The organism is Cyanobacterium sp., from assembly GCF_054166785.1.
The window spans coordinates 115,343-172,657 of sequence record NZ_JBSZCP010000033.1; the positions used below are offsets into that span (position 1 = coordinate 115,343).

The window sequence follows — 57,315 nt, forward strand, 5'->3', positions numbered from 1 at the left end:
ATCTGTTTTAATTCCTGCTAAAAATGAAGAGAAAAACATTCAGGCTTGTATGGATAGCGTTGCCAATGCTGATGAGGTTTTTTTAGTAGATTCCCAAAGTGGCGATCGCACCGTAGCCATTGCCGAAGAAAAAGGAGCAAAAGTAGTACAGTTTCACTATAATGGCACATCTCCCAAGAAAAAAAACTGGTCATTGGAAAACCTACCCTTCAAAAATGATTGGGTATTAATTGTGGATTGTGATGAGAGAATCACCCCCGAACTGTGGGCAGAAATTGCCGAAAAAATTCAAGATGAAACCTACCAAGGGTACTATCTCAATAGAAAAGTATTCTTCCTAGGGAAATGGATTCGCCATGGGGGTAAATATCCCGACTGGAATTTAAGACTATTCAAACATAAACTAGGACGTTACGAAAACCTAAACACCGAAGAAATAAAAAACACAGGGGATAACGAAGTTCATGAACACGTCATTCTCGACGGAAAAGTAGGCTACTTAGACAATGATATGCTCCATATCGACTTTCGGGACATTTACGAATGGCTAGCCCGTCATAATCGCTACTCTAACTGGGAAGCTAGGGTATATTACAACTTTCTTACAGGTCAAAATGATGAAGGTACCATTGGAGCAAACTTATTTGGTGATGCGGTACAAAGAAAGCGTTTTCTTAAGAAAATATGGGTAAGATTACCCTTCAAACCCTTGTTGCGTTTTATTCTCTTTTATATTATTCGCTTAGGATTTTTAGATGGTAAAGCAGGTTATATTTATGGACGCTTACTCAGTCAATATGAATATCAAATCGGGGTAAAACTTTATGAATTAATGAAATTTAAAGGAAGATTAAATAATTAGGCATTGGTGAATCAATAAAAGGGGAAAGGTGGGCCACACCCACCCTACTTTTTTTGTAAAAAAAATATGATTATTTCTTATGGAAAATACTTTCTAAGAAACCCTCAAAACCTCCTTTAGAAGTATGATCTCCTTTGATTTGAGCTAGTTTTTCTAATAACTCTCTTTCCTCAGAACTAATTTTAGTGGGAATTTCCACATGAACCGTTATTAAATGATCCCCACGACTAACAGAATTACCTAACTTCGGTACTCCTTTATCACGGAGAGTTATCACCGTATCAGGTTGTAAACCAGCAGAGATTGCAATTTCTTCATCCCCATCAATGGTAGCTACCTTGAGACGACAACCCAAAATTGCTTGTAAATAACTAATCGTAATTTCCGAGTAAATATTATTACCATCTCGCTTAAATTGACTATCAGTTTCCACCGAGAGATAAACATAAAGATCTCCAGCCGGACCTCCACGGGTACCAGCATCTCCCTCCCCTGTTACCCTGAGACGAGTACCATTATCTACCCCCGCAGGGATGGTAATTTTCAATTTTTTGTTTTGTTGTTTTCTACCCTGTCCACCGCAAGACTCGCATTTTTCCTCAATAATTTGTCCTTCTCCATTACAGGTAGGACATACCGTTACCTGAGCAAAACTACCAAAAGGAGTACGGGTAGCCCGACGTACCTGCCCTGCACCATTACAAGTAGGACAAGTTTTTACCCCACTACCTTTTTTCGCCCCTGTGCCATTACACACCTCACAGGTTTCTAGGTGAGGGATTTTGATTTCTTTTTCACCACCAAAAACCGCCTCACGGAATTTTAGTCTCAAGTCTAATCTGAGATCATCCCCTCTGGCCGGGCCACGACGACGGGCGCCTGTAGTCGCACCACCACCGCCACCGAAACCACCGCCAAAGAAGGTTTCAAATATATCGGCAAAACCGCCCATATCATTGGGATCAAAGCCTGAAGCCCCTGCCCCAGCACCACTGACTCCAGCTTCTCCAAAACGATCATAGCGGGCCTTAGTTTCTGGCTCAGAAAGCACTTCGTAGGCTTTATTTATTTCTTTAAATTTATCTTCTGCCCCCGCTTCTTTGTTTACGTCGGGATGATATTTTCGTGCTTGTTGTCGATAAGCTCTTTTTATTTCTTGTTTGGTCGCATCACGGGAGACTCCGAGGATTTGGTAATAATCGCCTGACATATTGCTTGGTTCTATTTTCGTGATTGGTCTGCTTTTTTACACTATCATCTAACATTCTACTAGATCAGCTTAACATTATGTTACTTTGATTTAGCCCTATGGTGCAAAAAAGATGCGCAAACCGGGACTTGAACCCGGAAGTCCTTAAGAACACTAGAATCTGAATCTAGCGCGTCTACCAATTCCGCCACTTGCGCTTTTTTTATTTGATAATAAAACATATTACAACTATTGCTGACTTTTTGCTTATTTTTCTGGAAAAAAGATTAATGGTTACTATAAATTTGTTAGTTGAATGATGGCTTTTTGGAGGGCATTGAGGGGGATTTCTCCTCTTTTTAAGCCTAATTCTAAGTCGAGGAGGATGGGGAGGGTAGATTGTAATTGTTGGGCAGAAATGTTACTAACTTCTTTTCTGAGGAAATAAATTCTTTTAGGGTTGCTAATGTCGGCTTGGTGGGCGATTTTTTTTTCGTCTTTTTCCCCCGATTCGATGACGGTTTTTACCATGGCCCAGGTGCGAAATTGTCCTACTAGGGTAGCAACTATTCTCAGGGCTGGTTCGTTGAGGTTGATTAATTCTTGGGCTAGTTGCAGGGCTTTTCCTGTATCTTGTTTGAGGATTGCTTGGGCTAGTTGCAGGCTGTTTTGATTACTGACGTTAATTAGGGCGTTAACGGTTTCTTGGCTGATGGGTTGGGGATTATCTCCTTGATAAAGGGCTAGTTTGTCTAATTCTTGCCATAGTAGCCGACTATCGTTACCAACACAGGTGGCGAGGGTTTTGATGGCGGGGGGGCTTAGTTTAATGTTTTTTTCTTGGGCTGTTTCTTCTACTCTTTTGATGAGAATATCGGTTTGCCAGATGGGTATTAGGGAAAATTCTTTTATTTGGGTATATTTATTTATTAGTTTGGTGCTTTTGATGCGGGCATCGGGTTTTTTTCTACTGGTGAGTAATAAATGGCTGGTGTCGGGGATTTGGGGTAGGGTGTTTTGTAGTAGGGATAATAATTCTTCGCCACAGCTTTGGCATATGGTTGTATTTTCAAGGTGTACAAGGCGATCGCCATTACCGAAGGGAGGAGTCATCACTTCCATCAAGGCTTGTCGGATATTGTCTTCTTTGTCACCGTTTATTTTTTCGTAGTTAAACTGTACCCAGTTTGGATCTATTTTATCTTGTTTTATAAGGGCGATCGCCCGATTCATGGCAAAATCATCTTCACCCCAGTAGTAATAAATTGGCATAGGTAGAATAATAGACAACAGAGGGAAAACAAAAATCTTGATGGATTAAATAAATAGTGGATAATTCGTGTAGGATTATTTTGTAATCAACACACCCTAACTTCAGCTTACCCAAATTCGGTCATTTAATGAGTCAAATTATCGTCATCAAAATAGGCACTTCTAGTTTAACAGTTCCAGAAACAGGAAGCCTTGCTCTGTCCACCATTGCCACCCTAGTAGAAACCCTTACCAACTTGAGACAACAGGGAAACCAAATCATTTTAGTATCTTCCGGGGCAGTGGGAGTGGGTTGCGGTAGGTTAGGCATTAGTAAACGCCCCCAAAATTTGAACCAAAAACAAGCTATAGCTGCGGTGGGGCAAGGGCGCTTAATTCGTATTTATGATGATTTATTTAATAATCTAGGACAACCCATCGCCCAAATTTTACTCACTCGCCATGACTTTAAGGAAAGAAGCAGTTATGTTAACGCCCATAATACTTTTCAGGCTTTATTAGACTTGGGGGTAATTCCCATTGTTAATGAAAATGATACGGTGGCAACGGATGAATTAAAATTTGGTGATAATGACACCCTCTCGGCTTTGGTAGCTAGTTTGGTGGGGGCTGATTGGTTGTTTTTGTTGACCGATGTTGATAAACTATATTCTGCTGACCCTCGATTAGTACCTTCTGCTACTCCCATTGATTTGGTGGCCAGTGATGAATTATCCCATTTAGATATTAGCGTGGGGGGTAGTGGCACCAGTTGGGGTACAGGGGGCATGATGACTAAAATTACGGCGGCACGCATCGCTACGGGGGCAGGGGTGACAACCGTTATTACCAATGGTAAAAATCCTACTAATATTATTGATATTCTAGCAGGAAGGGCGATCGGTACTCGTTTTGAACCTCAGCCAAGACCAGAAAATGCCCGTAAACGTTGGATTGCGAATGGTTTACTGTCAACGGGTAAAATATATCTTGATGATGGGGCGCTGAAGGCTATTTGTGAGCAAGGAAAGTCTTTACTATCCGCAGGAATTGTACGGGTAGAGGGAGATTTTAACAGTGCGGATGCGGTGGATTTATACTCTTTAAATAATTTAAAAATAGCACGGGGTATCGTGAATTATAGTAGTAATGAATTGCAGTTAATTAAGGGGAAACAATCTCAGCACATTAACAAAATACTGGGCTATGAGGGAGCGGAAACGGTTATTCATCGAGATAATTTAGTGATTGTTAGTTAGTTCATTTTAATGATTGGTTTGACAATAAATTGCCGTAAATTTTGATTTATGAAAAAAGTTTTAGTTATTAGTAATGGTCATGGAGAGGATTTAAATGGTAGTTTAATCGCTGAGGCTTTACGGGATATTGATCCTAGTTTGCAAGTAGATGCTTTCCCCATAGTTGGTCAAGGAAAAAGTTATCTCAGTAAGGGTTTTACGGTGGTGGTACCTACTTTAACTATGCCTTCTGGGGGTATGTTTTATCTTAATACTTTCAATTTTATTAAGGATTTATGGGCTGGGTTAATAGGTCTTACTTTGCGTCAAATATTGACTTTATTTAAAGTTAGGAATCAGTATGATATTTTTGTGGGAGTAGGGGATATTTTACCGTTATTATTATGCTTTTTAATAAGAAGAAAGTTTTATATTTTTTTAGTGGCATATACCAGTTATTATAGTGATAAGGGTAAGTTAGGTTTACCATTATTTAGTCGCTTTTTACTAAATTCTTCTTTGTGTTTGGGGGTTCTTACTAAGGATAATTATACGGCTAAGGATTTACAAAGACAGGGCATTAAAAAGGTTAGTTGCCATGGTTATCCTATTATGGATGCTTTAAAACATAATTCTGACAGGCTTAGTTGCGACTATGGGGGTAATCCCATTACTAATGATTCTAATGCTTTAATGGTGGCTCTGTTGCCAGGGAGTCGAGTTCCTGAAGCCCTCAGAAATTTGGAGTTACAAATTCAAGTATGTGAAAGATTAGTTGCTTTATCTTCTCAATCTTGGCGTTTTTGTGGGGCTTTAGTTAATGATATTATTCACAATGATATAGCGGTAATTGCTAAAAATTTGGGTTGGAATTTTTATTTTGCTAATGAGTTTAAAAATGTTGAAAAAAATGATTATATTTCTCTACGAAATAAGCCAGAAAAGTTTATTTTAATTAAACAAATTAAAGGGAAAGATGTTGTTATTGAGTTGTTTTATCATACCTTTGCGGAGATTTTGGTAAAAAGTGATGTGATATTGGGAATGGCGGGAACAGCTGTAGAGCAAGGGGTTGGACTGGGTAAACCTGTGGTACAAATCATCGGGCAAGGCCCTCAATTTACTTATCGTTTTGCGGAGGCTCAAATGCGCTATTTAGGAATTAACGTCCGCACGGTTAATGAGTTTCAAGATTTAGATTTGATGTTTAGTCAAGGGGCTAGGGAAATTATGGAAATGGTGGAAGATAGTCAATATTTAATGGATTGTCGGGAGAATGGTTTGGAAAGAATTGGCTCGGCGGGGGCTTCAAGGGCGATCGCCCATAGTATAATTTCAAGTATTGGGTAAGTAACACCATTCCCCATTTCTGCCCTAAGGTTGTAACTCCTCAAGAACATTAAAAGTGACATGATTAATAGCCAACTGCCCAATAGAAGTTTTTTCCTTACTCACGGGTAAACCCTCACTGATGAGAGTTTCAAAAGGCATATCCTTTGCCATTTCCATGTGATACCACGATAAACCCATAAAAAATCTGGTGGGATAGGGGCCCCCATCATCCAAGTCATCGGGGTTTGATTCCATGGGCAACCAACCAATATTAGGTAAATAAAACTCCATCCACACATGGTTAAAATCGGGTACTAGGGGAGTATTAAAATGTAGTACCTTCATCGGACACTTATACCGTCCCACCGTACGACAGGCAATGCCATTAAGACGAGCGAGGGCTAATAGTAAGCCTAAATACTCACCGCAAGAGCCTACCCCCCTTTTCAAGACTATATCGGGGGTATCAATATGGGGTTTTATACCATAGGAAAGGCGATCGTAAACGTAGTTACGGATACTATACATTTTTCTAAGGGGATTGGTTTCGCTACCCCTAGCCTCCTCCGATGCCCTCAAAATAATCTCCGTATTCATGGATAAATCATCATCATCAATCAAATACTTCGTCTCAAATTCAGGGGTAAGGGGAGGTAAACTTTCACAATCACGGGGGGTAATTTGATGCTTAATACTCCAAACCTCCACCACGGCGCGCCAACCAAAAACATAACGCTCATGGGAGTTAAACTCAGGAAACTTAAATAGTGCTACCCTTTGCCCATCATAGTCTTCTTCAATGTAGGGTAATCCCACCGCCTCAATGGTTTTGATTTTCTGACGGGGGCTTTCTGTGGGTAGGGCAATACGCCATTCTAAATCCTTTAAGGTAATGTCATCCAAAGGAGAAACTTCCTCCAGATAACTCATTTCAATTAAAAACCCATTGGAAAGGGTATATTTATTTTCCGAGTCATATTTAAAATATAAAGGATGGATGAAGGTGCGATCGCGGTATAATAACTCATGATTCGGTTCAGCATTTGGATTATCTCGGATGTAGGGTTCTTGATCTGTGTAAGCTATATATAAAACATATTCTCCTGTCTCCTTATCCTCATAAAAACTCAACCCACTAGGATACTCAAAAGGAGTAAGAATACTATACTTAGTTTTTCCCGTTGCCCTATCCAGACAATAAACCGTTTGCTCAAGGTTATCCGATAACCATATTTCCTCACCATGGACAGTAATATTTTCATCACCAATACCCGGAGCATAAAATCGAGTAATTTCCTTACCGTCATCCTTACTATAAACCCCAATAGTGCCAGTTTTCTGGCAAGTAATATAAATAGTCTTTTCCCAAATAGCAATGCCATTGCAAGGATAAGAAAGACTGAAAAAATATTTAGGGGCAGAGATAATTTTTAACTCATTTTCCACCCACTCAATCAGAGTATAGTAAACACTACTTTGAGTCACAAACCATATTTCTGTGTCGGTAATACATAACCCCCTCGCCCCAATAAAATCTCGCCAATAATTACTATTAATAATTTTAGAAACACTGGTTTCGGGATTAATTTGTAATAAATAACCATTGCGAGAATCGATCGCATAGAGACTATCATTTTTAAAGGCCATACCATCAATAGAAGTAGCAACGAGAGGTCTGATGGTGGGGTAAAATTTTTGTTCAGAGTTAGAATTAGAGGTCATGTTTACCGATGAATACCTTAAGGTTTATGAAACAAATGAAAATGCTTTTTTGAATATAGCTTTTAAAACTATCGACACAAGCTAGTACATCATATATCAACTATCCTCTGAGGGTAACAAAATAGTTGCTTGAAAATTTGCTTATGATGAACAATTAATAAAAAAATCTGATTTTCTCAAAATCTAGTCCATCCCAACCATTTGTCCAGAGAGTCTCAAACTCCTGTATAATTGATGACTGTTGACTGGCACATCAAGAAGTAGAAGGAAAAAATGGGCGTCGAATTACGTAGTTATGTATATTTAGATAGATTACAACCCCAACACGCTGCGTACATTGGCACTGTCGCCCTAGGATTTTTACCCCTACCAGGAGACGCTTCTTTATGGATTGAAATATCCCCCGGTATAGAAATTAACCGCATTACCGATGTTGCCCTCAAGTCTGCGGTGGTACGCCCTGGAGTCCAATTTGTCGAAAGATTGTATGGTTTATTAGAGATTCATGCCACCAATCAGGGAGAAACGAAGGCGGCTGGTAGGGCAATTTTAGATGCTTTGGGGGTAAAAAAAGAAGACTCCCTAAAACCAAAGGTAGTATCAAGCCAAATTATTCGTAATATTGATCCTTATCAAGCACAAATTATTAACCGTAACCGCCGAGGGCAGATGCTTTTGGCAGGGGAAACATTATACGTATTAGAAGTACAACCTGCTGCCTATGCCGCCTTAGCCGCTAATGAAGCAGAAAAAGCAGCTTTGATTAATATTTTGAATGTTCAAGCGGTGGGAAGTTTTGGCAGACTATATTTAGGCGGTGCGGAAAGAGACATCAAAGCAGGGGCCGCCGCTGCCCTAACGGCTATTGAGTCTATGGGAGGTAGGGGAAGTTTGAAGGGTATTGAGGAATAATAAAGACACCAGAAAATAAATTTTAATTATTAATTATTCATCATCAATTATTTTTTTAGAATGAGTAAGGAAATTGACTATAAACTCTTAAAAACAGATATAGATAAATGGAATCAATTAAGACAATTAGAGCAAGAAAATAAGATAAAAATTGACTTTTCGGAAGTTAATCTGAGTAACACTAACCTAGAGGGTGCTAACTTAAGTAATTGTGATTTAACTAGGGCTAATTTAATAGGTAGTAATCTTCGTTTTGCTGATTTGAGGGGAGCAATTTTAAATCAATGTAATCTAATTGGGGTTAATCTAAGACTAGCTAATTTGAGAGAATCTTGTCTTATTCAAGCAAATTTAAATCGAGCTAATTTGAGCGAAGCCAATATGATTGGGTGTACCCTCAATGAGTCAGATTTGAGCTATGCAAACCTTTATGAAACTGAGTTGATGGGGGCTTATCTTTATAAAACAAATCTTAGTCATGCTCAATTGGTTAATACCCATTTGCCTAAGGCTTATCTAGTCTGTGCTAATTTAGACTATGCAACTCTCCATAATACTGATTTGAGATGGGCAAATTTGTCTCAGGTTGATTTCTCAAAAACTGTAATGGTTTAATAATTGGTGTTGCTTATTTTTGCTATGAAACATCATTAAACTACAGCAAATATATAATACTAGAACTATTATTGCCATTACCTGTTGCCGAACTAAACTAAAAATGATACCTTAATTCAGTAACGCCTAATAATTTGATTTTTTCAGCAAAAAGACAAGGGGTTTAACCCCCCTGCTAGAAGTAATTTAGTTGGTAACTTCCTGTAAAATTTTGTTCAATTCTTCTGTGGTTAACCTTGGCCCAAAACTGGTGACTAATTTGGCGGAGGCGAGGGAAGCAAGTTTTCCTGCGCTTGAATAGTCTAAGCCGTTGGTGATGCCATAGAGAAGACATCCTGCATACATATCCCCTGCCCCTACGGTATCTACTGCGGTGACGGGATGAGCGGGAATTTCTATCAGTTTTTCTCCATCAAAGATTAATGAGCCTTTTTTGCCGAGGGTGATGGCGAAGGTTTTGGCAATGGTTTTGAAGTAATCCACGGCTAGGGTTAAATCTTCAGTATTTGCCATTTTAAAGGCTTCATCTTGGTTAGCAAAGAGTAAATCGACTCCTTCACCGATAATTTTTTCTACCCCTTCACGGAAAAAGTTTACCATGTTGGCATCGGAGAGGGAAAAGGATACTTTTACCCCTGCTTGTTGGGCTATTTTTTTCGCTTCTATGGCACTTTGGAGGGCGATGGGGGATGAGACGAGGTATCCTTCAATGTAGAGGTATTCAGAGTTTGTGAGGGCTTCTGGGTTCAATTCTGCGGTGCTTAAGTCCCCTGTAATGCCCAAAAATGTGTTCATGGTGCGATCGGCATCGGGGGTTACTAATACAAGACATTTCCCTGTAATGCCTTCTGGGCGGTTTTCTTGGGTGAGGTTGGTATCTAAACCACAGTCAATTAAGTCTTGGAGATAAAATGCACCGCTATTGTCGTGGGCTACTTTACAACTATAAAATCCTTTACCCCCTAATTGGCTGATGGCAACAAGGGTATTGGCCGCTGAACCTCCACAGGCTTGTTTACAAGGGGGGGGTAGTTGTTCTATGATTTGTTGTTGTTGTGTCTCATCCATTAAGGTCATGACACCTTTATCGATTTTTAGTTGAGTGAGTAATTCTGGGGTTACTTCAAATTCCATGTCCACCAGAGCGTTACCCATGCCATATACGTTATACTTTTTGCTCATTGTTAATTTTTGTTGCAATATTTCCTGATCTTCTTATATGGGAGATGTTTCGTCAACTTAATTGGTAATTTTTTTGGTGATGGGGAGGGAAATGATCAAATTGCCGATCGCCCTTAAAATAGATACATAACCGTAGATCGAATTTAATGTTAATTTCCATTCGTATTGATAATTTTGCCTTAGTTGATCATTTAGATTTAGAGTTAGGACAGGGATTGAGTGTTTTAACGGGGGAAACGGGTGCAGGAAAATCGATTATTTTGGATGCCATTGATGTGGTATTGGGGGGCAAGGCAAATAATCGCATGATTCGTCATGGGGAGACTAAGGCGGTGGTAGAGGGTACTTTTTATAGTAATTCTAATTTAGAAGCATGGTTAGAGGAGCAAGAGTTGGACTCTTTCCATGATGGTACGGTGGTATGTAGTCGGGATTTAACCTTTAAAAAGGGTAATTTTCGCTCCCGTAGTCGGGTTAATGGGGTGATAGTTAATAAACAGGTTATCATGGCTCTGCGCGATCGCCTCTTAGAAATTACAGTGCAGGGGGAAACGGGGGAATTATTTGCCATGGGTACCCAACGGGATTTATTAGATGCCTATGGGGGCAAAAAGTTATTAACCCAAAGAAAATTGGTAACGGAAGCCTTTGTAAAAATGGATAGCGCCCATCAAGCACTCATTGCCCGTCGTCAATCGGAACAACAGCGCTTACAAAGGTTAGACTTATTAAAGCATCAGATTAAGGAGTTGAATAGTATTCACTTGCGGGATGGGGACGAGTTAGAGCAATTGGAAATAGAGAGCGATCGCCTAACCCATGTGGTAGAGTTACAACAGTTAAGTTACCAAGCCTATAACCTTTTATATCAAAGCGAAACCGAAGAAAGTGCCACCGCCGATATTTTAGGGAAAGCAGAAGCCGTGTTAATGGATATGGTTAACTACGACAAAGAATTGACCAGTATTTTGGAAATGGTGCAAGGGGCGCTCAATCAAATCGTTGAAGCAGGACATCAAATCCATAGCTATGGTTCGGGGCTAGAAGGAGATCCCGATAGATTGGAGGAGGTAGAAGAAAGAATTAGAACTTTAAAGCGTATTTGCCGTAAATATGGACCAAGTTTAGCTGAGGTGATAAAATACCACCAAGGATTAAAAGAAGAATTAGTACAACTAGAAAGCAATGAGCGCTCCATCGAGGAGTTAGAGGCAGAATATGAACAAATTCAAACCAAAACCCTCGATTTATGCCAGAAATTAACCACCCTACGCACGGCGGCAGCCTCTAAATTAGAAAAACAACTCACCTCGGAGTTAAAACCCCTAGGCATGGAAAAGGTATTATTTCAGTGTCGCCTAACCCCTATCAAACCTTCTATTACAGGTTGTGATCAAGTAGAATATTATTTTAGCCCCAACCCCGGAGAAGACTTACAACCCCTTGCCATGACAGCCTCAGGAGGGGAAATGAGCCGTTTTCTTTTAGCTCTTAAATCCTGTTTTACAGGCACTCAAGTTGATCCTAAAACCCTTATTTTTGATGAAATTGATGCAGGAGTATCAGGAAAAGTAGCACAGGCGATCGCCCATAAACTACATAAACTCAGCCAACAACACCAAGTAATCTGCGTCACCCATCAACCCCTCGTTGCCGCCATGGCAGATAACCATTTCAGGGTATCCAAACACCTCACCGAAGTTAACACCGCCGAAGGAAAAGATATTCGCACCATCGTTAAAATTACCCCTCTCAAAGAGCAAAACGCCCGTCGTGACGAATTAGCCGAACTTACAGGGGGACATTCTGCCACCGAAGCCCTTGCCTTTGCCGATTCTTTGTTAGAAAAAGCCAGTCGAGAAAAAAAGTTGATTTAATTACCTTCTAAACATCCACTCTAAACCAATACTTACCTGAGAATCCGATTGTTGTACCGAATTTTGCCATTCAATTTGAGTAGATAAACGTAGATTTTTATTGATAGCATAAGCCGCCGTAACTTCCGTTATGCCCACCTCATTACTACTTCCGATGCCAAGAAAATTTTGGGTGATAAATACATCCGCCGCCCCTTGGGGAGACAATGGCAAAGCAACTCTTACTCCGAGGTTTAACCCATCAGTGCTATAACCATTAGTTGAAATGGAGCGATAACCCACCACGGGGGCAACGTTAAAATAACCCCCCAATGGTAATAAATAATAATTTACATTGGCACTGAATGAGGAACGCTCTAAAGAATTTCCTTGACTATCTTCCCTGTTAAAAGAAGTGGCATATCTGGCACTAACAGTTAAAGGGGTTTCTCCTATAAATAAATCTTCCACCCCCACAGAAATTCCCCCGATGCCATTATTCGAAGGAAATTCACTATAACCAATTCTTACCCTAGTGGGAAAACTAGGTTTATTTCTGATTTCATTTAATAAATCGGGAGTTTCTTCCACCCATTTTTGCCATACAGGGCTATTTTCAATGATTTCTGGAGAAATATTAAATTGTTGTTGTCTATTTTCTGGCTCAATATTTTGGGCAAATGTAGTTTGATTTATCCCCATGGAGGAGAGCAAAATTACGGTGAAATTTAAAACATACTTATATGTAACAGGAACACTAATTTTCATTAAAATCTTGAAACAAAATATTATCGAAAAAATCTGGGCATTACCTAATAAGGATAATCAACACCATTAGATTACCACAGATATTTAATATTTAAAAAGATATTACTAGCATCAATCATTTTCTAACCAAACTAATTCAACATAGATTGTAGTTCATTCATCGCATCATTTTGAGCCTCTACCTTAGTATGAATTTCCCCTACATCCGATTGAAGTTTTTGAGCATTATTCCTAATATGATTTAGTTGCTCTTGTATGGGATGTAATGCTTGTTCTAATAGGTTTATTTTGGCTTGTATTTCCGTAGTATGGCGACATAAATTCTCAACATTTTCTTGATTTGAATGGAGTTGACTTTCCGCTTGTTGATAGTTTTGCTCTTGAAAATTAATGGTTTCTTGTTCCTGTTTTTGAGCTTGTTGTAGTTGATTTAGTTCATTAGTAAAATGCTCAATTTTTTGATCAATTTCTAACTTTTGAGCTTCTACTTCTGCCAATAAAGGTTTAACATTAATTGTCTCAGCAAAATCTAAATCAATAATTCCTTTACGGCGACTAAATACTTTTAGATATTCATTCAATACTTTTTGTTGTTTTTTGAGATTTCGTCTTTGCCCCACGAGAGTTTCATTTAAAAGTTTCATGGCTTCTTGGGCATCGGCTAACTCGGTTTCAAGACTAAGTTTATCAACCTCACTGGCGTTATTCATTTTGTGCTGAATGTCTTTTACTTCATCGCTTTGGAGGGTTAATTCTTCTTCTTGCATATTAACAAAGTTAACAACCTTGGCGGTTTCCTCTTTTACTTCATTAACTTTTGCCTCTAAATCCCCTAGGGGCATAGTTTCTAGGGTTTGAAGATCAACTTGTTGCTCTTCTCCATCGTCTCCTAGGAGATAGATTTCCTGTTGTAGGCGGTGGATGCCTTCTTTAGTTAGACTAAATTGACGCAACAGACTTTGTTTTTCTTGTAGTTGGCTGTTGATATTTTGTAGGGTTAACTTTGCTTTGGCTAAATTTTCCCTTGCCATCAATAATTCTTCTTGTCTTTGGTTAAAATTTTCCTTTTGGTTGTTTAGTTCATTTTGTTGTTGTTCTAAACTACTTTTATTATGTTCTAATTCTCGCCAATATTCATCTAATTTTGCTTGTTGATTGTTTACCCCTGAAACTATTTCCTCGATGGGTTGGGTAAACATTTGTGGTTGGGGAATATTATTTTTTATAGCTCCCGAAATTGATTCTAATTTTTCACGGATTTCCCCTTGATCTATTTTATTATTATTAAGTCTTTGTTGTTCGTTGGTTAGTTGTTCCCAAGCTGCGGTTAATTTATTTTTTTCTTCCTCGAGGAGGGCAAGTTTGGATTCTTGCTCTTGTAATCTTTGTTGTTGTCCATCTAATTCTGCTTGTCGTTTGGCAATTTCTTCCCCTTGAATTTGTAGGGAAACTTTCCATTCTTCGATTTCTTCTTCTTGGGATTTGGATTTTTCTAGGGTGCGAGAAAAGTGGCGTAAATAGTTCACAATCCTAGAGCCTGCTAATTCTGGTGAACCCTGAATTTGTTTGTTATTATCTAGGTTGACAATGTAAAGAGTACCTTTGCTGGTTTGCTCACTAATTGCGTCTATGTTAATAGTATCCTCTCCTGTAATGGCTGTCCAAGTTTGATCCATTGCTTGAGAGGTTAATAATTTTAATTCTGTCTTGTAACCACCAACAAACCCTCTTGTTTGGGCTTTAACTTCTGCCAGATATAACACAAATCTTTATTCCCTTATATTTTTCTGTGAATAGTAACTGTTCCCATGTTACACCATAATCTTATGGCTTAATATGTGCAAACTCAGGACTAGTAAAGTGTATGTTAATCAATTGATTATAGCAAATTTTTTTTCCTTTAACTATGATTTATGGGGAGTAAGATTGGTATATTTGTTTGGTGGAAAGATTATGATGGGTAGTATGGATTTAATTTTGTGTCATCAGACGGCGGATTTTGATACTTTGGGGGCGGCGGTGGGTTTGAGCAAGATTCATCGTCGGGCAAAAATTGTGTTGACGGGGGGGGAGCATCCTTCGGTAAAAAATTTTTTAGCTTTTCACTGTGATGAGTTGGCTTTGATTGATCGTCGTACTATTCGTCCTGAGAAAATTCGTCATATTTTCATTGTGGATACTCAAAGGGGCGATCGCATCGGGAAAGCAGTACAATGGTTATCGTTACCTAATGTGGAATCTGTCACTATTTATGATCATCACCCTGAAAATGAACATAGTTTGACGGCTACTAATAAATATATCGAAAAAGTAGGCTCTACTAGCACAATTATTTGTGAACTTTTACAACAACATAATATTACCCTCAATGTCATTGAAGCCACGGTGATGGCGTTGGGAATCCATGGGGATACTGGTTCTCTCACTTTTGAACAAACTACCCAAAGAGATGCTTTTGCCTTGGGTTGGTTAATGGGAATGGGGGTGAATTTATCCATGGTGGCGGAATATGCCGAACCTAGTTTATCTCCTCAATTACAGGATTTACTTCCCGATGTTTTAAGTAAGGTAGAAACGGAATATATTAATGAAAGTGCGATCGCCTTTACCCTCTTAGAAACCCCTGATTTTATCCCGGGATTATCCAGTTTAGTAGCCAGAGTCGGGGATTTAATCGAAGTAGATGTATTAATCTTTGCCCATTTTTATCAACAAAAAAAAGGTAGCCAAAATAAACTAGGAATTATCGGACGCTCAAAGCTAGACTCCGTTAACTTAGGACAAATTTTTGCCAAATATGGAGGGGGTGGACATAGTAGTGCCGCCTCTTTTTCCATCCGTTGTGATAATCCCCAAGAAATTTTAGAAGAAATTAAAGCCGAAATCCATCAACAAATCCCCCTCGCCCTCACCGCCTTCGATTTAATGTCTTCCCCCGTGCGCACCATTCGCCCCAAAACCACCATCGAAAAAGCTCAACGTATCTTACTACGTTATGGACACTCAGGGCTATGTATTGTTAATCAGGAAGGGGAATTGGTGGGAGTTATTTCTCGTCGAGATATTGACATTGCCCTCCACCACGGTTTTGCCCATGCCCCTGTCAAGGGTTATATGAGCAAAAATCTGCAAACCATCTCCCCCCATACGGGTTTATCCTCCATCGAAGCCATGATGGTAAACCATGACATCGGCAGACTTCCTGTGTTAGATAACGGTAATTTGGTAGGTATTGTCACCCGCACCGACATTTTACGGCAACTCCATCAAACCCGCATCAGTAAACAGCAACATACCCCCGCATCCCCTGTGGTTTCCTGTTTGTTACCCTCGTTTCAAGAAAGATTACACCCCCCCATGTGGGAGTTGTTACAAAAAGCCGCCCGATATGCCGAGGAAAAAGGATGGCATCTTTATCTGGTGGGGGGCGGTGTTAGGGATTTGTTACTCACGGGGGATAATGATACCCTCAAGTTACAGGATATTGATTTGGTGGTAGATGGTTTTCATCGTAATACCACCACAGAAGCGGGGGTTGCCCTTGCCCAAGCCCTACAGGAAAGTTATCCCCAAGCCCGTCTGAGTATCCATGGAGATTTTCAAACGGCGGCTTTACTTTGGCACAATGATGATAATTTAGATTCCCTATGGGTGGATATTGCCACGGCGCGCACGGAGTTTTATCCTTATCCCGCAGCTAATCCAGAGGTGGAAGCTAGTTCAATTCGTCAAGATTTATACCGCCGAGATTTTTCTATTAATGCCCTAGCGGTGCGTTTAACTAAGCCGAGTCAAGGGGAATTGCTGGACTTTTTTGGGGGAGTGGCTGATGTGCGATCGCACTTTATCCGTGTATTACATCCCAATAGCTTCATTGAAGATCCTACCAGAATATTTCGAGGAGTGCGCTTTGCGGCGCGACTAAATTTTGACATTGAGCCTCAAACCTTGGAATATATTGAATATGCCATCGGTAGCGGTATTTTTGAAAAGGTATCCCTCGAAAAAACATCCATTCCAGCCCTCACCACTCGTCTTAAGGGTGAATTAAGTTATATCTTACAGGCTGATTACTGGAAAAAAGCCCTCACACTCCTGCAACAATTAGGGGCGCTCGGTTGCATTCATCCTCAATGTAAAATTACCCCAGAAATATGGTGGCAAATTCGTTATTTAGATCGTTGGTTAAGATACTATAATCTTGAGAAGGAAAATCAGAAAATTCCTTCTTGGTTGTTACGTTTAGAAATAATTTTAACTAGCCTTGAACTACCAATAAGGGTAAAAGTAGCTGAAAATTTACAACTACCAAAAGATAGTATAGAAAGATTAGCTCACTTAGAAAATAATCAAGAAAAGATACAAAATAGTTTTGATGATAATAATAAATTAAGTGAAAAAGTAGAGTTTTTTAGTGGTTATAAACCCCTTGATTTAATTTTAATTGCTGTAAAAAGTAATAAAGAAATTAGGTCAAATATTTGGCATTATCTTCTCCATTGGAGCAAAACAAACTCCCCCATCGATGGGAATGATTTAAGACAATTAGGTTATAAACCAAGCCCCCAATATCAAATTATTTTAAAAACTGTTAAAGGATTATTTTTAGATGGGGATATTACTACCAAATCCCAAGCTCTTAATTTTATCAGGGAAAAGTATCCCAAATAAAACGAACAATGGGCTTAAGCCCATTGCCAAAACAATAAATAAAAGTATGTTTTATAAATCGGACTTAGTATTACCTTTCTTCTAGTTTAGCTAAACGACTTTTTAAATCCTGATTTTCCTCTTTGAGTTTATCTACCGCTTGGCGTAAATCTTCAAGATTTTTATCTTTGCCTAACTTACCTCTCACTTGGTTTATGGCTTCCTCTGCCCTTCTTTTTACCCTACCATCGGGGGTACTTTCGGCAAGGGTAGATAGGAGATTAATAGCTTGGGAATCTTCGATTTGAGATAATCCGCTGATAAGTGCCATTTGGGTGAGGAAAAAGGTATCTTTGAGGATGTCTTCAAATTGTTCGAGGATAATGGTGAGTTTATCTGCTTTTTGCCCTTTGGCTACTGCCCCAAGACAACGAATGGCGGTTAATCTGAGGGGTTGAGGTGTGCCTAGTTTGGTATATTCGGCGATTAAGTCGGCGGCGGCGGGGTTGGTTTTTAGTTTACTTAAGCCGTTGATTGCCCCCGATCTAATTATTTCGTTTAAGCCCTTTCTTTCTTTCAGAATTTGACCTAAAAGCTCGATTACCTCATTTTCTTTGTCCGCTAAAGTACCCGTCACCAATGAGCCGAGGGCGTTGATAGCAGATGATTCCACATAATAACTAGGATCAGAGGCGATCGCCACTTGTTTGAGGGCATTATAACTGGTTTTGGTTTTATGTTTGCCGAGGGCTTCGATTACGGCTCTTCTGACACGGTGATTTTCTTCGGTTAAAAATTCTACGAGGGTATTAACGGCTTGATCTAGTTTTATTTTGCCTAGTTGTTTTACAATTTCTACTTTTACTCCCCAAAAAGGTTCATTTAAAAAGGCTTCTTTTAGGGTTTTTACCGCTTCTAAATTAGCTTTTTTGCCAATGGCGATCGCACTGTAAATGCGAGAAATGGGGTCTGGATCATATTTTAACTGAGCTTTTAACTCACTAAATCCATATTCTAATTTAACAGTTTTTAAGTGGTTATTATTAACATCAAAGCTAATAAAATCAGGCTTTTGGGCTAAAGGAAAATAGAAACTTTGTTCTGGTTTATTTAACTTAAGAAGAAACTCCTGAGAAGTAACGCCATTTTGAGCGCAATAGTAACCAAAAGCGAGGGGAATTTTTAACTCAAATAGATCAACATATTTGCCATCCTTTTCCGTAGCTTGGGTTTGTTTTACCGTTACACAAGCTAAATTAGAATCATTATCCCAACTGTAGCTTATTTTAAAATCAGGGTGTCCCCCTCTAAAAACATATTGATCAAATAAAGAGCCTAAATTGTACCCTGTTGCTTTTTCCACCGCCCTTAATAAATCGATGGTTTCTACCGTTTTATGGGCATTATCATTGATAAAAGTATGAATCGCCCGATCAAATAATTCATCCCCCAAAATAGAACGAATCATGTGATAAACACAAGCACCTTTTTCATATAAATGACGGTCATATAATTCGATGGCTTCCCGATATACATTGGTGACAATGGGGCGACGATAACGGGAGGAATCTTCTTGTAAATAGCTTCTAGCTTCCCCTAACAGATAATAACGGGCATCATCATGTCCATATTCATGCTCTGTCCATTGTACCTCCGCATAGGAGGCTGCCCCTTCTTTTATCCACGCATGGCTCCAATGTTTTATTACCACCAAATCCCCAAACCATTGATGGGCTAATTCATGGGCGACAAGGCTTTCGGTGCGATCGTTATCCAAAGCCCCTCTTTCGTCCAACAAACAACGATCCGTTAATAGAGTAGTAGATGTGTTCTCCATTCCCCCAAAAATGAAGTCATCCACACACACTTGAGCATATTTTGAAAAGGGATAATTGTAACCATATTTTTTACTAAAAAACTCGATCATTCTGGGGGTTTTACCCATGCTGATGGTAGCTTCTTTTTCTTTGCCTTTTTCTACATAATAATCTACGGGAATATCTTGCCATTTATCCTCAATTTTGGCAAATTTGCCCACAGCTAAAGTCATTAAATAAGTGGGATGAATTTGGGGCTGTAGCCAATGATATATTTTACTATTTTCTACTTCTTCAACTCCTACTAATTCTCCATTGGAAATTGCGGTATATTCCGTAGGAACTTTTACTTTAATTTCAGAAGTGGCTAACTGTCCGGGATAGTCAAAACAAGGAAACCAGTAGCGGGAATCTTCGTCTTCCCCTTGAGTCCATACTTGGCTGGGTTTATCTGGATAATGTTCATCGGGGGTGATAAAATAAAGTCCTCTTTGGGGTTTTTCTTTACTATATTTAATGGCAATTACTAGGTCTTTTGTGGTGCTAGGCTCTAGTAAATTGATAGTCAAAAATTCACCGTCATAATCAAAGGGTTGACTGATATTATTAATTAAAACTGATTCTATTTCAAGATCGACGGCATCAAGGGTAAGTTGGTTAATATTTTCTCGGATGGGGGTGAGGGTAATGTTACAAGTCCCCCCAAATTTTTGGGTGCTGATGTCTAATTCTAGGTCAAGGAAAATATGTTGTACTTGCCCATAGCGATCTGGATTATAATGGGGTTTTGCCCCAGGTAGTTCAAAACTTTTTTTGGCTTCAGAATCAAAATAATAGCTACGGGTCATAGTTTGCTTACTGATAACGATATTTTTCCTTACTATTTATCTTATCCTAAGATGTAAATTACTATGGTCGTTTTTTCTAAGCATTTTGTAGAGTTAAACTTAACGAAGTACCTATAATTAGTTACAATTATGGGTAACTATCAAGTAAATTTTATTGCAGTTAGCTATGACTGAAACAAATAATTATATGGAATTGGATCAAGAAATTAAAGAACAAGAAAATATAGAAGAAAATCAAGATGTGGATTCGGTTATGGAACCTGAAGTTTTGGTGGATGAATCGGAGGAAGTAGCCACGGCAGATGAGGGTGTAACTTCTGAAACTTCTGAGAATATAGAGGAGCAGGAGTCTTTGGAAACTGAAGATAGTGAAAGTGAGAGTCTAAAGGCGATCGCCCTTTTACAAGAAGAAATCGCCCACCTAAACCAACAACTAGAAACCCAAAAAGAGCAAACCAAAAGTATTCAAGGTCAGTTCATGAGACTAACCGCCGACTTTGATAACTTCCGCCGTCGCAGTGCCAAGGAAAAAGAAGAACAAGAAACCACCATCAAAAAGAAAACCATCAGTGAATTACTCCCAGTGGTAGATAACTTTGAAAGGGCTAGAACCCAAATTAAACCAGCCAATGAAGGGGAAATGGGTATCCATAAAAGTTATCAAGGGGTATATAAAACCTTCGTGGATAGCCTCAAGAAACTAGGAGTATCCGCCATGCGTCCCGAAGGAGAACCCTTTGACCCCAATTTCCAAGAAGCCATGCTCCGGGAGCCTACTAATGAATATCCTGAAGGCACTGTTATGGAACAATTAGTAAGAGGTTATTTTCTCAACGATCAAGTATTACGCTATGCTATGGTAAAAGTGGCGGCGCCCAAAGATGATGATGAAAATGAAGCAACCGCTACCCCAGATAATGGTGAAAATGCGGAAAATTAATCAACACCTTGTATTAGTAATATTAACTAATAAAAACTAACAGGAAAAACCCAAAAAGAGCCAACTATATATGGCTCTGTAAAAAATTGATTAAAATAAATTACCCTTAGGTGAGGGTATAGAATATCAAAAATGATTGTGATAAAAAGCAATAGTTGATAACAATAAATATTCCTAGGGTATCCTGTAAAGAAATGTCAATATCAACACCACAAAAAAACTTATAAATCGCAACTGCTGTCAGTTATGGGAAAAGTAATCGGAATCGATTTAGGAACAACAAATAGTTGTGTAGCCGTCTTAGAAGGGGGCAAACCGTTAATTATCAATAATCAAGAAGGTTCTCGCACAACCCCCAGTATTGTTGGCTTTGGGAAGGGTTCTCAGCGCCTAGTGGGACAACTGGCCAAGCGTCAGGCTGTCACCAATGCAGAAAATACCGTTTACAGTATTAAGCGATTTATAGGTAGAAGATGGTCTGATAGCAATCACGATCGCACTCGGGTAACATATAAATGTGTTAAGGGAAAAGACGACACCGTAGATGTGCAAATACAGGATCGTAGTTTTACCCCCCAAGAAATTTCGTCCATGATTCTGCAAAAACTCAAAGCCGATGCAGAGACATTTTTAGGAGAACCTGTTAGCCAAGCTGTAATAACCGTTCCTGCCTACTTCACCGATGCCCAAAGACAAGCCACTAAAGATGCAGGCACCATCGCAGGGTTAGAGGTAATGCGGATTATTAACGAGCCTACAGCCGCCGCCCTTGCCTATGGACTAGATAAACAAGATCAAGATCAATATGTGCTGGTGTTTGACCTTGGGGGCGGAACTTTTGATGTTTCTGTATTACAACTGGGCAACGGTATTTTTGAGGTGGTATCCACTTCGGGGAATAACCAATTAGGGGGAGACGACTTTGATGGAGTCATCGTTGATTGGTTAATAGAAAAATTTAAGGAGCAAGAGGGTATAGATCTTAGTTCCGATAAAATGGCACTGCAAAGGCTCAGGGAAGCAGCGGAAAAAGCCAAGATAGAACTATCTAACCTCATGGAAACCTCCATTAACCTACCTTTCATTACCGCCGATGATAGTGGTCCTAAACACTTAGAGCTAGAACTTTCTCGACCTCACCTTGAAGAATTAATCGCTCCCCTCGTGCAGGAAATTGTTCCTCCCATGGAAAGGGCGATCGCCGATTCAGAACTTAGCAAAGAACAAATTAATCGAGTGGTATTAGTGGGAGGTTCAACCCGTAGCCCCGCCATCTCCGCCAAGATAGAAGAATTTTTCGGCAATGGCATCCCCATTGATCGCTCCATCAACCCCGATGAAGCCGTAGCCCTAGGGGCAGCGGTACAAGGAGGCGTATTAGGAGGAGAAGTGCGCAACCTTCTTTTATTGGACGTTACCCCCCTATCTTTAGGTTTAGAAACCCTTGGGGAAGTATTCACCAAAATTATTGAGCGCAACACCACCATTCCCACCAGTAAGGCTCAAGTATTTTCCACCGCCGTAGATGGTCAAACTTCCGTGGAAGTCCATGTATTGCAAGGGGAACGCTCTATGGTTAAGGATAATAAGAGTTTGGGTAAATTTTTGTTGACGGGTATTCCCCCAGCGCCCCGAGGGGTACCCCAAATTGAGGTATCTTTTGATATTGATGCGGATGGTATTCTCAAAGTAAGTGCTAGAGAAACAGGGACGGGCATTGAGCAGGGCATTGTAATTAGTAATACAGGTTCTTTGGATGCCAAGGAAATTGAATCTATGCGCCAAGAAGCCCAAGAATATGCGTCGAGCGATCGCCGTCGGGTACAATTGGTAGAGATCAAAAAACAATTAGATAGCCTGTTATATAGCTATGAATTGAGCTTAGAAAAAAATCCTTTCCTTGTGGGGGAAAGTTTACAGGAAGAAATTAATCAGAAAAAAGTCAAAATTGCCCAAGCCATTGATTCTAATGATGTTCCTGTAAGTGAAGTAGAGTCGATGATCAATGATTTGAGAGAAACCATTATTGGATTAGGTAGCAAAGCCTATGAAAACGTTTCCCAAACCCCAGATGCCAGTGCTGAATCCCCAGGAGAAACCATGTTTGAATCCTTAGACGGAGATGATCTTGATCCTGAATTCAAGAGTATTGAAGATGAAATTCTTAGCGGTTTGAGCCAGATTTCTGGGGGTACTGTGGAATTTGATTTTGACTATGACCAAGATGAAACCATCACAGGAGACTATGAAACCGTAGATTAATTATGGATTTTCATGAAAAAAGGGGTTTTACCCCCTCTTCTTTTTGCTTAGTTTTAATAAAAATTAACGGAACATAATACTTACCGAACTATCCTCATGGATACGCCAAATAGTTTCACCCAGTAGGTTTGCTACGGATAACACCTTGAGCTGAGGAAAATAATTATCTAAGGGTACAGGAATTGTATTAGTTACAATTACTTCCTCAAAGACATCACTAGATAAACGGGAGATGGCAGGCCCAGAGAATACAGCATGGGTGGCACAGGCGTAAATTTTCTTAGCACCTTCTTTTTTGAGAAGTCTTGCCCCTTCGAGTAGTGTTCCTGCGGTGTCAATCATATCATCTACCAAAATGGCATTTTTTCCTTTCACATCACCAATGACGTTCATCACTTCAGCCACATTATGGGCTTGACGACGTTTATCAATAATGGCTAGGGGTGCGTCATTTAATTTTTTAGCAAAGGCTCTAGCACGGGCTACTCCGCCTACGTCGGGGGATACTACCACGAAGTCTTCTAACTCTTTTTGAAGGAGATAGTCAAGAATTACGGGGGAACCATAAACATGATCTAAGGGAATGTCAAAATATCCCTGAATCTGGGCAGAGTGTAAGTCCATGGCTAAAACTCGGTTAGCCCCTGCTTGGGTGACTAGGTTCGCCACTAATTTAGCGGAGATGGATTCCCTACCAGCGGTTTTGCGATCGGCTCTGGCGTAAGAATAGTAGGGTATAACTGCGGTAATTTGCCGTGCTGATGCCCGACGACAGGCATCAATCATGATCAGCAATTCCATTAAGTTATCGTTGACAGGATTACAGCAGGGTTGAATGAGATAAACGTCACACCCCCTGATGGATTCTTGGATTTGGACGTACAACTCTCCGTCGGCAAATCTCTTGCGAATCATGGGCCCTAGATCCATGCCTAGATAGCGCGCTACTTCTGTAGCTAGTCCGATGTTAGCTGATCCTGAAAATAATCTAAGGCGATTATTGTCGGATACTTGATGCTGTAACATGGGACTGAGTGTTAAAGTGGCAGAATTACTCACGGCAAATTCTTTAACCTCGTAAAATTTAATAATAATTTAATCTTTATCTTACCCTTTTTAAATAAGAGAAGTTTTGCTCCTGTATTCTAATTTACAATATATATACCATTTTGCTTCATTTATTTTGAGCTATTCTTGATTTTTTCATGAAAACTTTATTTATTACGGGTACGGATACGGATGCAGGAAAGACCATTGTAACTACTGCGTGGAGAGCGTATTACAAGATTTATTATCCCCATGTATCTACGGGGTTGATGAAGTTGTTACAGACGGGTAGTGTGGGGGATGCGGAGTTTTATGACAAATTTTTTGATGATGTGGTGATTCCTTTACGTTATGATGCCCCTTTGGCTCCCCCAGTGGCGGCGGCTTTGGAAAATCGCGCCATTGATATGGATTTGATTCATCATCAATTACGAACTTTAGAGTCTAGGTATGATCTTTTTTTGGTGGAGGCTTTGGGGGGTTTGGGTTCTCCTATTACGGATGATTTGACCATTGCCCATGTGGCTGATAGTTGGGCTTTGGATACTATTTTGGTTGTTCCTGTGAAGTTAGGGGCGATCGCCCATACGGTAGCAAATGTAGCCCTTGCTAGACAACATAATATTAACCTCAAAGGAATTATTTTTAACTGTGTTCATCCTTGTACCAAGGAGCAGATTAATAATTGGACTCCGAAAAAAATGATTGAGTCTTTTACTAAAATTCCTGTATTGGGTTATTTCCCTTACATGGAAAATCTGTTTAGTTTAGAAAGTTTAGCAAAGGCTTTCCATGATTCTATGGATTTGGCTCCTACTCAGGACTGAGTTTAAAGGGGTAAATAGTACACTAATTTGTATCCAAAATGGGGGAGCATTTTTGTAAAATTTATTTTTTATGTAATTAAAGCTATGAATCGATACGTTTTTTGCATAGAAATGATCAAAATGTATTCTTTATGACGAAATCAGGGTTATTAATTCCTTTAGACTGAGGTGGTTAATGGCTGGTACCACAAAGAAACAGAAGAAAATAATGTATTTACCTAAACAGAGCAATACCCCTTTGAATAATCTTGAGTGTTTTTCTTTACATTCTGCCCTTGTGGTTTTGAAAAATGGTAGTTTTGAAGAGCGATGGGCGATCGCCAAGATTTTGGTAAAATACGGTGACGTGGTGATTGAACCATTAAAAGAGGACATTCTGAATGAAAATGAGGATAGTGAGTATCGCTGGTTTGCCCTTAAGATTATTAGTCAACTAGAGAATCCTGACATCATCTTAATCATCAGTGAATTATTGAATACCACAGAAGATGAAGATTTGATTAGTGTCGGTACTCAAATTTTAGCCAGTCAAGGGGAAAGAGCTATTTCCATTTTAACTACCCTCCTCGATTCTCCTGATTATCGTCTTCTCGCCACCAAGGCATTAGCCCAAATTCCCCACCGTTTAGTTATTAAACCCCTAATCTCTGTGGCAGATGATGATAATGTAGATGTGAGATTAAGTGCGATCGCCTCTTTAAGCAATTTTGATGACCCTGACATTATTCCCATTTTGGAAAAATCCCTCAGAGACTACAATTCAAGTATTAGAAAAGAAGCATTAATTGGACTAACACGTAAAAGCAAATATTACACCTCCCAACAATTAGTAAATCTCATCGCCCCTTTCCTCGATGACATCGATTTAACGGTATGCCAACAAACAGCTATCTCCCTAAGCCATATAGCTAATAAATCAGCCACCGACATCCTTTTTTCTACCCTCATCAAACAATATACCCCCATTCCCCTACAACATACCATCATAAAATCCTTAGCTTGGCAGGAAACCACCCATAGTATTTATGCCCTCGAAAAAGCATTGTACCTAGTTTCAGAAGAAATTTGTTGTGAAATAATTGCAATTTTAGGAAGAATAAATAAACCAGAAATAAAAGAAAATATTACAAAAATATCTCTAAAATTTTACCAAAATCATGACCTAGCAAAAAAATCCGATCAAATCATTCAAAATCTTTGTTATACTTGGCAACAAATTGATGCCCAAGAATCCCTTGATGTTTTAATAAATATTGCTAATACAGGAAACGAAAAAAGTAAAATTTATGCCCAATCAGCCCTTAAACATCTGAATAAAATTCCCTCCATAGATTAAAATAACTTCATTGTCTAAATCCTAGACAACCCCTAACTTTAACGAAAATCCATCATACATGAGCGCAGAATTCAGAGAATTATTAAAAAAAGTTGGTAGTGGGGCGCATACCCATAAAGATTTGACCAGAGAAGAAGCCCGTCAAGCCGCCACGATGATGTTAGAGGGGGTAGCTACCCCTGCCCAAATCGGTGCTTTTCTGATTGCCCAACGCATCAAACGTCCCACAGGCATCGAACTAGCTGGAATGTTGGATGCTTACAGTGATTTAGGGGGAATGCTAGATACTATCCCTAATACCAGTTATCCCTTAACTATACTCGGAATACCCTATGATGGGCGATCGCGCACTGCCCCCATTTCTCCCGTCACCGCTCTGATTTTGGCTTACCATAATATCCCTGTTTTAATGCACGGTGGAAAAACCATGCCCACAAAATATGGATTACCCCTCGTTGAAATTTGGCAAAATTTGGGAGTGAATTTAAGTGAGTTAACCATAGAAAAAGCTCAATATTTATTACAAGAAACGAACTTTTCTTTCTTTTATTTACCGCAACATTTTTCCCTAGCAAATAACTTGGTACAATACAGAGAAGAAATTGGCAAACGACCTCCTTTAGCAACTTTAGAATTAATGTGGCAACCCTACCAAGGCCATAGTCATTTGATGGCTGGTTTTGTCCATCCACCCACGGAAAAGATGATTAGGGAAGCTCTCAATTTAAGAGGTGTAAAACAGTTTACCCTTATCAAAGGGTTAGAAGGTAGCCCAGATTTAAAATTAGCACAGACTACAATTATCTGTATTAATTCTTCTGCAAATGATGAGGGTTATGAGTATCTTAAAATTCATCCTGAAGATTTTAATTTAAGTCGCCATGATGTGGAATTAAAGGATTATGAAAGTTATTATCAAGAGTTACGTAAACTCTTGCAGGGACAGGAATCTATTTTGTCTGATAGTGTGATTTTAAATGGTGGTTTTTATCTCTGGCGTTGTGGTTTTTCTGCTTGTATGGAAGATGGAATTGATGTTGTTAAGGGTTTATTAAAAACTGATAAGTTATGGACTAAATTGGAAGAAATAAAAGCAGTTGTGAATCGTTAAATTTAGTTATTTTAAGATATTAGCTCAAAAAAATATTATAGTAATTATTGTGTTTATAAAATATAAAATAATATCCCTAAATTCTCTCTGATAAAGTGAGCTTTAAAATAGCAAATATACCCAATAACTATAAAAATATAAAAATCACTATATAGATAATGAATAATAACTACTGGTTGAAAAATGCTCATGTACCCTATGATTTAATTGAAAATAGTACAGCAAAATTTGATAAAAAAACTAGAGAAAATTTAGTTCTTTGTGACATTGAAATTGAAGGAGGAAGTATAAAACAAATTACTCAGACTAGCGATAAAACTAAGGGAAAAGATTTAAAAAAAGGTATTGTGTTACCTTGTTTTGTGGATATTCATACCCATTTAGATAAAGGACATATTTATCAACGTTCTCCTAATTTGAAAGGAGATTTTGCCACGGCTTTACAAACTGCCAGACATGATGCCCAATTTTGGACAGAAGAGGAAGTCTATCACAGAATGAATTTTGGTTTAAAGTGTAGTTATGCCCACGGTGCGATCGCCCTTAGAACCCATTTAGACTGTTATAGTTATGATTCTTTTATGGGTGTAGAAATCTGGAAACAACTACAAAAAGAATGGCAAAATAAATTAACAATTCAAGCAGTATCCTTAGTAAGTTTAGATTATTTTCTGACCCCTGATGGAGCAAAATTAGCCGATAAAATGGCAGAAAATGAGGGTATTTTGGGGGGAGTTGCGTATATGAATGGAGATATAGATCAACAGATAGAAAAAGTATTTCAACTCGCCATGGAGCGTAACTTAGATTTAGATTTTCATGCTGACGAAAACAACGAAATAGACTCAATTTGTTTACAAAAAATAGCTCAAACTGCTATTAAAATGAACTATCAAGGTAACATTGTATGTGGTCATTGTTGTAGTTTAGCGGTACAACCTCCAGAGGTGGTCAAAAAAACCATTAAGCTAGTAAAACAAGCAAATATCAGTATCGTCAGTTTACCCATGTGTAACCTCTATTTGCAAGATAGACAGGAAGAAACAACTCCCTTTTGGCGGGGAGTAACTAGGGTAAAGGAGTTAAAAAATGCAGGGATTGACGTGGCTTTTGCCAGTGATAATTGTCGAGATCCTTTTTATGGTTTTGGTGATCATGATATGTTAGAAGTATTTACCCAGTCTGTGCGTATTGCTCACCTAGATACCCCCTACAGCGACTGGATTACCTCTGTAACTAAAACTCCAGCAAAAATGATCAAACTACCCCACCTTGGCAAAATAAGTGTAGGAGATACCGCAGATTTTATTATTTTTAAGGGTCGCTATTTCAGTGAACTTTTATCACGAAACCAGGGCGATCGCACCTTGATCAGAAACGGTGAAATTGTAGATGCTCAACTGCCCGATTATGAAGAGTTAGATCAATTTATCAAACCAAACTGAAATAAAACACTACTCCGATAGACACAGGATTTGATTCACCGCACACAAAGTGGCAGGCTACGCCCGATGATACCCTAAATTTACAATTAAAACTGATTGCACTTCTCCCCTCTCAAATATAGCCCTTCACCGTTATTCTATAATTGGAACTAGGGAAATAATAGAGGTAGATAATATGGTAGCTCAAGTAAAGACTGAAAATAAAAGTTTGTATGATACTGACTATAATCTTTGGGTCTTAGAAACCGTAAAAAAATTAGAAAATAAAGATTTAGACTCTTTGGATTGGGATAATTTAATTGAAGAGGTTTTAGACTTGAGCAAAAGGGATAAACGAAAGTTGGAGAGTTTATTAATAAAACTAATTGAACATTTACTAATCTTGCAGTATTGGTCAGTAGAAAAGGAGAGAAATAGAGGGCATTGGGAACGAGAAATCTTGAGTTTTCAACAGCAAATTAATATTGAATTAGAAGATAGTCCCAGTTTAAATAACTATATAGGCAGTAAATTTCTTGACTGTTATCAAAAAGGTCGTAAATTAGCTTCTAAACATTCTCAACTCCCCCTTGAAACTTTTCCAGAACAACCGATCGCACTTTTAGAGCAAATCTTAGATGAAAATTGGCTTTTTTAAAAAATAACGATCGCACTTTACTTTTCCAAAATAAGTGATCGCCCCTTTCTTTCACAAAACAAAGATCGCCCTTTCTCTCATAAAATAATGATCCCACTCTAAACCTTTCCTAAATTAAAATTGATTGCACCTCTCCCCAAAAACAAAAATCATGATAAGATGTACATAACTATGTACACAAAAGCTGAGAGCAAATTATGTTTAGTTATGAAATAACTTCCCCCACAGAAGCCAGAAACGGATTATTTAAACTTTTAGATAAAGTTGTAGAAGATCATCAAGTTTTTATTATTAATCGTCGTCAGGGTGAAAATGTTGCATTAATTGCCGAGTCCGACTTACGTAGCTTAGTTGAAACCGTTTATTTATTCAGAAATCCTGCTAATTCTCGTCATTTATTTGATGCCTTAGAAGAATCCATCACGGGTAAAATTAAACCCCAATCTGTGGAAGAATTAAAAGGAGAATTAGGAATTGAGTAAAAAGAAAAAACAAAATTCTCTTCGAGGAGATATACAATCAAATTTTCCGCAAGTTCCGGGGTTTAGTAGTCAGTTTAAAAGTGATTTGCAATGGTGGTTTAAAAATGACAAAAAAAAGGCGGAAAAAATATTAGATTTAGTTACTGAAGTGATGAAAAATCCTTTTGAAGGTATTGGCAAACCAGAACCGCTAAAATACATGGAAGGTAATATTTGGTCAAGAAGAATTGATTTAGAACATCGTTTGGTTTATCATATTACCAACACTCAAATTGATTTTCTTGCTTGTCGTTTTCATTATGAGACTCTTTGAGTAAGGGCGATCACAAAGTGGCAGGCTACGCCTGATCGCACTTCTCCACTTCAAAACAGAAATCGCACTCTACCCTTTTAAAAATAGCTCTTCATCGTTATTCTATAATTGGAACTAGGGAAATAATAAACGTAAAAAATATGGTAACTCAAGTAAAGACTGAAAATAAAAGTTTGTACGATACCGACTACAATCTTTGGGTCTTAGAAACGGTCAAAAAATTAGAAAATAGAGACTTAGATTCCCTTGACTGGGAAAATTTGGTTGAAGAAGTATTAAGTTTGAGCCGAAGTGACAAAAGAAAATTGGAAAATTTATTAATGAGATTAATTGAACATTTGCTCATCTTACACTATTGGGATTCCGAAAGAGAAAGAAATAGAGGACATTGGGAAAGAGAAATTGCTAATTTTAGGAAGCAGATTAGAAAAGAATTAAAAGCTAGTCCTAGTTTAAAACGCTATTTAGTCGAAATTTATTTAGAATCCTATGATGATGGACGAGAGCTTGCTTCTAAACACTCTCAACTCTCCCTTGATACCTTCCCCAAACAGCCCATTGCACCTTTAGAGCAAATTTTAGATGAAAATTGGCTTTCTTAGAACAGTTGACCGCCTTGGGTATGAAATGGGATATGCTAAAAACTAGAAAAAAGCTATTTATGGGGGTTGAAATGCGACTAATTATTGAAATTGAAAATGATGACGAACTTAAAAAAGCAGAATCATTTATTGCCTCACTTTCTGTTAAATCTACGGAAATTAGACAAATAAGAAATCAGAAAAGACGAAATTTTGTCAAGTGGTGTCGAGAACATAAGGTGGCTATTTCTGAGATTCCTTCCAGGGAGGAACGCAATGCCAGATAAATATTTTATTGATACCAATATTTTTTTATATTCTATCTTAGAAGCTAAAACCGAGTTAGAAAAACAAAAGGAAAAAATTTCCTTAGATTTCCTTGAAAATCAACAGGTGGAAATGGTTATATCCACTCAAGTAATCAATGAGGTAGCGAATACTCTTTTTCGTAAAACCTCCTTAGATGAAAATCAGATTTATAAGGTTATTGAGCAAATTTTAGACCTAGTAAATGTTATTCCTTTGACTTCTGAGATAACTGTAATCGCCATAGCAATTAAAGGACGTTATGGATTTTCGTTTTACGATAGCTTAATTATAGCAGCCGCCTTAATGGCAAAATGTAACTTTTTACTAACAGAAGATTTACAAGAGCAACAGAGAATTACTTGGAATTCAGAAACAATTCAAGTCATTAATCCTTTTCTCAATGAAGAATAAATACAGTCACAATCTAATTTGTTAGATATTCTTCTCACACTGAGCGAAAGGCAAAGAATAACTGTTTTTGGTAATTTCACAGATATATTTATTCTACTGATTGATCGCACTTTCTCTCATAAAATAATGATCGTCCCTTTTCCTCACAAAACAGCGATCGCACTCTACCCTCTCAAAACTTGACTGTATTTCATTTTCTTTAAAAACAATTATTTATATGCCAAAAAATCATCAATTTGGTGTTTCTCTTGTACATATAAATATCCTTGAATTGCATCTTTTATATTTGCGATCGCCTCATCCATTGTTTTTCCTTGACTAACGCAACCCGGCAATCTAGGTACTTCTGCAACATACCCATCATATTCTACATCGAAAGTAAATATTACTTGAAACTTCATTAGATATATACTTTATTTTGACAAATAAATCTAATTTTTATTATAAGAGATTTATTGCTAGACAAAGATGGGTTATCGTAATGTATCAAACTCGATCGCACCTCCCACATTCCCAAAACTTCTATCCCGAAAGCATCTGCCACGCACAACGCACCCACCTATTTCCAAAGCTCGATTTCGAGGGGAAATGCGATCGCACTAAGAATCTCTTGTACCTAAATTATAAAACTTCATCATGGGGGAGCGTAGCCACAATGGGCTAAAGTAATAGATAAAAATTAAATATTTAAGTTATGACTAAAACGGTAACCGTAAGAGCTAGAATGGAAGCCAAACTGAAAACTAAAGTAGAAGATATTTTTCAAAAGTTAGGATTAAGTACCACAGAGGCAATTAATCTTTTTTATAAGCAAGTTGAATTACAGCAAGGATTACCTTGTAATTGGGGATTTAATAGTGACATCTTAATCATATTAGCTATTAACTGAGTTGTAATCTGAAATAGATGTAAAATCAACCTTTATGAAACCTCAAGAAAATAATACAATTACTGATGTTCTACTAATTATTGAAAAGCTAAAAAGTCAATTAATTTGGAAACCTCAAAAAGCAGAAATTCATCTCAAAAAAAGAATTGCTCGTAAACATGTACATTCTACTTGCACCATAGACGAATATGAGTCCATAATATTAAGTATTATTAATAAACCAGAAGCACAATTATATGTTTATCAGGATAATAATTGGATATATCCAACTATTGTTAGTAGGTACAAAAATCGTCTTTGGTTAGCAATGTGTAACATGGAAGGAATTATGGAAACGGCATTTCCTCCAGATAATCCTGACTCCTATTTCGGTAAATTATCGTTTAAATATTTGGGAATAGTAAAGGACTTAAAGCAATGAAACAGGAATTATTACAAATCTATAAAATTAATGTAAAATATCCAGATGTTAGTGGATTTGAACACTTAGAAACTTTACAAATTAGAGATCAATTGGCATTAATAGAAACAGAATTAAGTGAAACTGAAAAACAACAATTATCTCTAGCAGATCAATTATTAATCAAAAATGCCCAAGGATTTTATACTGAATTATCAACTGTAGTAGATTTAAAGAAGAAAAGAGAGTCAGAAAATATCTCTCCTGTTTGTTGGTGGTGGTATCTGGACGTTTTAGCTAATTTACCTCAATTAATTTCTGCTGCTGAAAGTGTCACTCAATAAAACCCTGCGATCGCACCTCCTCATTCTCAAAACTTCTATCTCGAAAGCATCTGCCACGCACAACGCACTCGCCTATTTCCAAAGCTCGATAAAGATGTAAAAACCATGAAAAAAAGAGTAAAAAATATCAATAAACTCAAACAAATAATCACTAAATTAGTTAAGGGAGAAATTCTGGAAGCAAAATATAAGGATCATAAAATAATCGAAAATTATGTTGATCGTCAAGAATGCCATATTGAACCAGATTGGCTATTAATTTATTTAGATTAGCACGGGGAGATCGCACCTTTAGAGCAAATCCTCGATGAAAACTGGCTTCCTTAAAGTCCTATTCTGAAGGAATATCAGGGTTTACTGTCCTAAAATTTATGACACGTTCTATTTGCCAAACTTTTAATTGTTACAAAATTTTATCGTAAAGGCAACCTAACGAATAATAGGGTATTTTAAAAGATAACTAAATATTGAACGAAACTATAAATGTATCTGATCTACAATTTAAACTCAGTTCTAACATAGACATTCTAATGAATTCAAATCAACCAAAAATATTTGAGACAGATTGGTTAGCATCTCAACCAATTTTCTATAACGAGAAAACAGGAAAAGTTAGCCATAATATTAATAATGTAATTGATTTTGTTAATTTTGAATTTCATCCAGAAGGATTTAACAATTATCTTGATTTTGGCTATTCTATATTAGAACAAACTCCTATCAAAGACGTTAAATTTTTAAGGCATTCATGCCGATTAACCTTTGATGAAAAGGGAAAAATCAAGATCGAATATTTAGAAGATATTGCTGAAACATGGATTGGGAAAACTTCCCATGAAGATGATGTATTGCATTTACTCCATACAGCGATTCGTAATTGGGAGAAATCCGTAGAAGGGGAGATTATCCTTCCTACCAGTGGAGGTTATGATTCTCGAATATTAACTTATTTTATTGAAAATAAATCAAGAATTAGATCATTTACCTATGGTTTGTCACAAAATCAATCAGAATCTTTTGAAGTTGTCCATGCTCGAAAATTATCAGAAATTTTTGGGACAAAGTGGGAACAGATACCATTAGGCTATTTTCATCAATATTTCGATGAGTGGGATAAATTATTTGGTATTTCAACCCATGCTCATGGTATGTATCACATTGAATTTTACAATCAAATAATGCCTAAAATAGCTGGAGGTAATCCTTTTTTAAGCGGTATTATTGGAGATGCTTGGGCGGGAAGCGTTAATATTGATAATTTATATTCTCCAGAAGATTTACAAAAATTAGGTTATACGCATGGACTAAATAGTAATTCGGAGTATAGTAATTTTAAAGGTAAAAATTCAATAATTGAATATTTTTATGAACAAAATATAGAATCATTGAAGATTCCTAGTTACCGCATCATTCAGGCAATGAGATTTAAGATTACACTACTATCTTATCTTTTTATTGTGCCTAAACAATTTGGATTTAAAGTTTGGTCACCTTTTCTTGATCCTGAAATTGCTTTATCAATGTTAACTTTACCACCATCAAGACGAAAAGATAGAATTTGGCAGAGAGAACTTTTCCAAAAAAATGGCTTGGATTTAGAGTCAATGAATTTACAAAGAAGCACTCAGAATAATCTAAATTACCAAGCAATGTGTAAGATGCCAGTTAAACCACTGGATGTTAAACTTTTAGCAGAAGTTGTTAATCCTCAATATGTTCACTCAATTAATAATTATCTTCAGGAAAAACATTTAGGGGCTTATTGTGCTTATTTAACTTTAAAACCTATCGAAAATGCCATCAAAAAAAGACAAGAGTTAAATATGAGTCAATCTTCAACATTTATAAGTTATCAACAAAACAGAAGTAAACCTTTGATTCAAATTAATTCTTTTCGTGTTCAGCACTGGAAATTAACTACCCCCGTCGCCTTTTTCATCTTTAACCGCCCTGATACTACCCAAAAAGTATTTAACACTATCCGTGAAGCAAAACCGCCCAAATTATTAGTAGTTGCCGATGGTGCAAGGAGAGATAAACAAGGAGAAGTGGAATTATGCCAACAAACAAGGGCAATAATTGATCAAGTTGACTGGGATTGTGAGATATTAACTAACTATTCTGATGTTAATTTAGGTTGTCGTCAGAGAATTAGTAGCGGTTTAGATTGGGTATTTGAGCAGGTAGAAGAAGCGATAATTTTAGAGGATGACTGTTTACCCCATCCCACCTTTTTTCGTTACTGTCAGGAATTATTAGAAAAATATCGAGATGATGAGCGAATAATGTTTATTTCAGGGGATAATTTTCAATTTGGACGCAATAAAACCGAATATAGTTATTATTTCTCCCGTTATAACCATTGTTGGGGATGGGCTAGTTGGCGACGGGCATGGGCAAAATATGATAATTCCATGAAAACATGGCAAGAAGTAAAAGAGAAAAATTTACTTGCTTCCGTTTTTTCTGACTCTCAAGCTATTGACTATTGGACAAATATATTTGATTCTGTTTATCAAGGAAAAATTAACAGTTGGGCTTATATCTTCCAACTAACAGAGTTTATTAATAATGGATTAACTATTTTACCCAATGAAAACTTAATTTCTAATATTGGTTTTGATGTTGATGCAACCCATACTAAAGGTAATAGTACTCAAGCAAATATGGCAACCTCAGAAATGATTTTTCCCTTAAAACATCCCCCCTACGTTATCAGAAATGTCGAAACCGATGATTTTACCGAGCAGACTATTTTTAGTGGGGCAAGAAACACTACTCAATTAACTAATGAAATCACAACTATTATTGATGCCATTAACAATAAAAATGATATTTCAGCGTTAAATTTAGCAAACAGTCTCAAAAATAATAATATTAATATTGATTACGGAAAAGCGATCGCCCTTGCTAGAACTGGACAAACAAGCCAAGCGGTAGAATCTTTAAATAGTTTATTAGCGGTTCATCCTAACCATAAAAAAGCTAAATTATTATTAACCGAACTTAGTGATAATAACCTTAATAACTTAATAAAACAAGCAGATAATGCCCTAAAAATGGGTTATACCGAAAACTCATTTAAAATCCTCAATCACATTAAATCCCTAAAAATTCCCACCGAAAATATCGACTATTTAAGGGCAATCTGTTTCTTAAAAATGAATTCCCCCGGTGCGATTAGAAACGCAAGAGAATCCCTTTTAGAAGAATTAAGGCTATTCCCCCATAATCAACAAGCACAAGAGTTATTAAACGAAATTAACGGCAAATATCCCAATATTGATCCCCAAGCATCCCAAGATCAGGAATTTCGAGCATTAATGGCTGTGATTCGCCCTTATACCATGCTGACTGAACCTCGTTTATATTCTTTATACACTTTAACTAAAAGAATTTGTCAGGAAAATATCGAGGGTAATTTTGTCGAGTGTGGCGTAGCAGGAGGAGGTTCAACTGCTCTAATGGCTTCGGTGATTAAGCGTTATAGTAAAATACCCCGTTTGATTTATGCCTGTGATTCTTTTTCAGGAATGCCTAAACCCACCGCCGAAGATACACAAAACGGCATGGATGCAGAGGCTACGGGATGGGGTACAGGTACTTGTGCCGCCCCTGAAGATAGCGTTAAGGAAGTATGTCAAAAATTAGGGGTGAGTAATTTATTAGTAACAGTTAAAGGTTATTTTCAAGACACTTTACCAGAAAATAGGGAAAAAATGGGAAATATAGCTTTTCTGCACATGGACGGTGATTGGTATGATTCAACAAAAGCTATTCTCAATAATCTTTATGATAATGTTGTAGATAATGGATTAATCCAAATTGATGACTATGGGGCGTGGGAAGGTTGCCGACAGGCAATTAGTGAATATCAAACTACCCATAATCTGAAATTTTACTTAAATCAAATTGATAATACTGGTTATTGGTTTAGTAAAGTAGAAGTTTCACAATTAGAGAATATTTCTAATCCAAAAATTACCAAAAAATTCCTTAATTTAGGTTGTGGCAATCATTTTAATCCTAACTGGACAAATGTTGATTTTACCTCCACTGGAGAAGGAGTAATTGCCCATAACTTACGTCAAGGAATCCCATTTCCCGATCGCACTTTTGAAGTAGTTTATCACTCTCATATCTTAGAACACTTCCCGAAAAACGAAGCCCAATCTTTCTTACAAGAATGCTATCGAGTCTTAGAATCTCAGGGCATTATTCGAGTCGTTATTCCCGATTTAGAACAAATTGCAAGGCTTTATTTACAATCCCTTGAAAATGCCTTACAAGGCTCAGAAGAAGCCACAAATAACTATGATTGGATCATGTTAGAAATGTATGATCAAGTAGTTAGGAATGAGTCAGGAGGTGAGATGAAAAAATATCTTGCTCAAAACCCCTTACCTAACGAACAATTTATCATTGAACGCTTAGGAGTAGAAGGAGAACAAATGATCAATCAGTTAAGGGGTAAAAATTTCTCTAACTCTGCTCTTAATCCTACTCAAATCGGTTATTTTCGAGAAAGTGGCGAGATTCACCAGTGGATGTACGATCGATTTTCCCTCAGCAGATTACTAGCAAAAGTTGGGTTTATTGATATTAAAATCTGTCAAGCCAATGAATCCCGTATCCCGAATTTCAATAGTTATTATTTAGACGTATTACCCGATGGGAGAGTGCGCAAAAGTGACTCATTATTTATGGAGGGAATTAAGTCTTAGAATGATTCAAATGAATTGTTTTAAAAAGAAATATGCACATTATTAGCCGTAAAAAATTAAATGAATTTGCCGAATGTTATCCAGAAGTTAAAACAGCTTTAAAGAAATGGTATCAGTTAGTTAAGCAAGCTAATTTTAACTCTTTTGCTGAAGTGAAACAAATTTTTTCTACTGCCGATCAAGTTGGGAAGCTAACAGTATTTAATATCGGCGGTAATAAAGTAAGGTTAATAACAGCAATACATTATAATCGGAAAAAAGTTTATATTCGTGCTGTCTTGACTCACTCTGAATATGATTTAGATAAATGGAAGGAATAAAACTATGTTAACTTTAGATATTCAAGAAACAACTAAAAATTGGCAACTTTTAAATAATACTTTATTTGTACCTCATAATGAATCAGATTATGAATATTTAGTAAAATTGCTAGACTCTCTTATTGATGAAGTAGGAGAAAACGAATCTCATCCTTTGGCTAATTTAATGGAAATTATAGGAGTTTTAATTGAAAACTATGAAAACGAAAATATCCCAGAAATTTAAGGTATCAAAAATTAATTCTCAAATTTAAAAAAATGACTAAAATTCTTCACATTATTCAACAATTATCCAAAGGTGGTGCGGCGCGATCAATGATTGCCACAGCCAAATATTCCGCTCAATACGGCAATTTTCACCATCAAGTTATCTCCCTTCTGCCCTCCGAAACCTTCGCAAAACAACAAGCTGAAGCCGTGGGAATGTCGGTTATTGATGCCCCTAATGGTCAAACTATTTTAAACACTATAGAAAAAGCCGATATAGTTCATGTTCACTGGTGGAATAACCCTCATCTCTACGATTTATTGAGATCAGACTTACCAGCCATGCGACTATTAACATGGTTTCACGTTGCAGGAGATCAACCTCCCCATGTTATCACCAAACAATTAATTGACCACTCAGATTTTGCCTTAGCTTGTAGCCCATACACTTATAATAGAAAGGCTTTTCAAGACTTAAATTCAGAAACCAAAACCAGTAAAACGGGAATGGTAATTGCAGGAAGTGATTTTGAGCCAATCAAAAATTATCAAAAATGTCCCCATAGTAGCTTTAATGTGGGTTATATCGGTACAGTGGATTTTGTGAAGATGCACCCCAACTATGTGGCAATGAGTGCCAATGTTGATATTCCCGATGTTCAGTTTATCGTTTGTGGGGGAGGTATAAGTAATTATTTAGCCCAACAAGCACAACAATTAGGAACCTCTGATAAATTCGATTTTCGGGGATATGTAGAAGATATTAAATCAGTTTTAGAAATATTAGACGTTTACGGCTATCCCTTATGTGAAGAAACCTACGCCGCCGCCGAGTTGAATTTACAAGAAGTCATGTATTGTGGCATTCCCCCCGTTGTTTTTCCCTATGGTGGAGTAAAAAATTTAATTCAACATAACGAAACAGGCTTAATTGTAAATAGTGAAAAAGAGTATAAAGAAGCCATAGAGTATTTATATCATCATCCCGAAGAAAGAGAAAGATTAGGTAATAATGCCCGAAAATATGCGTTAGAAATATTCGGTGCAGAAAATGCTGGTAAAGCTATTAATCCTATTTACGAAAAATTAATGCAACAACCCAAGCTCGATCGCATTTGGGGGATTCCTGTAGGTACAAGTTTATTAGATTTACCCGTCACCTTAGAAGATTTAACAGGAGAATATCGCCAACCCACACCAGCGGAATTATTTATTGAAGGCTTAGGCGGTACTAAACCCGAATTTATCGTTAGTATGACCTCTCAGGATATTAACGAATTATTTGAAGCGGAAGAAAAAATCGCTTTATCCTCTGCAATCATCAGTGGAATATCTGGAGGTTCGGGGATTATTTCCTACTGTCAATATTATCTTCAAGATAATTATTTAAGATTATGGACTGCTTTAGCCTTAGAAAATTCTCAAAGATATAATGAAGCTATACAAAATTATATTAGTACCATTAATTTAGGATATACTCATTGGCGAGTAACGTGGTATTTAGCAAGGGTAGCAGAGAAAGCCAAGGATTTAGAATTAGCAAAAAAAGCAATCTATGATGTTTTAAAAATTGTACCTAATTTTGAGGAAGCTAAAAATTTATTGGCTAGTATTTCTAATAGTCAGAAATCACCTAGTATTCAAGTACAAAAGTCTTTACCCAAAATATCGATTATTACGCCATCTTTTAATCAAGGAGAATATTTAGAAGATTGTATTCTCTCTGTGCTAGAGCAAGGCTACTCTAACCTAGAATATATAATTCTTGACGGTGGTAGCACGGATAAATCTATAGAGGTTATCAAAAAGTATGAGAAATATTTAACCCATTGGGAAAGCAAAGCAGATGGTGGTCATTATCATGCCGTTAATAAAGGGTTTAAGCAATATTCAACGGGTGAAATAATGGCATGGATTAACTCTGATGATAAATACCATCCCGATTCTTTATATAAGGTTATCAGTGCTTTTGAAGAAAATAAACAAGCTGAATGGATTATGGGTATTCCCACAGTTTGGGATAGTCAAGGTAATTTGAATAGAGTTATTGAATATATCCCTAATTGGTCAAGGGAATTCATCTTAAATAATATTCAGGAGTGCATTCAAAAATCTTTTTTTGTTGAGCAAGAGAGTTGTTTTTGGAAAAGAAGTCTATGGGAAAAAGCTGGAGGAAGTCTTGATATTGAATTTTCTCTCGCTGGAGATTTTGAGTTATGGATACGTTTTTTTCGTCACGCTCCATTATTTGTTGTTAATGGTCTCATCGGTGGTTTTCGGTCTTATAGTGAAAAACAAAGATCTCAACAGTATCGACGAGAATATATTAATGAGATGTTTGCCATTGTAGAAAGAGAAAAAGAATTAATTAAACAAGGATTTTATACCAATTTTATTTCCTCGCCATTACGAATTGATTTGAATGAGAAAAAAATCAATGACTTGAAAGAAACTATCAGAAATCAACAAGAAAGTGAAATAGATTATCTAATTAATTTCCAAAGTCTTAATCTAATCATATTCCCAGACTGGCGACAAGATGAAGAAAATTTATCTTTAACCCTAACAGAAGTATTAAAAAGTATAACATCTCACCCTCAAGCAGGAGAAATCACCCTAATTATTGACATAACCAATGCTGAAAATGAAGAAGATGCTCAGTTGTTAGTATCTGCGGTAACGATGAGTTTAATGTTAGAGGAGGGAATAGAATTACCAGAGACAACAGAAATTTCCTTTATTGGTAATTTAACTCCTCAACAGTGGGAAAATTTATTTGCACAAATGGGAAATAATCAACTGTATTATCTTCCCCTCTCTATGATTTCCCAATGGGAGAATATTCCTGAGTCTGCCCTTGATAGTTACTGTAAATATCTTTTACAAAACTGTCAGATTTTCCTGAATAATGGTGATGCTGAAAAATATTTAGATTATTATAGCTATCTCTTACAAAATCTTGTACAAAATATAGAAAAAAATATACAATCTCAAGTATGGCAAAAAATAGCATTAATCTTTACAGAAAATTCAAATTTTATTCCCTGTTATTTTAATGATCAAAACCTTAAAAAAATCTATATCAATAGAGCAAAAATTTTAGAATTTACTTTAAGAATCAAGGGTTTTCAACTTGAATATGAATTTGTACCAAGAGAGGTTAAACAGGAAAAAATCAAAATAGGTATATTATCCGCTCACTATGGTATTCAAACAGAAACTTTTAGCACTCTGCCAGTTTATAATCATTTGGATAGAGACAAATTTGATATAACTCTTTTAACTATTAAAATAAGTAATCATCGCTTAGAAAAATACTGTTTTGCTCATGGAGATAGAGTTATTCAATTACCCTCAACTTTATCTGAACAAGTAAATATAATTCGTTCCCATGATTTGGATATTTTATTTATCGGAACAAATATTACTGCAAGAAGTCACTCAATCACATACTTAGCACTTCACCGATTAGCGAGGATACAGATTATTGATCCCAATTCCCCTGTTTCTAGTGGAATGCCCTCCATTGATTATTACATTACCAGTAAACTATCCGAACATTTGCCAACGGCTGAAGAGCATTATACTGAGGAATTAATTACCCTTGATATTCCTCCTCAATGCTTTGATTTTGGTACAGAAGCCAACTTAAAAACAAATCAAATTATTAACAGAGAAGATTTAGGTTTGAAACCAAGTCAAATTGTGTTTGTTTCCGGGGCAAATTATTTTAAAATAATCCCCGAAGTAGAAGAAACTTGGATAAAAATATTAACAAAAGTTACTAATTCTGTTTTAGTTTTATATCCTTTTAACCCTAATTGGTCAAATAATTATCCTATTTCTCTTTTCCAAGAAAGAATATTTAAGACTTTACAAAAATATAATATTGCCGAAGATAGATTAATTATTCTTGAGCCTGTTAAAAATAGTTTAGAAATTAAGGAAAGACTAAAAATTTGTGATATTTATTTAGATTCTTTTCCCTACTCTGGCATGACTTCAGTGATCGATCCTTTATCCGTTTCTTTACCTACTATAGTATTTAGTGGTGATACATCTCGATCGCAAAAAGCCGCATCTATTTTGAGATATTTTGACTTAGAAGATTTAATTACTTATTCTCCAGAGGAATATATAAAAAAAGCCGTTTTATTAGCTCAAAATTATCAACTGAGAGAAGAGTATAAGGAAAAAATTGAGCAAAAAATGCAGAGTAATCCTAGCTTTTTAGATGATAAAAAATATTCTAAAAAAATAGAGAAAGTATTTGTTAATTTATCTGAAAAATATCAATATGAAAATACTCTCCGAGAATTTAATTTAACCCAAATGAACTATCTAGTCTTCCCCGACTGGCAAAGCGACGAAGAAGTATTAACCGAAGAATTATATAACCTCATTTCTACCCTCGCCCATAACTCCTCTATTAACGATAAACTCCCAGACTCTAACTTCCCCCTTAATAAGGGGAGCAGGGGGGGATCAAATCTCCCCTCGCCCTTTGGGAGAGGGGCAGGGGGTGAGGGCGTAACCCTTGTCATAGACACCACAGGCATAACCGAAGAAGATGCTAATTTAATGCTCTCGGCTGTTGCCATGAATCTGATGATGGAAGAAGAATTAGATCTCGAAAACCTTTTTAACTTCTCATTTATTAGCGACTTTGATGAGGAACAATGGGCGAAATTATTACCCCAAATAACCGCAAGGATTATTCTTGATTGTGAAAATAAAGAAATAGTTAATAGTGAATTATTTGAGGATTTAATTAGTGTAATGGGTAATAAAAATAATTACGCAATTTTCCCAGATTGGAGCAAAGATGAGCAGGAATTATTTACAGCTTTAAATCAATTTTTTATCAACATATCCACCGAAGAAAAAGCAACTTTGTTAATAGATCTTAATAACTCTAATGAGGAAGAAGTGGGTTTATTTGTTTCGGAAGTAGTGATGAATTTAATGTTAGAGGAAGGAATTGAGTTATCGGACGAAATTAATATTAATTTCGTTAATTTTAGCCCCAATCAATGGCATTCTTTGAAAGGTTTAATTAAGGAGGAATTTACTATTTAAAATGTTTGGGGGTGATTAGTGCGATCGCACCGTGCCACTTTGCGATCGCCCTTATTACAGTTAAAATATAAAAAACTGATACAAAGAAATGAGTTATGACAGCGTATTAAAATTTATTATCGATGAATATACTGCCCCCATTTTAACTTGGTTATTCAACCAAGAAATAACCGATCCCGTAGAAATGTTAAACACAGAATTAAATATTGAACCGATTAGGGCGGATGGGGTTTTCTTTTTACAAGTAGGAGAAAAAATTATTCATCTCGAATTTCAAACCAGACCAAAATCTGAGCCACCATTACCCCTAAGAATGCTAGATTACTGGGTAAGGCTTTACCGAACCTATAAACTATATCAAACAAACACAAAAATAGAGCAGGTAATCATTTTCTTACAAAAAACCAAGTCCATCCAAGCATATCAAAATACTTTTGAGGTTGATAATACAATCCATCGCTATCAGGTAGTCAGGATTTGGGAATGTGATGCAACCCCTCTACTGTCTCAACCTGAATTGTTACCCCTTGCTGTGTTAGCTAAAAATGAACAACCAGAGATATTATTATCTCAAGTAGCAGAAAGGATTAGTAGAATAGAAGATAAAAGAAAAAAGAGCAATATTACGGCCTGTGTCGAGCTATTGGCTGGTATTAATTATTCAGAGGAGCTAATAAAAATGTACTTACAAGATGACCTTTTAAAAGAATCCGTTACCTATCAAAGAATCATCCGAGAGGGAATGGCTGAAGGTATCCAACAGGGTATCCAACAGGGTATCCAAGAAGGTATCCAACAGGGTCTCCAACAGGGTATTCAGCAAGGAGTAGAAGAAGGAGAGAAAGAAGAGGCGATCGCCCTTGTCTTTAGATTAACAAAAAAACGTTTTCCAGAATCCCCTGATACCCTCAAAAACGACCTAAAAACCCTCTCCGTAGAACAACTAGAAACCCTAGCAGAAACCTTATTTGATGTCAATAGTTTTGACGAAGTAGTTCAATGGCTAGATAGTAACAAATAATAATATTAACAAGTAGTACAGATTTGTGAGAATATCAAATTAAGTTCCCCCTTTTTTAAACCAGTAACTAAATAAGTACATAAATGGTAGTATGGTGATAAAGATATTTCCTAAATGTCATGGATGCAATAACTTATACTCAAGCTCGAAAAAACTTTGGTCGTGTGATGAATCAGGTTTGTGAGGATCATGTGCCAATTATTATTACTCGTCAATCAGAAAAACCTGTAGTTATGATCTCTCTGGAGGATTATAGTGCCATGGAAGAGACATTATATTTATTACGCAGTCCAAAAAATGCACAAAGACTTTACAAGGCACTAGGAGAATTAAAACAAGGAAAATATCAAAGTCATGAGTTAATTGAAGAGGAATAAGTTTAGTGAAAATTTCCTTTTTAGAAGATGCTTGGGATGATTATTTATATTGGCAGACTCAGGATAAAAAAACTCTAAAAAGAATTAATCAAATTACTAAAGATATACAAAGAAATCCCTTTGATGGTATTGGTAAACCTGAACCATTAAAATTTGATTTAAGTGGATTATGGTCACGACGCATTAATCAAGAACATCGTTTAATTTATCAGGTATTAGATGATGAAATTATTATTATTCAATGCCGTTATCATTATTAGGGGAAAAACTAGCGAAACTGTCACTAGGGGGGATCTCCTAACGCTGGGTTTTGATCCCCCTAAATCCCCCTTAATAAGGGGGACTTTTACCCTTCCCCATTAACATAAATTTCCCACATCTGTTGATATGCCTTTTCCATCTCCCTTGTAAACTGTTTGGCATCCCACAGGGGAGATGTTTTCTTCGATTGTCTCAACTTCCAGCTTACTTCCTTGCGCAAATTTTCATCGGTGCCGAATTTGATACCCCACTCGATGTATTCTTCCTCACTCCATGCTATGCCTTCGGTGATACCTGCATTCATCATATAGGTATAACTGTTACGGGCGGCGAATTGTTCCCCCACTCTGGTTACTAGGGGAATCTCCATCCACAAAGTTTCAAGGGTGGTGGTGGCACCGTTATAGGGGTAAGTGTCTAAGACGACATCGGCTATTTGTAGATTAGCTCGGTGGACTGCTTCAGTGGGCGCCCTGTCTAAAAATCTTAAACGGGTGCGATCGATTCCTTCGGCTTCTGCTATGGTAATAAATAATTGTTTTAATATTTCTTGATCTCCATTACCTTTAATTACCAAATAGCTATTTGGTACAGCTTTAATAATTTTCATTTGGGCATGAATGGTATCGGGATGACGTTTGAGGGCGTTTTGGGTATTAAAATAAACGATCGCACCTTGAGGTATTTCTAAATCTTCTCGTCTTAGGGATATGGTATCAACTTCAAAACCATCAACGGAGACGTAACTATGGGGCAAACGCCAGATTGTTGCTTGATAGTATTCTTGGGCATTATCAGGTAAAACATAACGATCCGCAATAAAATAATCTATGGCGGGAATACCATTGCTATCCATCCCTAACCAACTTACTTGAATGGGGGCTGGTTTAAGTGCCATTACCATCGATGTCATGTTGTGAGTAAAACTATCTAAATCCACTAATATATCGATTTCGTCTTTTTCGATTTGGGTAATTAAATCATTAAGGACATTGCTTGAATTATGGGCATAGTCCACAACTTCTCTAAAAAATTTTTTGGTAATCTCATCTTCTACTTGGTGGCACACAAAATAAGCATAAGTTGTAAATTTTTCCTTATCGTGATGGCGGATTAACCAACGACTTAATAAACCTACAGAGTGCGATCGCAACGTATGCCCAATATAACCTATTTTCAGTTTTCGAGACAAATTAGTTTGAGTGGGAGACGGAAAATGAACAGGACAACTATAATTATTCTGGGTTAACTTCTGAGATAATGCCCCAATACCATTGATAATTAACCTTTTCTCTCTGGCTTGATCATCAAAATAGAGCAATGGTTGAGCAAACATACTTAGACTATTACAAATATACTTAGGTTCAATATTCGGTTGTTCTTCTACCAACTCTGCCAAGATGGTACGATATTCAGGAATTAACTTAAAGGCTTCTGCCCAATCACCCATCGTAATAGTATTGGAGATTAATTGACGCAGGGCTAAAGATTTTTCAGCTAAAGTATGACTACACTCATAAAAGTGTTGAGCTAAAATTTTACATTGTTCATACTGATGATTATTGGAATAATAATAAATTCCTTGTTTGATAATTTCTAAATTATTGGGCTGATTATTAAGACAAATTTGAACCAATTCAGAAGCATAAAAATAATAATTTTTTTCTTGTCCTGTCATTTCTGCCTTGGATAACAACAATTCAGTAATTTCCTCATTTTCCTGAAAGTAACTATTAACAATTTTTGCAAAATTCAGAGATTCATCACAGGGAATAGATAGAATATTGTTGGCACACTTTAATAATTTTTGTCTATCAATAATATGCTCGTTATCCGTTAAATTTTTAGATGTTATTTCTTGAATATCTGATAATTTTAATATTCCTAAATTATATTTTAAATTAATTAAATCTAGAAAATTGCTAATATTCTTAGGATCAATATTATTAACTTGCTCCCTAATTAAATAGCTTAAATAAAACTCATTATTGTTTTCCTGATATATTGCTTCTATTTCTAATAGGTCTAGTAACTGTTGCTGATAAAATACTTGATTTTCTTCGTCAATACTAAAAAAAACAGTAAACCAAGTTGATTGACACTCTGCTTCTCTTTGTGCTAATAAATAAGCTAGTCCTAAGTACCAATAATGTTGAATTTCTTCTGGATTTTTGTTAATTAATTTTTCATAAAAAGTAACTACTTCATCAAAGTTTTTTTCAAGTAAATAATTTTTAATTGTTGAATCCCATCTTTCCATAAAACTTTACCTAAGTTATTAAAAAATATAAAAACTTAACCTATTTTTTGATATTATCGTATTGTAAACAAAATAATTTAAAAACAAAGTTAAATTATATGAATAAAGAAATCACAGAATCTCTACAACAACAATATAAATGTATTGGCTTAATTTATCGTTGAATTTGATCAGGAAAATCAGGGACTAGCAAAGATTTTTTTAACTGACCTGGTTCGTCGTAAAAAGTAATATTACCATCTTCATCACATAACCAAACTTCCATAGCATTTGCAGAAAAATATAATTGCTTTTTGAATTCTATCTCTTCTTCTGTATTTCCCATTGATTTCACCTCTACACAAATTTCAGGGGCGATGGAAGCTGATACCTCATTCTCAATTTTTTGAAACCTTTGCTCCGAACACCATACCACATCAGCTACTTTCACTCCATCCGATGTATTTATGGCACATTCTGGCATAACTTCACCAATTTTTAATAAAGACTCCAACAAAAGCAATATTCTACCCTGATAAAAAGAATGTTTAATCTTAATAGGACTCATGACAATTTGTCCCCATTTATTTAACTCTATTTTGAATGGTAAATTTTGTAACTGTTTATGTTCGCAAACTTCTTCCCATTTCATGATTTATCAAATAATTAGTTTTATTAGTATTTTCATATTTTGTAGATTCATTATGTCAAAAGACCATCGCTACTTATAGCCATAGGCAATAATATCAAAACTTCTTCTGATCAACTTTAAATCATTAAAACCTGCCTCTCCTAAATGTTTACCTAAATTTTGGGTGGTAAAACCCGTTTTGTGTGCCATGTAGGGTATTCCGGGATAAGTAGTACCCATACCATAAAACATCCACAATGCTGGAACAGGACCTGCTGGAGATTGATATAAGGGAGAATCTTCCATTTCTCCTCGCATTACCCACTCGGCGGCGGTTTGCATATCAGGTACTACAAACATGACAAAACCTCCATCCCTTAAAACTCGTTTAAATTCAGCAAGGGCGATGGGTACTTCAAAGTTATAAATATGTTCCAAATTATGGGAAGAATAAACCGCATCGACACTATTATTAGGTACGCCACTTAAATCGGTGATTGTACCAATAATATCAGGTTGGACACGAGGATCAATGTCTAAACGAATTTCTACCCAATCATTCCCTCGAAAATCTTGAGGTAAGGCATTGGGATTATATCCACCACAGCCCACATGGAGAAGTATTTTTTTATTATCTTCTGTGGCTTGATTAAGTGTGGTTAATCCATGATTGTTAATTCTTTTTATTTGTTTATTAATTACATTGTTTTTCCATAATAGAATTACTAATTCTTGCTCTAGTAAACTATAAGATTTTGTTTCGGGGTTAACTACTAATAATTCGTGAAGATTATTGGCACTATTAAACTTTTGAAAATCAGAAATAGCATCTTTTGCCTGTTGATTTTCGGTGTGGGAAATCATGATCAAGGCTTCTTCTGCTAACAATGGTCTGATATTCATTAAAGCTAACAATATTTCTCGATAAGATTTATTGCCATTGAGGTAAAATAACCCTATTTTGTCTTCACTATCTAAGGACTGTAAATCTTCGCAAAAGTTTGTTATGTCTCCGTCATAAATACAAGTACGGTCAACGTAATTTAATGATTCTAAAGTATTGTTAATATCATCTAGGTTAACCGTTTCATCATTAATAATTCCGTAAGCCATTAGTTGAGGATTATGCTCTAAAGTAGAAGTTAATGTAGCACCAGACTGTTCCAGTATTTCACAATATATTTCATCTTCCTCTAAGCAACTAACGGCGGTATTTAATATTCGTAAAACATAGGGATTAATGGTGCTATCAAGATTCTGTAATTTTGATGAACAGTTATTTTTTTTTTCGTCGATAGATTCAGTATTTTCAATATTAAGTATATCGGGAATTATTTGTAAAAAATTTTGTGTATCCATGGCTATTGTTAAGGGGCAATTAAAAAAATATATTAAGAAATTACTTATTACTTTATAATAATATAGCGTTTGTCATAGTAATACAAAGTTCAAGCTAAAAATTGTTAATTGTAAGAGGCAAGGGATTAATAAATACTCTTACTTATCGCTGTCAATATAAATTTCCCACATTTGCTCATAAGCCTTTTCCATTTCTTTAGTAAATTCCCTTGCATTCCAAAGGGGCGATGTTTTTTTGGACTCCCTTAATTTCCAATGTACTTTCTTTCTTAATTCCTCATCCGTGCCAAATCTTACCCCCCATTCAATATATTCTACATCACTGTGGGCGATACCTTCTTCAATGCCTAAATTAGTGAGGAAAGTGTAACCTTGACGAGCATGGAATTGTTGTCCCACCCTAGTAACCAAAGGAATATTTAACCATAAAGCGTCAAGAGTAGTCGTTGCCCCATTAAAAGGATAAGTGTCTAACACCACATCCCCTAGCATTAAAGTTGCTCTGTAAGCAGCTACTGGCAAAAAAGGTAATACTTTGATTCTTTCTGGCTTGATACCCTCTTCTTCTGCAATATTTTTAAATAAATTAATGACATTGTGCTTGGTGGTTTCATCACTTCCCCCAGAAATTAAGAAATAACTCTCTGGTACTTGCTTTAACACCTTCATTTGTAGGCGGATGCTATCAGGATGTCTTTTTAATCCAGTTTGTAAACTCAAATAAACAAGAGCATCTTCTGGAATTTGTAAAGTTTTTCTTTTTATACTGGAAGCAGAATCTATCTCAAACCCATCTACAGCTAAATAAGTATGAGGTAAACGCCATAATTTTTCCTGATAGTATTTTTGAGCATCTTTTGGTAATACCTGATTATCAACCACAAAATAATCGATGGCTGGTATGCCCGTGGAGTCTAATCCTAGCCAACTTACTTGTATAGGAGCTGGTTTTAGTGCCATTACTCTTTGAGTGATTTCATTGGTAAAGCAATCAACATCAATAAGTATATCAATGGAATCTTCTTTAATTATTTGAGCTATTTTTATATCTTCTTTTGGTAAAGTAGCAAATTTTTTTATATCTTGTTTGAACCATTTTTCTGTTATATTATCAGCAATTTCACCTATTAAATAAATATAAATATCAAATTTATTTCTATCAAGATATTTGATTAGCCAACGAGATAAAAGTCCTACACAATGGGATCTAAATGTATATCCTAAATACCCTATTTTCATTTTTTTATTTTTTATAGGGAAATTATCTTGTAACTGTATGTAAGAATATTTATTATTTAAAAGTTTCTGCATTGAGCAAGATAAACTATTAATAATCTGTCTGTTTTCCTGGGGTGAGTCTCTAAAATATAATAGATATTGGGTCATAAATACCAATCTTTCAATGATGTATAAATCTTCAATATCTGGGTTTTGTTGAGATAAATTGGATAAGGCACATATATAGTTATTGATAAGTTCATCTTTTTCTTGCCATGTACCCGTCCTCATCATGCAGTATATTAATTTATAGTAACCGTAGGCTTTTTCTTCTGGCTTATGGGAATTTTCTAAATATTTTTTACTGAAGGCTTCTGATTTGTCAAAATAGTGAGCAGTATCGTTATAACTGATAATTTCATTTAAAATCGCTAAATTATTTGAAAGATATTCCAGACAAACAAGAGCCAAGTCCGCACTATAATTAGGGAATCCTTCCCCATGTCCCATATAACGAGCTTTTTCTAAAATTAGATTAATTAGTTCTTTGTTTCCTTGTTGATTTTCTAATATCTGTTTTGCCAGTTCTGGATTCAACAATAAAGGAAATTCTAGTATTTGACCAAAAACTTTTTTTAGAATATCAAAATTAATATCTTTTGTCTGGGATTGTTTAATTATGTTATTCAAATTTGAATCAAAAAGATAGTTATTATCAAATATATTGAGCTTAATTGCTAACTCAATTATTAGTAATAAATTATCTACAGAATTGGGGATTAAACCTTGAATAATGTTTCTTAGCTCATAACTTAATTGATAATTTTTATGGTCTAATTGTTTTTGTGCTTCATGGTTTAAAATTTCTTGTAGTTGTTGTTGATAGAAAGGATCTTCATTACTAACGATAAAAAACCACGAAGTTTGTGCCTGTAATTCATCTTCTAATAAAAAATAGGCTAATCCCCTGTAGGAGTATAGTGTGATGTCATCAGGATTTAATTCTATTTCCTGTTCCAGAAAATTAGCTAGTTCAGAATACTTATTTTGTGTTAAAAATTGTTCTATTTTTTTCTGCACATTATCATTCATATTTTTATGATCAAATTCTGTATTAATTAGAATTTTAAAATTTTATAAACTATTTAGGATTGCGATGGAACTTATTGAGTTTACTCATCTGGCATTATAATTGAGACTCTGTTATTATCAACAATAATTTGGGCCCCTAGATTTTGTAGTTCAGTTAGGGCGATATTTCTGACTTCTTCATCTCGAGTATTATTTAAAATCATTAACCATGAACTACCTCTTGCTAACTTACTATTGGGATTATTCGCTAAGAATTCTGCGGTTTCTTCTGCTCGTTGTGCTTGTGCTATGCTAATTTCTGTATTTTGCTCTCTTGCCCATTGAGCTGCCATTTTGTATGATTCGAGGGCGTCTTCTGTTTGTCCTAGAAATAATAGTTCATTGATAGCTTTATAAATCCATAATTGATGACTTTGGGGTATTTGTGGGTTTAAATAATTTAAACCATTTTCTAATAATTTCACACTCAGTTGAGGTTTACCTGCAAATAAGGTATTAGCAGGATCCATAATTAAATAACCATTTACAAAACGGGGATCTCTTGAAACTACTAATTCAAAAAAATCAGGTATTACACTATAGCCTGTTATCTGTCTTGCTTCTGTGTCTCCGTAATACTGGATAAAGTTTAAGAAAACACCGTTGGCGATGAGGTTATCAAACCCTAAAGAAGGTAGTCTTGATAAGGATTGTAGTTGAATCCGCATTTTATCTTCTTGTCTGGCATAATCTTCAGAGGTTAATGGTTGATTTTCTTTATCTAAAAAAGATAGTTGTAAAGTCACTATGAATGATGTGACAAGAACTAACAAAATAGATAAGGCAAAATTTTTCTTCAAGTTTTGTGGGTTCGATATTATTTTAGATAACATAATCATTGTTGCTAAGGCTCAAACTTACAGAAAATATAAAGTAAGAGAAGGTCAATAGTTGTATTTCTGCTATTTATTAACCCTCTGTTATTTTAAGATATTATTACCTTGGCAATCGTTTCCACTTATAGGAGGAGGAATATCCGAAGCTATATCAAGAGAGACACAAACGGCAGCTTCATAATTACCTGCATTAAAGAAAACACCGCTAGAATAGGCTTTTGTTCCGTCATTCTGATAGTTATTATTTACTAAAGATGCTGTGGCTTGTGTGTTGTTACCAATAATATTGTATTGATCTATGTATTTTGGACTAAATTGAAGATTAAGTAATCTAAGGGTATCTTCATCATCAACTCCCTGGGCGAAAAAACCTCTTTCCCAATGATAAGCCTGTTGAGATCTATTGATGGCACCCAATACATTTTGCGCTTCTACTTCCCTTGCTTTTCCTATTTGATTAAGAAAATTGGGAAGGGCACTGACGGATAAAATACCAAGGACGAGAATTACCATCAAAAGTTCTATGAGAGTAAAGCCTTGCTCGTGGCGTTTTGCTGACAATGTCCTTAGATACGATTTCGTGACATTCAATAAACTCAATTTTTTGTTCATCATTCTGTTCATCCATTATCCACAGGAGGGAGAATTAAACACGAAAGAGGGAGGGAAGTTATTCCCCCCCCAATCTTATTTTTAAGTAAGGTTTTAACAACAAAAAACCTTAACAAACGAACGTGTGGTGGCAAGAAGCCTTAGCGAACTATATTTCCAGCACTACAAGTACTGGCATTGTCTGAAGCGGCTAGACTTACTGCAGGGGCTTCACTCTGACACATAATTTGATCATAGGCTCCATTTGCAAAGTTGATGCGACCAGAATAGGCTCGGGTACCATCATTAATAGCCTCTGTGTTACTGGGTCTTACGATTGCTTCTGCTCCAGAGGTAGAAGCAATTTGCATATCGTTGATGTACTCGGTAGGGATGCTAATACCCATTTGACCTTCAGTAGTAGCAAATACTTGTCTTTCAAAGTGGTAAGCCTGTTGAGAGCGGTTGACGGTACCTACAGCATTTTTGATTTCGGTTTCTCTAGCTTTACCTACTTGGTTGAGGAGGTTGGGGAGAGCCACGGCGGCTAGTACACCGATGATGATTACTACTACTAAGAGTTCGATGAGGGTGAAGCCTTCTTCACTGTTTTTCTTTTTGTTGGCGACGTAGTTTAAATATTTTAAGGTTACTTCTGGTTTCATTGCTGTTTCTCCTGTGAGAGTTATTTTAAAAGTTTTTCTTTTTCTGTTAGTTATAAGTTACCCAGTTTTGATCATGGATCGATCATGGTGGGGGAATTTTTTTTGTTTTTTCTTGTTCCCCCCTTATCAAGGGGGGCTAGGGGGGATCTCTTTACGCTTTTATTTTATAGCTGATTTGATTGTTGGCGTAACGTTGGGTTTGATCCCCCTAAATCCCCCTTAATAAGGGGGACTTTGTTGTTTGAGGTGGTGTGCTGGGGGTGCGATCAGGTCATAATCAGATTGTCAAGATATATTGTCATCCGCCTTGTAATGAATTCCAAGGCTAGGGGGTTATCGTTCAATAAATTGAACTGTGATTACTATTAGGATAGGGTGGGAGTTAAGGGGCGATATAAATTAAAGACAATTATTCCATCTCGTAAGGCGACAAAACAATATTTGAGAGGTAAAAACTTATGAACAGGTTTGATGAGGAGGAAAAAGATTTATTAGAGTCTTTTGAAAAAGGGGAATGGCAATCGGTAAATGATGAGGAGCGTGTTAAAACTCTCCAAGGTTATGCTAGGGCTACAATGGGTGAAAATCAGCAGGTTACTTTAAATTTATCTTCTGTTGATTTAGGGGCTATAAGGGCGATCGCACTTAAGGAGGGTATTTCTTATCAAAGTCTCATATCAAATATATTACATAATTATGTTAATGGTCAATGAGCGGAACTTAAGAAGTAGTTAGATCCTCCTAAATCGCCTATCCCTCTGCCTTCGGCATCCCCCCTTACCAAGGAGAAAGGGGGACTTGTGGTTTGGAGTGGCTTGGTGGGGGTAAGATGCGCTGAGTTAAAGTGCGATCGGGCGTAGCCTGTCACTGTGCGATCGCCCTTAGACAAAATACATCTTTTGTTCTTGTAGAGAAATAATAGCGCCGTATTTAACTAAAAAATCCATACCTAAAACTCCATCAACTTTGAGGGTTGAGGGAATATCATAGGCAAGAATGGGAAAATTATTTACTATTTTTCCGCCACAATTAAACCAATTAAGATCGATCATGGGAATTGGTGCAGTGGTTCCTTTTCCTGTGGTTATTCGTTGTGTTTGACGGTAGTTAGTAGGATTATAATCCAAATCGATGATAATCATTGGGGATATGATGGTAAAACTTGCCCCTGTATCAATCAATAAATTTACTTTCTGAAAATCTCCTTTTCGATTGCCGCCAATTACTGCTGGTATTTTGAATAAGTTAACACCATAGGGTAAGATTCGATAAGATTTTTTGCTCATAATCGTTCTACAAGAATAAGGCGATGGCTTCTCCTTCCGTGGAACCAGTATATTCTATGGCGGATGGTTTTCCTTTACTTAGATGAAGCTGATCATACAATTTATGGCGATCGTTTGCGATGGCAACTACTATGCCAGAAATAACGGTTAACTGTTCATCTAATTGGGGTTCAACGATTAACACCCATTGATCGGGAAATTGTTGATAAATTTGCTCTAAGGTTAGCCTTTCTTTTGTGTTACAGATAGTATTCATTATTGTTAAGAAATTAATGGGTCGTTAGTCATCATTTTAACTAAATCTGATCGTTATCCATCTGTTGGATTTACTCCCCATAAATCCCCCACGGAGGTCAGGGACTTGTTGTTTGAGGTGGCTTGGTGGGGGTAAGGGGCGATCATGAAAAGGTGTTGTGCGATCTCCCTTAGATATTAATAAGATTAGGGTATGGTATGGTCAGAAGAAAAAATGTAATGGATGAGAAAATTTGAGTTTGATATAAGCAAGAGTGAGAGTAATAAGAAAAAACACGGTATTGATTTCCATGAAGCTCAATTGCTTTGGTCAGATGTGAGGAGAGTTGAGATTGAAGCTAAATCGGAGGATGAACTTCGTACAATGGTTATAGGAACAATAAAAGGGAAACATTGGACTGCCATAATAACTTATCGGGGTGATAGGGTGAGAATAATTTCGGTAAGACGTTCAAAAACAAAGGAGGTTAGTTTATATGAAGGCTGAGGAGTTGGACTTATTATTTGATAATGGGGAAGATGTGTTGGAATATTTTGATCTTGATTCTTTGAAGCGTCCGGGTTTGGAAATGGATGCGATGGAGATTAGTTTTCCACAGTGGATGATTGAAGCTATGGAAAGGGAAGCTCAAAGGATGGGGGTTGACATTCAGGCGGTTATTAAGATGTGGATTACCCAACGATTGGATGCTATGGGCTAGTTTCTCTTTCTGTATTTCTCTTGTTCCCCCCTTCCGAAGGGGGGCTAGGGGGGATCTCTTTACGCTTTTATTTTATTTCCCGATTTTGTTTGTGGCTAGGGCGTTTGATCCCCCTAAATCCCCCTTAAAAAGGGGGACTTGTGGTTTGGAGTGTTTTGGTGGGGGTAAGGGGCGTTAAAGTGCGACCACGAAGTGGCAGGCTACCTCTGATCGCACTTTAACAGGTTGCGTCTAATAGCCCTTAATTAAGCAACTATTTGTTGAAAAGACAAGTTATTAATATCGGTTCGTTGTTGGGCGTGTTCGAGCGTTATGGAACAAACATTACCATTTTTATCAAGATCAATTAATGTATTATCGTTGAGGTCTTTTGTTTCGATAATTTCGCTATCGTTGAATTGAATATAGAGGGTATCTGTATCGGCGAAGTACTTAATTCTCATGGTTTAAAAGAACGATCAAAAAATGCGTTGTGTACTGTTTCTCTATCGGCTAGTAATACTACGCGCAAATATTTATCTTCCATTTCTGAAATCTTTGCCCATAGCTTAATTCTACCATCTGCTTGAATTATTTCTCTGATGGGATTTTGGATCACATATTCAATCCAATCTAATTTGATAATAGCTCGATCTGCTCTTTGTCGAGTGCTAAGGAAATATTGGGTAAATTTCATTAGTAAAGTTATATCAGGTTTATTAACGGTACTTAAACAAAACTCAAGCCCAAACAAAGCCTAAACTAGCTTTATAAGCAGAAAATACCTCAGTATTATGGGTAAGCCAGTGGACAAAACGAAAAGATACAGCAGTGCGAAATGCCTCGAGTGCTTCAGCAA

General features: G+C 36.6%; 54 protein-coding genes and 1 tRNA gene (1 of these 55 running past the window's edge). 33 read left to right on the forward strand and 22 right to left on the reverse strand.

Going from position 1 to position 57,315, the window contains the following annotated elements; translation table 11 throughout:
• Positions 1 to 862 carry the 3' portion of a glycosyltransferase family 2 protein gene (locus ACXITR_RS06370; RefSeq protein WP_457996394.1) on the forward strand. Its footprint begins 29 nt before the window's first position, so only the last 862 of its 891 coding nucleotides appear in the window; the start codon falls outside the window, past its left edge; its stop codon occupies positions 860 to 862.
• A gap of 70 nt (positions 863 to 932) precedes the next feature.
• On the opposite strand, the gene dnaJ is transcribed toward ACXITR_RS06370, so the two are convergent.
• The 3 genes from dnaJ to holA all read right to left on the reverse strand — a co-directional run bounded on the left by dnaJ (position 933) and on the right by holA (position 3,323).
• Positions 933 to 2,072 (reverse strand): molecular chaperone DnaJ, encoded by a 1,140-nt coding sequence (gene dnaJ / locus ACXITR_RS06375; protein ID WP_457996395.1) that lies wholly within the window; start codon positions 2,070 to 2,072, stop codon positions 933 to 935.
• Positions 2,073 to 2,185: 113 nt separating this feature from the next.
• Positions 2,186 to 2,269 (reverse strand) — tRNA-Leu (locus ACXITR_RS06380).
• Positions 2,270 to 2,348: 79 nt separating this feature from the next.
• The gene (gene holA, locus ACXITR_RS06385) at positions 2,349 to 3,323 is read right to left on the reverse strand and encodes a DNA polymerase III subunit delta (RefSeq protein WP_457996396.1); all 975 of its coding nucleotides are present in this window, start codon (positions 3,321 to 3,323) and stop codon (positions 2,349 to 2,351) included.
• A 128-nt stretch (positions 3,324 to 3,451) separates the two neighbouring features.
• Between holA and proB the strand changes: the two genes are divergently transcribed.
• The gene (gene proB, locus ACXITR_RS06390; RefSeq protein WP_457996397.1) at positions 3,452 to 4,561 is read left to right on the forward strand and encodes a glutamate 5-kinase; all 1,110 of its coding nucleotides are present in this window, start codon (positions 3,452 to 3,454) and stop codon (positions 4,559 to 4,561) included.
• A 48-nt stretch (positions 4,562 to 4,609) separates the two neighbouring features.
• The gene (locus ACXITR_RS06395) at positions 4,610 to 5,890 is read left to right on the forward strand and encodes a lipid-A-disaccharide synthase-related protein (protein ID WP_457996398.1); all 1,281 of its coding nucleotides are present in this window, start codon (positions 4,610 to 4,612) and stop codon (positions 5,888 to 5,890) included.
• A 24-nt stretch (positions 5,891 to 5,914) separates the two neighbouring features.
• Here ACXITR_RS06395 and ACXITR_RS06400 read toward each other — a convergent pair whose 3' ends face one another.
• A complete protein-coding gene (locus ACXITR_RS06400; protein WP_457996399.1) occupies positions 5,915 to 7,594 on the reverse strand; it encodes a transglutaminase domain-containing protein in 1,680 nt (559 codons plus the stop codon).
• Between the two features lie 273 nt (positions 7,595 to 7,867).
• On the opposite strand from ACXITR_RS06400, the gene ACXITR_RS06405 reads away from it, so the two are divergent.
• Positions 7,868 to 8,506 carry a hypothetical protein gene (locus ACXITR_RS06405; protein WP_457996400.1) on the forward strand — a complete coding sequence of 213 codons (639 nt, stop codon included), beginning with the start codon at positions 7,868 to 7,870 and terminating at the stop codon, positions 8,504 to 8,506.
• Positions 8,507 to 8,566: 60 nt separating this feature from the next.
• Complete coding sequence (locus ACXITR_RS06410) at positions 8,567 to 9,121, forward strand: pentapeptide repeat-containing protein (RefSeq protein ID WP_457996401.1); 555 nt, start codon at positions 8,567 to 8,569, stop codon at positions 9,119 to 9,121.
• 186 nt (positions 9,122 to 9,307) lie between these two features.
• On the opposite strand, the gene ACXITR_RS06415 is transcribed toward ACXITR_RS06410, so the two are convergent.
• Positions 9,308 to 10,303 carry an adenosine kinase gene (locus ACXITR_RS06415; RefSeq protein WP_457996402.1) on the reverse strand — a complete coding sequence of 332 codons (996 nt, stop codon included), beginning with the start codon at positions 10,301 to 10,303 and terminating at the stop codon, positions 9,308 to 9,310.
• Between the two features lie 146 nt (positions 10,304 to 10,449).
• Between ACXITR_RS06415 and recN the strand changes: the two genes are divergently transcribed.
• On the forward strand, positions 10,450 to 12,180 hold the full coding sequence (gene recN / locus ACXITR_RS06420) for a DNA repair protein RecN (RefSeq protein WP_457996403.1): 1,731 nt from the start codon (positions 10,450 to 10,452) through the stop codon (positions 12,178 to 12,180).
• On the opposite strand, the gene ACXITR_RS06425 is transcribed toward recN, so the two are convergent.
• Together ACXITR_RS06425 and hmpF are read right to left on the reverse strand one after the other, a co-directional pair.
• Positions 12,181 to 12,927, reverse strand: coding sequence for a hypothetical protein (locus ACXITR_RS06425; RefSeq protein WP_457996404.1), 747 nt, complete (start codon positions 12,925 to 12,927; stop codon positions 12,181 to 12,183).
• Between the two features lie 131 nt (positions 12,928 to 13,058).
• Entirely contained in the window at positions 13,059 to 14,690 is a 1,632-nt protein-coding gene (hmpF, locus tag ACXITR_RS06430; RefSeq protein ID WP_457996405.1) for a pilus motility taxis protein HmpF, read from the reverse strand.
• 202 nt (positions 14,691 to 14,892) lie between these two features.
• On the opposite strand from hmpF, the gene ACXITR_RS06435 reads away from it, so the two are divergent.
• Positions 14,893 to 17,598, forward strand: a complete 2,706-nt coding sequence (locus tag ACXITR_RS06435; RefSeq protein ID WP_457996406.1) for a CBS domain-containing protein — start codon at positions 14,893 to 14,895, stop codon at positions 17,596 to 17,598.
• 70 nt (positions 17,599 to 17,668) lie between these two features.
• Here ACXITR_RS06435 and ACXITR_RS06440 read toward each other — a convergent pair whose 3' ends face one another.
• On the reverse strand, positions 17,669 to 20,242 hold the full coding sequence (locus tag ACXITR_RS06440) for a M1 family aminopeptidase (RefSeq protein ID WP_457996407.1): 2,574 nt from the start codon (positions 20,240 to 20,242) through the stop codon (positions 17,669 to 17,671).
• 166 nt (positions 20,243 to 20,408) lie between these two features.
• On the opposite strand from ACXITR_RS06440, the gene grpE reads away from it, so the two are divergent.
• Together grpE and dnaK are read left to right on the forward strand one after the other, a co-directional pair.
• A complete protein-coding gene (gene grpE, locus ACXITR_RS06445; protein WP_457996408.1) occupies positions 20,409 to 21,182 on the forward strand; it encodes a nucleotide exchange factor GrpE in 774 nt (257 codons plus the stop codon).
• Positions 21,183 to 21,428: 246 nt separating this feature from the next.
• On the forward strand, positions 21,429 to 23,444 hold the full coding sequence (dnaK, locus tag ACXITR_RS06450) for a molecular chaperone DnaK (protein WP_457996409.1): 2,016 nt from the start codon (positions 21,429 to 21,431) through the stop codon (positions 23,442 to 23,444).
• A 63-nt stretch (positions 23,445 to 23,507) separates the two neighbouring features.
• Here the strand turns inward: dnaK and ACXITR_RS06455 are convergent, their stop codons facing one another.
• Entirely contained in the window at positions 23,508 to 24,503 is a 996-nt protein-coding gene (locus ACXITR_RS06455) for a ribose-phosphate pyrophosphokinase (protein ID WP_457996410.1), read from the reverse strand.
• Between the two features lie 146 nt (positions 24,504 to 24,649).
• Between ACXITR_RS06455 and bioD the strand changes: the two genes are divergently transcribed.
• The 10 genes from bioD (at position 24,650) to ACXITR_RS06505 (ending at position 31,943) form a co-directional block, all read left to right on the forward strand.
• Positions 24,650 to 25,318: a dethiobiotin synthase gene (gene bioD, locus ACXITR_RS06460; RefSeq protein WP_457996411.1), complete on the forward strand. Its 669-nt coding sequence runs from the start codon at positions 24,650 to 24,652 to the stop codon at positions 25,316 to 25,318.
• Between the two features lie 208 nt (positions 25,319 to 25,526).
• Positions 25,527 to 26,654, forward strand: a complete 1,128-nt coding sequence (locus ACXITR_RS06465; RefSeq protein WP_457996412.1) for a HEAT repeat domain-containing protein — start codon at positions 25,527 to 25,529, stop codon at positions 26,652 to 26,654.
• Positions 26,655 to 26,712: 58 nt separating this feature from the next.
• Positions 26,713 to 27,765: an anthranilate phosphoribosyltransferase family protein gene (locus ACXITR_RS06470; protein ID WP_457996413.1), complete on the forward strand. Its 1,053-nt coding sequence runs from the start codon at positions 26,713 to 26,715 to the stop codon at positions 27,763 to 27,765.
• Positions 27,766 to 27,923: 158 nt separating this feature from the next.
• On the forward strand, positions 27,924 to 29,210 hold the full coding sequence (locus ACXITR_RS06475) for a cytosine deaminase (RefSeq protein WP_457996414.1): 1,287 nt from the start codon (positions 27,924 to 27,926) through the stop codon (positions 29,208 to 29,210).
• A gap of 175 nt (positions 29,211 to 29,385) precedes the next feature.
• Positions 29,386 to 29,847 (forward strand): DUF29 domain-containing protein, encoded by a 462-nt coding sequence (locus tag ACXITR_RS06480; RefSeq protein ID WP_457996415.1) that lies wholly within the window; start codon positions 29,386 to 29,388, stop codon positions 29,845 to 29,847.
• Positions 29,848 to 30,044: 197 nt separating this feature from the next.
• Positions 30,045 to 30,329, forward strand: coding sequence for a type II toxin-antitoxin system Phd/YefM family antitoxin (locus tag ACXITR_RS06485; protein ID WP_457996416.1), 285 nt, complete (start codon positions 30,045 to 30,047; stop codon positions 30,327 to 30,329).
• Positions 30,322 to 30,642, forward strand: a complete 321-nt coding sequence (locus ACXITR_RS06490; protein WP_457996417.1) for a Txe/YoeB family addiction module toxin — start codon at positions 30,322 to 30,324, stop codon at positions 30,640 to 30,642. The genes ACXITR_RS06485 and ACXITR_RS06490 overlap by 8 nt, the downstream gene beginning before the upstream one ends.
• A 140-nt stretch (positions 30,643 to 30,782) precedes the next feature.
• Positions 30,783 to 31,244, forward strand: coding sequence for a DUF29 domain-containing protein (locus ACXITR_RS06495; protein ID WP_457996418.1), 462 nt, complete (start codon positions 30,783 to 30,785; stop codon positions 31,242 to 31,244).
• A gap of 71 nt (positions 31,245 to 31,315) precedes the next feature.
• Positions 31,316 to 31,510 (forward strand): hypothetical protein, encoded by a 195-nt coding sequence (locus tag ACXITR_RS06500; RefSeq protein ID WP_457996419.1) that lies wholly within the window; start codon positions 31,316 to 31,318, stop codon positions 31,508 to 31,510.
• On the forward strand, positions 31,500 to 31,943 hold the full coding sequence (locus tag ACXITR_RS06505) for a PIN domain-containing protein (RefSeq protein WP_457996420.1): 444 nt from the start codon (positions 31,500 to 31,502) through the stop codon (positions 31,941 to 31,943). The genes ACXITR_RS06500 and ACXITR_RS06505 overlap by 11 nt, the downstream gene beginning before the upstream one ends.
• A 209-nt stretch (positions 31,944 to 32,152) precedes the next feature.
• Here ACXITR_RS06505 and ACXITR_RS06510 read toward each other — a convergent pair whose 3' ends face one another.
• The gene (locus ACXITR_RS06510) at positions 32,153 to 32,344 is read right to left on the reverse strand and encodes a type II toxin-antitoxin system HicB family antitoxin (protein WP_457996421.1); all 192 of its coding nucleotides are present in this window, start codon (positions 32,342 to 32,344) and stop codon (positions 32,153 to 32,155) included.
• Between the two features lie 293 nt (positions 32,345 to 32,637).
• Here ACXITR_RS06510 and ACXITR_RS06515 point away from each other — a divergent pair, with 293 nt between their 5' ends.
• From ACXITR_RS06515 to ACXITR_RS06565, 11 genes are all read left to right on the forward strand, one after another.
• Complete coding sequence (locus ACXITR_RS06515) at positions 32,638 to 32,832, forward strand: type II toxin-antitoxin system RelB/DinJ family antitoxin (protein WP_457996422.1); 195 nt, start codon at positions 32,638 to 32,640, stop codon at positions 32,830 to 32,832.
• Positions 32,833 to 32,866: 34 nt separating this feature from the next.
• Entirely contained in the window at positions 32,867 to 33,253 is a 387-nt protein-coding gene (locus ACXITR_RS06520; RefSeq protein ID WP_457996423.1) for a hypothetical protein, read from the forward strand.
• On the forward strand, positions 33,250 to 33,576 hold the full coding sequence (locus ACXITR_RS06525; protein WP_457996424.1) for a hypothetical protein: 327 nt from the start codon (positions 33,250 to 33,252) through the stop codon (positions 33,574 to 33,576). Before ACXITR_RS06520 ends, ACXITR_RS06525 begins: the two co-directional genes overlap by 4 nt.
• Positions 33,577 to 33,624: 48 nt before the next feature.
• Positions 33,625 to 33,849, forward strand: a complete 225-nt coding sequence (locus tag ACXITR_RS06530; RefSeq protein WP_457996451.1) for a type II toxin-antitoxin system YafQ family toxin — start codon at positions 33,625 to 33,627, stop codon at positions 33,847 to 33,849.
• 257 nt (positions 33,850 to 34,106) lie between these two features.
• Complete coding sequence (locus tag ACXITR_RS06535) at positions 34,107 to 38,300, forward strand: TylF/MycF/NovP-related O-methyltransferase (RefSeq protein WP_457996425.1); 4,194 nt, start codon at positions 34,107 to 34,109, stop codon at positions 38,298 to 38,300.
• 32 nt (positions 38,301 to 38,332) lie between these two features.
• Positions 38,333 to 38,620, forward strand: coding sequence for a type II toxin-antitoxin system HigB family toxin (locus tag ACXITR_RS06540; RefSeq protein WP_457996426.1), 288 nt, complete (start codon positions 38,333 to 38,335; stop codon positions 38,618 to 38,620).
• A gap of 4 nt (positions 38,621 to 38,624) precedes the next feature.
• A complete protein-coding gene (locus ACXITR_RS06545; protein ID WP_457996427.1) occupies positions 38,625 to 38,846 on the forward strand; it encodes a hypothetical protein in 222 nt (73 codons plus the stop codon).
• 32 nt (positions 38,847 to 38,878) lie between these two features.
• Positions 38,879 to 43,906 carry a glycosyltransferase gene (locus ACXITR_RS06550; RefSeq protein WP_457996428.1) on the forward strand — a complete coding sequence of 1,676 codons (5,028 nt, stop codon included), beginning with the start codon at positions 38,879 to 38,881 and terminating at the stop codon, positions 43,904 to 43,906.
• Positions 43,907 to 43,994: 88 nt separating this feature from the next.
• Positions 43,995 to 44,927 carry an Rpn family recombination-promoting nuclease/putative transposase gene (locus ACXITR_RS06555; protein WP_457996429.1) on the forward strand — a complete coding sequence of 311 codons (933 nt, stop codon included), beginning with the start codon at positions 43,995 to 43,997 and terminating at the stop codon, positions 44,925 to 44,927.
• A 119-nt stretch (positions 44,928 to 45,046) separates the two neighbouring features.
• Entirely contained in the window at positions 45,047 to 45,304 is a 258-nt protein-coding gene (locus tag ACXITR_RS06560; RefSeq protein WP_457996430.1) for a type II toxin-antitoxin system Phd/YefM family antitoxin, read from the forward strand.
• 5 nt (positions 45,305 to 45,309) lie between these two features.
• Positions 45,310 to 45,564, forward strand: coding sequence for a Txe/YoeB family addiction module toxin (locus ACXITR_RS06565; protein ID WP_457996431.1), 255 nt, complete (start codon positions 45,310 to 45,312; stop codon positions 45,562 to 45,564).
• Between the two features lie 86 nt (positions 45,565 to 45,650).
• Here the strand turns inward: ACXITR_RS06565 and ACXITR_RS06570 are convergent, their stop codons facing one another.
• The 7 genes from ACXITR_RS06570 to ACXITR_RS06600 all read right to left on the reverse strand — a co-directional run bounded on the left by ACXITR_RS06570 (position 45,651) and on the right by ACXITR_RS06600 (position 54,235).
• Positions 45,651 to 47,825, reverse strand: coding sequence for an O-linked N-acetylglucosamine transferase, SPINDLY family protein (locus ACXITR_RS06570; protein ID WP_457996432.1), 2,175 nt, complete (start codon positions 47,823 to 47,825; stop codon positions 45,651 to 45,653).
• Between the two features lie 154 nt (positions 47,826 to 47,979).
• On the reverse strand, positions 47,980 to 48,456 hold the full coding sequence (locus ACXITR_RS06575; protein ID WP_457996433.1) for a Uma2 family endonuclease: 477 nt from the start codon (positions 48,454 to 48,456) through the stop codon (positions 47,980 to 47,982).
• A gap of 69 nt (positions 48,457 to 48,525) precedes the next feature.
• Entirely contained in the window at positions 48,526 to 49,794 is a 1,269-nt protein-coding gene (locus ACXITR_RS06580) for a class I SAM-dependent methyltransferase (RefSeq protein WP_457996434.1), read from the reverse strand.
• 138 nt (positions 49,795 to 49,932) lie between these two features.
• The gene (locus tag ACXITR_RS06585) at positions 49,933 to 52,104 is read right to left on the reverse strand and encodes an O-linked N-acetylglucosamine transferase, SPINDLY family protein (RefSeq protein ID WP_457996435.1); all 2,172 of its coding nucleotides are present in this window, start codon (positions 52,102 to 52,104) and stop codon (positions 49,933 to 49,935) included.
• Between the two features lie 80 nt (positions 52,105 to 52,184).
• Positions 52,185 to 52,889: a hypothetical protein gene (locus ACXITR_RS06590; protein ID WP_457996436.1), complete on the reverse strand. Its 705-nt coding sequence runs from the start codon at positions 52,887 to 52,889 to the stop codon at positions 52,185 to 52,187.
• A gap of 174 nt (positions 52,890 to 53,063) precedes the next feature.
• Positions 53,064 to 53,540: a type IV pilin protein gene (locus ACXITR_RS06595; protein WP_457996437.1), complete on the reverse strand. Its 477-nt coding sequence runs from the start codon at positions 53,538 to 53,540 to the stop codon at positions 53,064 to 53,066.
• Positions 53,541 to 53,731: 191 nt separating this feature from the next.
• Complete coding sequence (locus ACXITR_RS06600) at positions 53,732 to 54,235, reverse strand: type IV pilin protein (protein ID WP_457996438.1); 504 nt, start codon at positions 54,233 to 54,235, stop codon at positions 53,732 to 53,734.
• 458 nt (positions 54,236 to 54,693) lie between these two features.
• Between ACXITR_RS06600 and ACXITR_RS06605 the strand changes: the two genes are divergently transcribed.
• A complete protein-coding gene (locus tag ACXITR_RS06605; protein WP_457996439.1) occupies positions 54,694 to 54,948 on the forward strand; it encodes an antitoxin in 255 nt (84 codons plus the stop codon).
• Here ACXITR_RS06605 and ACXITR_RS06610 read toward each other — a convergent pair.
• Genes ACXITR_RS06610 through ACXITR_RS06620 form a run of 3 tightly spaced genes read right to left on the reverse strand, consistent with a single transcriptional unit; the run spans position 54,942 to position 55,777 of the window.
• Positions 54,942 to 55,124, reverse strand: coding sequence for a hypothetical protein (locus ACXITR_RS06610; RefSeq protein WP_457996440.1), 183 nt, complete (start codon positions 55,122 to 55,124; stop codon positions 54,942 to 54,944). The two genes, ACXITR_RS06605 and ACXITR_RS06610, sit on opposite strands and share 7 nt — an antisense overlap.
• A complete protein-coding gene (locus ACXITR_RS06615; protein ID WP_457996441.1) occupies positions 55,117 to 55,521 on the reverse strand; it encodes an aspartyl protease family protein in 405 nt (134 codons plus the stop codon). The genes ACXITR_RS06610 and ACXITR_RS06615 overlap by 8 nt, the downstream gene beginning before the upstream one ends.
• Before the next feature lie 7 nt (positions 55,522 to 55,528).
• Positions 55,529 to 55,777, reverse strand: a complete 249-nt coding sequence (locus ACXITR_RS06620; protein ID WP_457996442.1) for a hypothetical protein — start codon at positions 55,775 to 55,777, stop codon at positions 55,529 to 55,531.
• A gap of 222 nt (positions 55,778 to 55,999) precedes the next feature.
• Here ACXITR_RS06620 and ACXITR_RS06625 point away from each other — a divergent pair, with 222 nt between their 5' ends.
• Complete coding sequence (locus tag ACXITR_RS06625; protein WP_457996443.1) at positions 56,000 to 56,263, forward strand: BrnT family toxin; 264 nt, start codon at positions 56,000 to 56,002, stop codon at positions 56,261 to 56,263.
• Entirely contained in the window at positions 56,253 to 56,477 is a 225-nt protein-coding gene (gene brnA / locus ACXITR_RS06630; RefSeq protein WP_457996444.1) for a type II toxin-antitoxin system BrnA family antitoxin, read from the forward strand. Before ACXITR_RS06625 ends, brnA begins: the two co-directional genes overlap by 11 nt.
• Before the next feature lie 245 nt (positions 56,478 to 56,722).
• Here brnA and ACXITR_RS06635 read toward each other — a convergent pair whose 3' ends face one another.
• Both ACXITR_RS06635 and ACXITR_RS06640 read right to left on the reverse strand, forming a co-directional pair.
• Positions 56,723 to 56,920, reverse strand: coding sequence for a DUF2283 domain-containing protein (locus ACXITR_RS06635; RefSeq protein WP_457996445.1), 198 nt, complete (start codon positions 56,918 to 56,920; stop codon positions 56,723 to 56,725).
• On the reverse strand, positions 56,917 to 57,153 hold the full coding sequence (locus ACXITR_RS06640) for a hypothetical protein (protein ID WP_457996446.1): 237 nt from the start codon (positions 57,151 to 57,153) through the stop codon (positions 56,917 to 56,919). The genes ACXITR_RS06635 and ACXITR_RS06640 overlap by 4 nt, the downstream gene beginning before the upstream one ends.
• Between the last annotated feature and the right edge of the window lie 162 nt (positions 57,154 to 57,315).

Excerpts from the sequence above, each read along its gene's own strand:
- ACXITR_RS06400 (WP_457996399.1), bottom strand. The coding sequence starts at position 7,594 with ATGACCTCTAATTCTAACTCTGAACAAAAATTTTACCCCACCATCAGA.
- proB (WP_457996397.1), top strand. The coding sequence starts at position 3,452 with ATGAGTCAAATTATCGTCATCAAAATAGGCACTTCTAGTTTAACAGTT.
- ACXITR_RS06580 (WP_457996434.1), bottom strand. The coding sequence starts at position 49,794 with ATGGATACACAAAATTTTTTACAAATAATTCCCGATATACTTAATATT.
- recN (WP_457996403.1), top strand. The coding sequence starts at position 10,450 with ATGTTAATTTCCATTCGTATTGATAATTTTGCCTTAGTTGATCATTTA.
- ACXITR_RS06440 (WP_457996407.1), bottom strand. The coding sequence starts at position 20,242 with ATGACCCGTAGCTATTATTTTGATTCTGAAGCCAAAAAAAGTTTTGAA.
- ACXITR_RS06555 (WP_457996429.1), top strand. The coding sequence starts at position 43,995 with ATGAGTTATGACAGCGTATTAAAATTTATTATCGATGAATATACTGCC.
- ACXITR_RS06495 (WP_457996418.1), top strand. The coding sequence starts at position 30,783 with ATGGTAACTCAAGTAAAGACTGAAAATAAAAGTTTGTACGATACCGAC.
- ACXITR_RS06550 (WP_457996428.1), top strand. The coding sequence starts at position 38,879 with ATGACTAAAATTCTTCACATTATTCAACAATTATCCAAAGGTGGTGCG.
- ACXITR_RS06395 (WP_457996398.1), top strand. The coding sequence starts at position 4,610 with ATGAAAAAAGTTTTAGTTATTAGTAATGGTCATGGAGAGGATTTAAAT.
- ACXITR_RS06405 (WP_457996400.1), top strand. The coding sequence starts at position 7,868 with ATGGGCGTCGAATTACGTAGTTATGTATATTTAGATAGATTACAACCC.
- ACXITR_RS06560 (WP_457996430.1), top strand. The coding sequence starts at position 45,047 with ATGGATGCAATAACTTATACTCAAGCTCGAAAAAACTTTGGTCGTGTG.
- holA (WP_457996396.1), bottom strand. The coding sequence starts at position 3,323 with ATGCCAATTTATTACTACTGGGGTGAAGATGATTTTGCCATGAATCGG.
- ACXITR_RS06515 (WP_457996422.1), top strand. The coding sequence starts at position 32,638 with ATGACTAAAACGGTAACCGTAAGAGCTAGAATGGAAGCCAAACTGAAA.
- ACXITR_RS06540 (WP_457996426.1), top strand. The coding sequence starts at position 38,333 with ATGCACATTATTAGCCGTAAAAAATTAAATGAATTTGCCGAATGTTAT.
- ACXITR_RS06465 (WP_457996412.1), top strand. The coding sequence starts at position 25,527 with ATGTATTTACCTAAACAGAGCAATACCCCTTTGAATAATCTTGAGTGT.
- ACXITR_RS06605 (WP_457996439.1), top strand. The coding sequence starts at position 54,694 with ATGAACAGGTTTGATGAGGAGGAAAAAGATTTATTAGAGTCTTTTGAA.
- ACXITR_RS06410 (WP_457996401.1), top strand. The coding sequence starts at position 8,567 with ATGAGTAAGGAAATTGACTATAAACTCTTAAAAACAGATATAGATAAA.
- ACXITR_RS06480 (WP_457996415.1), top strand. The coding sequence starts at position 29,386 with ATGGTAGCTCAAGTAAAGACTGAAAATAAAAGTTTGTATGATACTGAC.
- ACXITR_RS06625 (WP_457996443.1), top strand. The coding sequence starts at position 56,000 with ATGAGAAAATTTGAGTTTGATATAAGCAAGAGTGAGAGTAATAAGAAA.
- ACXITR_RS06520 (WP_457996423.1), top strand. The coding sequence starts at position 32,867 with ATGAAACCTCAAGAAAATAATACAATTACTGATGTTCTACTAATTATT.
- grpE (WP_457996408.1), top strand. The coding sequence starts at position 20,409 with ATGACTGAAACAAATAATTATATGGAATTGGATCAAGAAATTAAAGAA.
- ACXITR_RS06475 (WP_457996414.1), top strand. The coding sequence starts at position 27,924 with ATGAATAATAACTACTGGTTGAAAAATGCTCATGTACCCTATGATTTA.
- ACXITR_RS06510 (WP_457996421.1), bottom strand. The coding sequence starts at position 32,344 with ATGAAGTTTCAAGTAATATTTACTTTCGATGTAGAATATGATGGGTAT.
- ACXITR_RS06535 (WP_457996425.1), top strand. The coding sequence starts at position 34,107 with ATGAATTCAAATCAACCAAAAATATTTGAGACAGATTGGTTAGCATCT.
- ACXITR_RS06575 (WP_457996433.1), bottom strand. The coding sequence starts at position 48,456 with ATGAAATGGGAAGAAGTTTGCGAACATAAACAGTTACAAAATTTACCA.
- ACXITR_RS06635 (WP_457996445.1), bottom strand. The coding sequence starts at position 56,920 with ATGAGAATTAAGTACTTCGCCGATACAGATACCCTCTATATTCAATTC.
- ACXITR_RS06585 (WP_457996435.1), bottom strand. The coding sequence starts at position 52,104 with ATGAATGATAATGTGCAGAAAAAAATAGAACAATTTTTAACACAAAAT.
- ACXITR_RS06485 (WP_457996416.1), top strand. The coding sequence starts at position 30,045 with ATGTTTAGTTATGAAATAACTTCCCCCACAGAAGCCAGAAACGGATTA.
- ACXITR_RS06640 (WP_457996446.1), bottom strand. The coding sequence starts at position 57,153 with ATGAAATTTACCCAATATTTCCTTAGCACTCGACAAAGAGCAGATCGA.
- bioD (WP_457996411.1), top strand. The coding sequence starts at position 24,650 with ATGAAAACTTTATTTATTACGGGTACGGATACGGATGCAGGAAAGACC.
- dnaJ (WP_457996395.1), bottom strand. The coding sequence starts at position 2,072 with ATGTCAGGCGATTATTACCAAATCCTCGGAGTCTCCCGTGATGCGACC.
- ACXITR_RS06415 (WP_457996402.1), bottom strand. The coding sequence starts at position 10,303 with ATGAGCAAAAAGTATAACGTATATGGCATGGGTAACGCTCTGGTGGAC.
- ACXITR_RS06425 (WP_457996404.1), bottom strand. The coding sequence starts at position 12,927 with ATGAAAATTAGTGTTCCTGTTACATATAAGTATGTTTTAAATTTCACC.
- ACXITR_RS06570 (WP_457996432.1), bottom strand. The coding sequence starts at position 47,825 with ATGGAAAGATGGGATTCAACAATTAAAAATTATTTACTTGAAAAAAAC.
- ACXITR_RS06545 (WP_457996427.1), top strand. The coding sequence starts at position 38,625 with ATGTTAACTTTAGATATTCAAGAAACAACTAAAAATTGGCAACTTTTA.
- ACXITR_RS06500 (WP_457996419.1), top strand. The coding sequence starts at position 31,316 with ATGCGACTAATTATTGAAATTGAAAATGATGACGAACTTAAAAAAGCA.
- ACXITR_RS06620 (WP_457996442.1), bottom strand. The coding sequence starts at position 55,777 with ATGAATACTATCTGTAACACAAAAGAAAGGCTAACCTTAGAGCAAATT.
- ACXITR_RS06600 (WP_457996438.1), bottom strand. The coding sequence starts at position 54,235 with ATGAAACCAGAAGTAACCTTAAAATATTTAAACTACGTCGCCAACAAA.
- ACXITR_RS06615 (WP_457996441.1), bottom strand. The coding sequence starts at position 55,521 with ATGAGCAAAAAATCTTATCGAATCTTACCCTATGGTGTTAACTTATTC.
- ACXITR_RS06470 (WP_457996413.1), top strand. The coding sequence starts at position 26,713 with ATGAGCGCAGAATTCAGAGAATTATTAAAAAAAGTTGGTAGTGGGGCG.
- ACXITR_RS06435 (WP_457996406.1), top strand. The coding sequence starts at position 14,893 with ATGGATTTAATTTTGTGTCATCAGACGGCGGATTTTGATACTTTGGGG.
- dnaK (WP_457996409.1), top strand. The coding sequence starts at position 21,429 with ATGGGAAAAGTAATCGGAATCGATTTAGGAACAACAAATAGTTGTGTA.
- brnA (WP_457996444.1), top strand. The coding sequence starts at position 56,253 with ATGAAGGCTGAGGAGTTGGACTTATTATTTGATAATGGGGAAGATGTG.
- ACXITR_RS06525 (WP_457996424.1), top strand. The coding sequence starts at position 33,250 with ATGAAACAGGAATTATTACAAATCTATAAAATTAATGTAAAATATCCA.
- ACXITR_RS06505 (WP_457996420.1), top strand. The coding sequence starts at position 31,500 with ATGCCAGATAAATATTTTATTGATACCAATATTTTTTTATATTCTATC.